General features: G+C 67.8%; 55 protein-coding genes, 1 tRNA gene and 3 pseudogenes (1 of these 59 cut by a window edge). 42 read left to right on the top strand and 17 right to left on the bottom strand.

The window, feature by feature from the left end; genetic code table 11:
* The 10 genes from M4I32_RS13570 to M4I32_RS13525 all read left to right on the top strand — a co-directional run.
* Positions 1–455, top strand: the 3' end of a protein-coding gene (locus M4I32_RS13570; RefSeq protein WP_319035017.1) for a substrate-binding domain-containing protein. It extends 721 nt beyond the left edge of the window; the window shows 455 of its 1176 coding nt (coding positions 722–1176); the start codon falls outside the window, past its left edge; it ends in the stop codon at positions 453–455.
* Positions 456–533: 78 nt separating this feature from the next.
* Positions 534–1436, top strand: coding sequence for an alpha/beta hydrolase (locus M4I32_RS13565; RefSeq protein ID WP_319035016.1), 903 nt, complete (start codon positions 534–536; stop codon positions 1434–1436).
* Complete coding sequence (locus tag M4I32_RS13560) at positions 1433–2251, top strand: sugar phosphate isomerase/epimerase (protein WP_319035015.1); 819 nt, start codon at positions 1433–1435, stop codon at positions 2249–2251. Before M4I32_RS13565 ends, M4I32_RS13560 begins: the two co-directional genes overlap by 4 nt.
* Positions 2252–2292: 41 nt before the next feature.
* Positions 2293–3450, top strand: a complete 1158-nt coding sequence (locus M4I32_RS13555) for a substrate-binding domain-containing protein (protein WP_319035014.1) — start codon at positions 2293–2295, stop codon at positions 3448–3450.
* A gap of 38 nt (positions 3451–3488) precedes the next feature.
* A complete protein-coding gene (locus M4I32_RS13550; RefSeq protein WP_319035013.1) occupies positions 3489–5027 on the top strand; it encodes a sugar ABC transporter ATP-binding protein in 1539 nt (512 codons plus the stop codon).
* A complete protein-coding gene (locus M4I32_RS13545; RefSeq protein WP_319035012.1) occupies positions 5008–5976 on the top strand; it encodes an ABC transporter permease in 969 nt (322 codons plus the stop codon). The genes M4I32_RS13550 and M4I32_RS13545 overlap by 20 nt, the downstream gene beginning before the upstream one ends.
* Positions 5977–6001: 25 nt before the next feature.
* The gene (locus M4I32_RS13540) at positions 6002–7120 is read left to right on the top strand and encodes an agarase (RefSeq protein WP_319035011.1); all 1119 of its coding nucleotides are present in this window, start codon (positions 6002–6004) and stop codon (positions 7118–7120) included.
* Positions 7121–7159: 39 nt separating this feature from the next.
* Entirely contained in the window at positions 7160–8353 is a 1194-nt protein-coding gene (locus tag M4I32_RS13535; protein ID WP_319035010.1) for a Gfo/Idh/MocA family oxidoreductase, read from the top strand.
* On the top strand, positions 8353–9480 hold the full coding sequence (locus M4I32_RS13530) for a Gfo/Idh/MocA family oxidoreductase (RefSeq protein WP_319035009.1): 1128 nt from the start codon (positions 8353–8355) through the stop codon (positions 9478–9480). Before M4I32_RS13535 ends, M4I32_RS13530 begins: the two co-directional genes overlap by 1 nt.
* Positions 9477–10481, top strand: a complete 1005-nt coding sequence (locus M4I32_RS13525) for a sugar phosphate isomerase/epimerase family protein (RefSeq protein WP_319035008.1) — start codon at positions 9477–9479, stop codon at positions 10479–10481. Before M4I32_RS13530 ends, M4I32_RS13525 begins: the two co-directional genes overlap by 4 nt.
* Before the next feature lie 81 nt (positions 10482–10562).
* On the opposite strand, the pseudogene M4I32_RS13520 reads toward M4I32_RS13525, so the two are convergent.
* From M4I32_RS13520 to M4I32_RS13510, 3 genes and pseudogenes are all read right to left on the bottom strand, one after another.
* Positions 10563–10977, bottom strand: a pseudogene (locus tag M4I32_RS13520) (transposase); the annotation flags it as partial.
* 169 nt (positions 10978–11146) lie between these two features.
* Positions 11147–11581 carry an ABC transporter permease subunit gene (locus M4I32_RS13515; protein WP_319035007.1) on the bottom strand — a complete coding sequence of 145 codons (435 nt, stop codon included), beginning with the start codon at positions 11579–11581 and terminating at the stop codon, positions 11147–11149.
* A gap of 191 nt (positions 11582–11772) precedes the next feature.
* Positions 11773–11970: pseudogene (locus tag M4I32_RS13510) on the bottom strand (lysine--tRNA ligase); the annotation flags it as partial.
* A 123-nt stretch (positions 11971–12093) separates the two neighbouring features.
* Here M4I32_RS13510 and M4I32_RS13505 point away from each other — a divergent pair.
* On the top strand, positions 12094–12276 hold the full coding sequence (locus tag M4I32_RS13505; protein ID WP_319035006.1) for a hypothetical protein: 183 nt from the start codon (positions 12094–12096) through the stop codon (positions 12274–12276).
* Between the two features lie 100 nt (positions 12277–12376).
* Positions 12377–12530: pseudogene (locus tag M4I32_RS13500) on the top strand (lysine--tRNA ligase); the annotation flags it as partial.
* Between the two features lie 22 nt (positions 12531–12552).
* On the opposite strand, the gene M4I32_RS13495 reads toward M4I32_RS13500, so the two are convergent.
* A complete protein-coding gene (locus M4I32_RS13495; protein WP_319035005.1) occupies positions 12553–13785 on the bottom strand; it encodes a DUF4192 family protein in 1233 nt (410 codons plus the stop codon).
* A 120-nt stretch (positions 13786–13905) separates the two neighbouring features.
* Here M4I32_RS13495 and M4I32_RS13490 point away from each other — a divergent pair, with 120 nt between their 5' ends.
* From M4I32_RS13490 to M4I32_RS13475, 4 genes are all read left to right on the top strand, one after another.
* Positions 13906–14100 carry a hypothetical protein gene (locus M4I32_RS13490; protein ID WP_319035004.1) on the top strand — a complete coding sequence of 65 codons (195 nt, stop codon included), beginning with the start codon at positions 13906–13908 and terminating at the stop codon, positions 14098–14100.
* Between the two features lie 41 nt (positions 14101–14141).
* Positions 14142–15608 carry a cardiolipin synthase gene (gene cls, locus M4I32_RS13485; RefSeq protein WP_319035003.1) on the top strand — a complete coding sequence of 489 codons (1467 nt, stop codon included), beginning with the start codon at positions 14142–14144 and terminating at the stop codon, positions 15606–15608.
* A 70-nt stretch (positions 15609–15678) separates the two neighbouring features.
* Complete coding sequence (locus tag M4I32_RS13480) at positions 15679–16551, top strand: hypothetical protein (protein WP_319035002.1); 873 nt, start codon at positions 15679–15681, stop codon at positions 16549–16551.
* A gap of 231 nt (positions 16552–16782) precedes the next feature.
* Positions 16783–17865 carry an endonuclease domain-containing protein gene (locus M4I32_RS13475; RefSeq protein WP_319035001.1) on the top strand — a complete coding sequence of 361 codons (1083 nt, stop codon included), beginning with the start codon at positions 16783–16785 and terminating at the stop codon, positions 17863–17865.
* A 51-nt stretch (positions 17866–17916) separates the two neighbouring features.
* On the opposite strand, the gene M4I32_RS13470 is transcribed toward M4I32_RS13475, so the two are convergent.
* Entirely contained in the window at positions 17917–18150 is a 234-nt protein-coding gene (locus M4I32_RS13470) for a helix-turn-helix transcriptional regulator (RefSeq protein WP_319035000.1), read from the bottom strand.
* On the bottom strand, positions 18147–18770 hold the full coding sequence (locus M4I32_RS13465) for a hypothetical protein (protein ID WP_319034999.1): 624 nt from the start codon (positions 18768–18770) through the stop codon (positions 18147–18149). The genes M4I32_RS13470 and M4I32_RS13465 overlap by 4 nt, the downstream gene beginning before the upstream one ends.
* A 181-nt stretch (positions 18771–18951) precedes the next feature.
* On the opposite strand from M4I32_RS13465, the gene M4I32_RS13460 reads away from it, so the two are divergent.
* The 4 genes from M4I32_RS13460 to M4I32_RS13445 all read left to right on the top strand — a co-directional run bounded on the left by M4I32_RS13460 (position 18952) and on the right by M4I32_RS13445 (position 23377).
* Entirely contained in the window at positions 18952–21474 is a 2523-nt protein-coding gene (locus M4I32_RS13460) for an ATP-dependent Clp protease ATP-binding subunit (protein ID WP_319034998.1), read from the top strand.
* Between the two features lie 168 nt (positions 21475–21642).
* Complete coding sequence (locus M4I32_RS13455; protein ID WP_319034997.1) at positions 21643–22149, top strand: amino-acid N-acetyltransferase; 507 nt, start codon at positions 21643–21645, stop codon at positions 22147–22149.
* Between the two features lie 50 nt (positions 22150–22199).
* Entirely contained in the window at positions 22200–22910 is a 711-nt protein-coding gene (locus M4I32_RS13450) for a hypothetical protein (protein WP_319034996.1), read from the top strand.
* 47 nt (positions 22911–22957) lie between these two features.
* Positions 22958–23377 (top strand): dehydrogenase, encoded by a 420-nt coding sequence (locus M4I32_RS13445; protein WP_319034995.1) that lies wholly within the window; start codon positions 22958–22960, stop codon positions 23375–23377.
* Positions 23378–23396: 19 nt separating this feature from the next.
* Here the strand turns inward: M4I32_RS13445 and radA are convergent, their stop codons facing one another.
* A complete protein-coding gene (gene radA, locus M4I32_RS13440) occupies positions 23397–24749 on the bottom strand; it encodes a DNA repair protein RadA (protein ID WP_319034994.1) in 1353 nt (450 codons plus the stop codon).
* 100 nt (positions 24750–24849) lie between these two features.
* Here radA and M4I32_RS13435 point away from each other — a divergent pair, with 100 nt between their 5' ends.
* A complete protein-coding gene (locus M4I32_RS13435) occupies positions 24850–25311 on the top strand; it encodes an SRPBCC domain-containing protein (RefSeq protein WP_319034993.1) in 462 nt (153 codons plus the stop codon).
* Between the two features lie 31 nt (positions 25312–25342).
* Here the strand turns inward: M4I32_RS13435 and M4I32_RS13430 are convergent, their stop codons facing one another.
* Both M4I32_RS13430 and M4I32_RS13425 read right to left on the bottom strand, forming a co-directional pair.
* Positions 25343–26110 (bottom strand): GntR family transcriptional regulator, encoded by a 768-nt coding sequence (locus tag M4I32_RS13430; protein WP_319034992.1) that lies wholly within the window; start codon positions 26108–26110, stop codon positions 25343–25345.
* On the bottom strand, positions 26107–26571 hold the full coding sequence (locus M4I32_RS13425; protein WP_319034991.1) for a PPC domain-containing DNA-binding protein: 465 nt from the start codon (positions 26569–26571) through the stop codon (positions 26107–26109). The genes M4I32_RS13430 and M4I32_RS13425 overlap by 4 nt, the downstream gene beginning before the upstream one ends.
* Positions 26572–26872: 301 nt before the next feature.
* Here M4I32_RS13425 and M4I32_RS13420 point away from each other — a divergent pair, with 301 nt between their 5' ends.
* The 5 genes from M4I32_RS13420 to M4I32_RS13400 are packed head-to-tail and all read left to right on the top strand — an operon-like array spanning position 26873 to position 33228.
* Positions 26873–28075, top strand: coding sequence for an amidohydrolase family protein (locus M4I32_RS13420; RefSeq protein WP_319034990.1), 1203 nt, complete (start codon positions 26873–26875; stop codon positions 28073–28075).
* A 20-nt stretch (positions 28076–28095) separates the two neighbouring features.
* Positions 28096–29703, top strand: a complete 1608-nt coding sequence (locus tag M4I32_RS13415; RefSeq protein ID WP_319034989.1) for an ABC transporter substrate-binding protein — start codon at positions 28096–28098, stop codon at positions 29701–29703.
* A 20-nt stretch (positions 29704–29723) separates the two neighbouring features.
* A complete protein-coding gene (locus tag M4I32_RS13410; protein WP_319034988.1) occupies positions 29724–30764 on the top strand; it encodes an ABC transporter permease in 1041 nt (346 codons plus the stop codon).
* Complete coding sequence (locus M4I32_RS13405) at positions 30761–31558, top strand: ABC transporter permease (protein WP_319034987.1); 798 nt, start codon at positions 30761–30763, stop codon at positions 31556–31558. Before M4I32_RS13410 ends, M4I32_RS13405 begins: the two co-directional genes overlap by 4 nt.
* Positions 31555–33228: an ABC transporter ATP-binding protein gene (locus M4I32_RS13400; RefSeq protein WP_319034986.1), complete on the top strand. Its 1674-nt coding sequence runs from the start codon at positions 31555–31557 to the stop codon at positions 33226–33228. The genes M4I32_RS13405 and M4I32_RS13400 overlap by 4 nt, the downstream gene beginning before the upstream one ends.
* Position 33229: 1 nt before the next feature.
* On the opposite strand, the gene M4I32_RS13395 is transcribed toward M4I32_RS13400, so the two are convergent.
* The 3 genes from M4I32_RS13395 to M4I32_RS13385 are packed head-to-tail and all read right to left on the bottom strand — an operon-like array spanning position 33230 to position 36394.
* Positions 33230–34006, bottom strand: coding sequence for a hypothetical protein (locus M4I32_RS13395; protein WP_319034985.1), 777 nt, complete (start codon positions 34004–34006; stop codon positions 33230–33232).
* Positions 34003–34962: an L-lactate dehydrogenase gene (locus M4I32_RS13390; RefSeq protein ID WP_319034984.1), complete on the bottom strand. Its 960-nt coding sequence runs from the start codon at positions 34960–34962 to the stop codon at positions 34003–34005. Before M4I32_RS13390 ends, M4I32_RS13395 begins: the two co-directional genes overlap by 4 nt.
* A 25-nt stretch (positions 34963–34987) precedes the next feature.
* Positions 34988–36394 (bottom strand): MFS transporter, encoded by a 1407-nt coding sequence (locus M4I32_RS13385; protein WP_319034983.1) that lies wholly within the window; start codon positions 36392–36394, stop codon positions 34988–34990.
* A gap of 220 nt (positions 36395–36614) precedes the next feature.
* Between M4I32_RS13385 and M4I32_RS13380 the strand changes: the two genes are divergently transcribed.
* The 4 genes from M4I32_RS13380 (at position 36615) to M4I32_RS13365 (ending at position 39502) form a co-directional block, all read left to right on the top strand.
* Entirely contained in the window at positions 36615–37688 is a 1074-nt protein-coding gene (locus tag M4I32_RS13380; protein ID WP_319034982.1) for a hypothetical protein, read from the top strand.
* Positions 37689–37755: 67 nt separating this feature from the next.
* Positions 37756–37846: transfer RNA gene (locus M4I32_RS13375), tRNA-Ser, on the top strand.
* Positions 37847–38189: 343 nt separating this feature from the next.
* Complete coding sequence (locus M4I32_RS13370; protein ID WP_319034981.1) at positions 38190–38921, top strand: ZIP family metal transporter; 732 nt, start codon at positions 38190–38192, stop codon at positions 38919–38921.
* A gap of 53 nt (positions 38922–38974) precedes the next feature.
* Positions 38975–39502 (top strand): isoprenylcysteine carboxylmethyltransferase family protein, encoded by a 528-nt coding sequence (locus tag M4I32_RS13365; protein ID WP_319034980.1) that lies wholly within the window; start codon positions 38975–38977, stop codon positions 39500–39502.
* Positions 39503–39724: 222 nt separating this feature from the next.
* Here the strand turns inward: M4I32_RS13365 and M4I32_RS13360 are convergent, their stop codons facing one another.
* Both M4I32_RS13360 and M4I32_RS13355 read right to left on the bottom strand, forming a co-directional pair.
* The gene (locus M4I32_RS13360; protein WP_319034979.1) at positions 39725–40912 is read right to left on the bottom strand and encodes a tyrosine-type recombinase/integrase; all 1188 of its coding nucleotides are present in this window, start codon (positions 40910–40912) and stop codon (positions 39725–39727) included.
* A complete protein-coding gene (locus M4I32_RS13355; protein WP_319034978.1) occupies positions 40905–41495 on the bottom strand; it encodes a hypothetical protein in 591 nt (196 codons plus the stop codon). The genes M4I32_RS13360 and M4I32_RS13355 overlap by 8 nt, the downstream gene beginning before the upstream one ends.
* 114 nt (positions 41496–41609) lie before the next feature.
* On the opposite strand from M4I32_RS13355, the gene M4I32_RS13350 reads away from it, so the two are divergent.
* From M4I32_RS13350 to M4I32_RS13320, 7 genes are all read left to right on the top strand, one after another.
* Positions 41610–41840 (top strand): hypothetical protein, encoded by a 231-nt coding sequence (locus M4I32_RS13350; protein WP_319034977.1) that lies wholly within the window; start codon positions 41610–41612, stop codon positions 41838–41840.
* The gene (locus M4I32_RS13345) at positions 41830–42501 is read left to right on the top strand and encodes a ParA family protein (RefSeq protein WP_319034976.1); all 672 of its coding nucleotides are present in this window, start codon (positions 41830–41832) and stop codon (positions 42499–42501) included. The genes M4I32_RS13350 and M4I32_RS13345 overlap by 11 nt, the downstream gene beginning before the upstream one ends.
* Complete coding sequence (locus M4I32_RS13340) at positions 42498–42869, top strand: hypothetical protein (RefSeq protein WP_319034975.1); 372 nt, start codon at positions 42498–42500, stop codon at positions 42867–42869. The genes M4I32_RS13345 and M4I32_RS13340 overlap by 4 nt, the downstream gene beginning before the upstream one ends.
* Positions 42869–43195, top strand: coding sequence for a glutaredoxin family protein (locus tag M4I32_RS13335; RefSeq protein WP_319034974.1), 327 nt, complete (start codon positions 42869–42871; stop codon positions 43193–43195). Before M4I32_RS13340 ends, M4I32_RS13335 begins: the two co-directional genes overlap by 1 nt.
* Positions 43192–44271, top strand: coding sequence for a hypothetical protein (locus M4I32_RS13330; protein WP_319034973.1), 1080 nt, complete (start codon positions 43192–43194; stop codon positions 44269–44271). Before M4I32_RS13335 ends, M4I32_RS13330 begins: the two co-directional genes overlap by 4 nt.
* Positions 44272–44301: 30 nt before the next feature.
* Complete coding sequence (locus tag M4I32_RS13325) at positions 44302–44556, top strand: hypothetical protein (protein WP_319034972.1); 255 nt, start codon at positions 44302–44304, stop codon at positions 44554–44556.
* Between the two features lie 174 nt (positions 44557–44730).
* Entirely contained in the window at positions 44731–45036 is a 306-nt protein-coding gene (locus M4I32_RS13320) for a GIY-YIG nuclease family protein (RefSeq protein ID WP_319034971.1), read from the top strand.
* Between the two features lie 294 nt (positions 45037–45330).
* On the opposite strand, the gene M4I32_RS13315 is transcribed toward M4I32_RS13320, so the two are convergent.
* Both M4I32_RS13315 and M4I32_RS13310 read right to left on the bottom strand, forming a co-directional pair.
* Positions 45331–46317 (bottom strand): zeta toxin family protein, encoded by a 987-nt coding sequence (locus tag M4I32_RS13315; RefSeq protein WP_319034970.1) that lies wholly within the window; start codon positions 46315–46317, stop codon positions 45331–45333.
* Between the two features lie 3 nt (positions 46318–46320).
* On the bottom strand, positions 46321–46575 hold the full coding sequence (locus M4I32_RS13310; RefSeq protein ID WP_319034969.1) for a hypothetical protein: 255 nt from the start codon (positions 46573–46575) through the stop codon (positions 46321–46323).
* A 418-nt stretch (positions 46576–46993) separates the two neighbouring features.
* Here M4I32_RS13310 and M4I32_RS13305 point away from each other — a divergent pair, with 418 nt between their 5' ends.
* From M4I32_RS13305 to M4I32_RS13285, 5 genes are all read left to right on the top strand, one after another.
* A complete protein-coding gene (locus M4I32_RS13305) occupies positions 46994–47974 on the top strand; it encodes a hypothetical protein (protein ID WP_319034968.1) in 981 nt (326 codons plus the stop codon).
* Entirely contained in the window at positions 47952–48740 is a 789-nt protein-coding gene (locus M4I32_RS13300; protein ID WP_319034967.1) for a hypothetical protein, read from the top strand. The genes M4I32_RS13305 and M4I32_RS13300 overlap by 23 nt, the downstream gene beginning before the upstream one ends.
* Positions 48741–49004: 264 nt before the next feature.
* Entirely contained in the window at positions 49005–50555 is a 1551-nt protein-coding gene (locus M4I32_RS13295) for a class I SAM-dependent DNA methyltransferase (protein WP_319034966.1), read from the top strand.
* On the top strand, positions 50552–51829 hold the full coding sequence (locus tag M4I32_RS13290) for a restriction endonuclease subunit S (RefSeq protein ID WP_319034965.1): 1278 nt from the start codon (positions 50552–50554) through the stop codon (positions 51827–51829). Before M4I32_RS13295 ends, M4I32_RS13290 begins: the two co-directional genes overlap by 4 nt.
* Positions 51826–55170, top strand: a complete 3345-nt coding sequence (locus M4I32_RS13285) for a type I restriction endonuclease subunit R (protein WP_319034964.1) — start codon at positions 51826–51828, stop codon at positions 55168–55170. Before M4I32_RS13290 ends, M4I32_RS13285 begins: the two co-directional genes overlap by 4 nt.
* Positions 55171–55295: 125 nt before the next feature.
* On the opposite strand, the gene M4I32_RS13280 is transcribed toward M4I32_RS13285, so the two are convergent.
* Entirely contained in the window at positions 55296–55754 is a 459-nt protein-coding gene (locus M4I32_RS13280) for an ASCH domain-containing protein (RefSeq protein ID WP_319034963.1), read from the bottom strand.
* Between the last annotated feature and the right edge of the window lie 407 nt (positions 55755–56161).

The following is a 56161-nucleotide window of genomic DNA, read 5'->3' as shown; positions in this document are numbered from 1 at the left end:
AGAAGAACCGGCCCGACATCACCATCAAGGTCGCCGAATTCCTCGATGCGGCTCAGTCCCTTCAGGATGCGACCGACTTCCTCACCGCGAACCCCGACGTGCAGGGGATGTTCACCGAATGGGAGGTGCCGGCCGTCGCGATCGATCAGGCGTTGCGCGCTCAGGGCAAGACGATGCCGATCACCGCGGTGAACATCGCTTCCGACGTTGCCGCGGACCTCGCGGGCGGCGGCAACATCAAGGCTCTCAGCGCCCAGGTCCCCTATGACCAGGGGCTGGCCGAGGCGGATATGGCGATCAAGGTGCTGCTGGGTGGGTCGGTGCCGAACTGGCTCGCCTTCCCCGCCGTGCCGGTGCTGCAGAACAATGTGCTCGAAGCGTGGGAGCAGATCTACCACCAGGATCCGCCGCAGCAGCTCGTCGAAATCTGCGAGGCGACCAAGGCCTGCGGCTGACGGTCGTCGGCACGACAGACCCAACGACACGTAACGCAGACAGACAAAACGTAACGCAGACAGACAAAGGAGAACGACGTGGAAATCATCGCCGATCACAATGGAAAGCCCGCCCACCACGGCCGCGCGCTCGTCAATGGCGTGCGACTGCACTACACCGTCGCCGGTTCTGGTGAGCCTCTGTTCCTGTTGCACGGGGTGCCCAAGACCTCTTACCACTGGCGCCGTGTCATCCCGCTGCTGACCCCCTACTTCACCGTGATCGCTCCCGATCTGCGCGGACTCGGCGACTCTGAGCACCCGCAGGACGGGTTCGACATGAAGAACATGGCGGAGGACATCGCACAGCTCGCGACGCACCTCGGTCACGAGCGCTTCTACCTCGCCGGCGAGGACTGGGGCGCGTCGACCGCCTACCAGGTCGCGGCCCAGTACCCCGAGCGCGTCAAGAAGCTCATCTACCAGGAGATGATCCTGCCCGGCTTCGGTCTCGAGGACTACTCGTTCCTCACCCGGGAGAACGTCAGCACGTATGTGTGGCTCTGGCACATCAACTTCTACAGCGTGCCGGACTTCCCGGAACTGCTGATCACCGGCAAGGAGAGGGAGTACTTCAACTACTTCATCAAGCACGAGACCCACAACCCGCAGGCCATCACGCCCGATGCCCTCGACGAGTATGTGCGCTGCTACTCCTCGCCCGGCGGGCTTCGCTCTATGTTCGCGATCTACCGGGCCACGCTCGACGACGCCGATCAGAACCGCGAGGCGGCGAAGACGAAGCTCACCATGCCCGTTCTGGCGGTCGGAAGCGAATACTTCATCGGCGCCGACAACGAGCGCCAGATGCGTGAGGTCGCAGAGGACGTCAGCGCGGTCATCCTTCCCTGGGGGCACCAGCTCGCCGAGGAGGATCCCGAAGCGCTCGCCACCGCGTACCTGGACTTCCTCGGTCGTAGCCCCGAGGAGCGCGGCGCATGAAGCTCGGATACTCGGCGATCACGTGGGGCGGCGTCGTCGGCGCCCCGGCCGGCGTGACAAGCATCAAGGATCTCTTCTACCGTGCGAACGGCGACCTGCTAGAGGCGATTCGGGACATCCGCGCGGCCGGATACGAGGGCACGGAGGTGTTCGACGGCAACCTCCTCGACTTCGCCGACGATCCCGGCGTGCTTCTCGGAGCGCTCGAGACTGCGGGCATCGAACTGGTCAGCGTCTACACCGGTGCGAACTTCATCTACCCGGACATCCTCGAGGAGGAGTTCGCGAAGATCGACCATGCCGCGCGACTCGCTCGCGACTTCGGAGCACAGCGCCTCGTCGTCGGCGGCGGCGCGCAGCGCACGGGGGGACGCGCGCCGGGTGACATGGAGTCGCTGGCGAGGGGGCTCGACCGGGTCGCATCGATCGCCGACGGCTACGGGCTCCAGAGCAGCTACCACCCCCATCTCGGCACTCTCGTCGAGGCGCCCGACGCGCTCGAAGAGCTGATGGACCTCTCCGCCATCGCGTTCTGTCCCGACACGGCACACCTCGCTGCCGGCGGTGGTGACCCGGTCGCCCTCATCGAGCGCTACGCCGATCGACTGGCCCACGTACATCTGAAGGACTGGGACTACGGCGCACAGCGGTTCCTCCCCCTGGGCGAGGGCGACCTCGACATGCCCAGGATCGTCGCCGCGATCCGTGCGGCGGGCTACGACAGCTGGCTGCTCGTCGAGCTCGATTACTACGACGGCCTGCCCCGCGCCGCGGCCGAGATCAGCAAGCGTTACCTCGCCGAGATCCTCGGCTGAACCACCAGAATTCCCCCTCCCACATCAGGAAGCAGATCACCGTGAAGAGCACAGCACGCAGCCTCCTCACCGCCGTCGGCGGCATCGCGCTCGCATCCCTCGTCCTCGCCGGATGCACGACCGACTCCGGTTCCGATTCCGGCGCCGCGGAGACGGTCGTCGTCGACCCCGGCACGATCGAGCCGGCCGGAATCGTCGGCCTCGGCAAGAACGGCGAGACGCCGGTCACCGTCGAGGAGCTCGAACTGACCGACGAAGAGAAGGCGGAGGTCGTCGCGGGCGACTTCACCGTCGGCATCTCGATGAACACGATGGACATCGACTGGTCCCGCCTCACGCTCGAGGGCATCGAGGACACACTCGACGAACTCGGAGTAGAGATCATCGGTGTCACCGATGCGAAATTCGACGTGCAGCAGCAGATCAGCGACCTCGAGAACCTGATCACTCAGCGCCCCGACGCGATCATCAGCATCCCCACCGACGACGTCGCGACCGCGGAGACCTACAAGAAGGTATCCGCGGCCGGGATCAAGCTGATCTTCATCCACATGCCCGCATCGGGCCTCGTGTACCCGACCGACTATCAGGCCGTCATCGCCCCCGACAACCAGGGCAACGGCGAGATCGCCGCGGCGGCTCTGTCCGAATACATCCCGGAGGACGGGGTCGCGGGCATCGTCGACTTCGCCGTGGACTTCTACACGACCAACCAGCGCACGCTCCGCGTGAAGGAGTGGTTCGCGCAGAACCGCCCCGATGTGACGGTCAAGGATGTGGGGTTCACGGACACGAACGGCGTCGGTTCGGTGGCCGCCAACTTCATGACGGCCAATCCCGACGTCGACGGGCTGTTCGTGATCTGGGACTCGCCGGCCATGCAGGCCGTGGCCTCACTGCGCAACGCCGGCGTGACCGTGCCGATCACGACCGTCGACCTCGGCACCGAGGTCGCCGTCGATATGGCAAGTGACGGCTATATCAAGGCCGTGGGTGCTCAGGAGCCCTACAGGCAGGGCGTCGCGGAGGCTCTCGCCGCCGCGCGCGCCATGATCGGCGCCGAGACACCGGCCTGGGTGGCGCTGCCTTCGGTCGCCGTGACACCGGCGAACCTCCTCGAAAGCTACGAGGAGATCTTCCACACGCCGGCTCCGTCCGAAGTCGTCGACGCCTGCGACGCATCGCAGATCTGCGGCTGAGCGCGCGACGACACAGCCACGATCGAGACGAGGGCATCATGAACGATCACGACGACGCGTTGCTCGTCGCCGCCGGAGTGAGCAAGGCGTTCAACGGCGTGTATGCGCTGAAGGACGTGGACTTCGATCTCCGGGCGGGTGAGGTGCACGCGCTTCTCGGGCCCAATGGCGCCGGGAAGTCGACGCTGATCAAGATCCTCGACGGTGTGCAGCCGCACGACACGGGAACCGTGCGGATACTAGGGCGCCCGAGGCGGGCATCCGATATCGCTACGGTCTTCCAGGAGCTCAGTCTGGTGCCCTCGCTCTCGGTGGCGAAGAACGTCTTCCTCGGCGACGAGATCCGCAATCCTCTGGGACTGCTCAGAGTCAAGGAGATGAACCGCCGCGCGGCGGACCTCCTCGACGGACTGGGGCTGCACATCCGGCCGGACGAGCTCGTCGAGAATCTCTCGGTCGCCTCGCGCCAGCTCGTCGAGATCGCGAAGGCGATCCATCGCGAAGCCCGCGTGCTCGTTCTGGACGAGCCGACCTCGACGCTGACCAAGGCCGACCAGCTGCTGCTGTTCGACAGCGTTCGAGACATCCAGAAGTCGGGCGTCGGCATCATCTATGTCACCCATCGCTTGACCGAGGTGTTCGAGCTCGCAGACCGGGTGACGGTCATCCGGGACGGGCGCAAGGTGCTCACCTCCTCTGTGGCCGACATGGAGATGGCGTCTCTTGTCGAAGCCATCACCGGCGTGGAGGAGTCTGAGGTCGCCGCGCCGTCGCGCGAACGCTTCGACGCTCTCCTCGACGGAGGCGTGACGGCTGACCGAACCGGCCCGAAGCTGGAGGTGCGCGGACTGTCGGGCGACCGATTCTCCGGGATCGACCTCTCAGCGTACGCGGGGAGGATCGTCGGAATCGCGGGCCTGATCGGCTCAGGCCGCACCGAGCTTCTGGAGACGATCGCCGGTGTGCGGCGCGCGACGTCGGGCACGATCCGCATCGGCAACCGGGACGTGCGCTTCGCCCACCCGTGGCAGGCGCTCAGCGCGGGTGTCGCACTGGTTCCGGAAGATCGGCACCGATCCGGCGTCATCCTCCAGCACTCCATCCAGCGCAACCTGAGCCTCGCGCACTACCGAGCCGTGTCGAAGGCGGGAATGCTGAACAACCGGTCGGCCGCCGCCCTCGCGCGCGGTCTCGTCGAGACCCTCCAGGTCAAGGCCGCATCGATCGCCGCGCCGGTCCAGTCGCTGTCGGGTGGCAACCAGCAGAAGGTCGTCTTCGCGAAGTGGTTGCAGCCATCGATGCAGGTACTCCTGCTGGACGAGCCGACACAGGGCGTTGACGTCCGTGCCCGGCAGGAGATCTACCGGGTCATCCGGCGCTTCGCCGAAGAGGGGGCAGCCATCGTCGTCGTCTCGTCCGACTTCGTCGAGCTCAACGAGCTGTGCGACGAGCTCTGCTTCATGACCGGCTCCGCCATGAGCGAGCCGGAGCAGGTCACCCCCACTGTCACCGATCAATACATCTACTCGAAACTGAACGAAAGGGTTCTGGAGAGCCATGAGCGCGTCCACCAGTAGCATCGCTCGGCCGCGCTGGGCCGGCCACACCGTCGCGGATTTCGTGCGCGAGTACTTCGTCTACATCGCGCTCGTCGCACTGATCGTCTTCTTCTCGATCGCCTCGCCATACTTTCTCACCCCGGACAACTTCGCCAATATCGGCAGGCAGACCGCGACGGTCTCAATCATCGCCGTGGGAATGGCCTTCGTCATCATCAACGGCCAGATCGACCTCTCGGTCGGCAGCGTGTTCGCAGTGTGCGGCATGGCCGCCGCGCTCGCGATGCAGTACGTCTGGAACTTCTGGCTGCTGGGTGCGTTGGCCGCGATCGCCGTGGGGGTGTTGTTCGGGTTCGCCAACGGCTTCATCACTGCCAAGCTGGGGGTTCCGAGCTTCCTCGTCACGCTCGGAATCCTCGGCGTGGCTCGAGGCATCGCGTTGCTGATCACCGATACCCGTCCGGTCCTCATCTCCAACCCCACCTACTTCGAGATCTTCGGTGAGAGCCGCATCCTCGGCGTCCCGATCGCCGTCGTCTGGACGATTGTGATCGTGGGGCTCGGCGCGCTGCTGCTGCACAAGACCGTCTTCGGACTGCGCACCTTCGCCACGGGCGGCAACCCGCAGGCGGCGCGCTTCACCGGAGTGAAGACGAAGCGCACCATCATCTTCGCCTTCATGCTCACCGGTGCTCTCGCCGGTTTCGCGTCCCTGCTGTTCACCGGCATCGCCCACGCTGCGCGTCCCGATGTCGGCGCGGGGCTCGAACTCGATGTGATCGCTGCCGTGATCCTGGGGGGAGTGAGTCTCTTCGGCGGACGCGGCACCATCGTGGGCGTGCTGGCAGGATCGCTCATCATCGGAATCATGAACAACGGTCTGGTGCTGATGGGTGTGAGCTCCTCGGTGCAGCAGATCATCAAGGGCATCATCATCATCGCCGCCGTATCCCTCAGCAAGAAGTAGACGTAGTCAAAGGACCCTGATCACCATGACCGAAAACCCTTCGTTCTTCACCGTCGCCCAGAACGACCGCGGCGCCTGGACGTTCGTAGATCCCGAAGGCGAGCCCTTCGTTTCCCTGGCTCTCAACCACCTCGACGACAGCGACCTGCGCTACCCCCACAACGTCGAGATCTTCGACAGCAAGTACGGCACGCGCAGAGAGTGGACCAAGGGGGTCGCCCGCGACCTCGTCGAGCTGAACTTCAACACGGTCGGCTGGACCAGCCAGTACATCAGTGGCGGATGGGGCGAAGCTCTCGACTGGTTCGGAGACCCGGTGGACCTTGGGCACTCGTCCCCGTGGCCTGACGAGCACCTGCTCGATGTCGGCCTGCCCTATGTCGTCCAGCTCCGCGTGCAGGAGATCGAGGATTGGAACGGACACCCGGCCTTCCGCGACGTGTATGGCGAGGACTTCGCGAAGTACGCTGACTGGATCGCGCGCCGGATGGTGTCCGACCACGCCTCGAGCCGCAACCTCATCGGCTACTTCCTGGTCGACATCCCGTCCTGGCTGCCGCACGCCTCCGGCAGGTTCTGGCCTGGGTTCGAAGGGCTGAGCGCCGAGGAACACGACGCGAAGCTGTTCGACGTCGCCACACAGTACTACCGCGTGGTGACCGAGGCGATCCGCCGGTACGACCCGAACCACCTCATCCTGGGGGATCGGTACAACGGCAACAAAGGCATCCCCGAGGCCGCGCTGCGCGCGATGGTCCCGTTCGTCGACGTGCTCTCGGTGCAGTACTTCACCGGCAAGACCGAGGCGGAGTACACGCAGATGATCGCTGATCTGCGCGGATGGCACGAGCTGACCGGCAAACCCGTCGTCATCGCAGACATCGGCAACTGGGTGCCCACCGAGCTGAACCCCCACCGCACCAGCGATATGGAGACTCAGGCGGAGCGCGGCGAGGACTATGCCCAGGGGCTCGCTCGCGTGATGGCCGAACCGTGGATCATCGGCTGGCACTGGTGCGGATACATCGAGAACCTCGGTCGGGGGTGGGGTATCAAGAGCCCGCAGGACGAGTTCTACACCGACATGACAGACCGGATCGCCGAGGCGAACGCGGCGGCCGAGCGCGCCATCGCCGCCCGCTGACCCACCACACAACGCCTACGTACAGAGGAGCACGAGAGCATGCGAGAGATAGCAGTCGGACTGATCGGCGGAGGGTTCATGGGCAAAGCCCACTCCCTCGCGTATTCGGGCGTGCCGATGTTCTTCTGGCCGACGGAGGTGCTGCCGGTCAAGCAGACGATCGCCGAGGCGACCCCCGAGCTCGCCGAGGACGCCGCGACGCGCTTCGGCTTCGCGGGATGGACATCGGACTGGCGCTCGATCGTGGAGGACCCGAGCATCGACGTCGTGGACATCGCCACGCCGAACAATCTGCACCCGGAGATGGCGATCGCAGCCCTTGCGGCGGGCAAGCACGTGATCTGCGAGAAGCCGATGGCCAACACCCTCGAAGGGGCGGCCGCGATGTACGCCGCGGCCCGCGAGTCCGATGCGGTTAGCATGGTGGCCTTCAACTACCGTCGCACGCCCGCCGTCGCCCTCGCCAAGAGGTACATCGAGGAGGGCGCGATCGGGACGGTGCTCAACCTCCGCGGAACGTACCTGCAGGACTGGTCCGCCGACCCGGCCTCGCCGCTCTCGTGGCGTTTCCGCAAGTCGGTCGCCGGTTCGGGCGCAGTCGGCGACATCCTCAGCCACGTGATCGACCTGGCCCACTACCTCGTCGGCAGCATCAGCGATGTCACGTCCCTCACCAATACGTACATCCCGGAGCGGCCGGTGCAGACAGCCGGGTCCGATTCGCTGGGCAATACGCGGGCCGAGGGCGCCGAGACGGCCGCGGTGGACGTCGACGACGAGGTGCTGACCCTGGTGAAATTCGCCGGCGGCGCCGTGGGATCCCTGGAAGCCACCAGGAACGCCTGGGGGCGCAACAACTTCATCACCCTTGAGATCCACGGCACCGAAGGCTCGATCTACTTCAACTACGAGAACCGTGACGAGCTGCAGGTGTGCTTCCGATCCGACGAGGGCGACCGGCGCGGCTTCCGCACCGTCTACACCGGCCCGAATCACCCGAACGGCGAGGCTCTGTGGCCCATTCCCGCGTTGGGGATCGGCTACGGAGAGACCAAGATCATCGAGGCGCACGACTTCTTCGCGGCGATCGCATCGGGCAGCGAAGTCCGGCCCGACTTCGGCGACGGCTACCAGGTGGCTCTCGTCGAAGACGCCATCATACGTTCCGCCGAGTCCGGGAAGTGGACCTCGGTGCCGCAGCTGGACCGCGCGAGCGGCACTGTGAGTTCGTGATGGCCGGGTTACGTCGGGCGGGGGTGATCGGCGGGGGCTTCATGGCCGAAGTGCATGCCCGCGCAATCCGTGCCGCAGGGCACGAAGTGCACGGCATCGCAAGCTCCTCGCCGGAGAGTGGACGTCTCGCCGCCCGGCGCCTAGGCGTACCCATCGCCTTCGACTCCGCGGAGGCGCTCATCGCCGCGGACGAGATCGACGTGGTGCATGTGTGCACGCCGAACGCACTTCACTTCGAGCAGGCGTCAGCGGCGATCCAGCACGGCAAGTCGGTGGTCTGCGAGAAGCCGCTCGCGATATCGGAGATCGACGCGGAGCACCTCCGGCGGGCGGCCGACGACGCCGGTGCCGTAACCGCGGTGCCGTTCGTCTACCGCTACTACCCCGTGGTGCGGGAGATCCGTGAGCGCATCCGTGGCGGTGAGGCGGGCGAGTTGCTCCTCCTGCACGGCTCCTACCTGCAGGACTGGCTCGCCAACCGGGCGGACACGAACTGGCGTGTGTCGTCGGATGGTGGTGGACCCTCGCGAGCGTTCGCGGACGTGGGCGTGCACTGGTGCGATCTGATGGAGTTCATCACCGGGCACCGGATCGTCAGGCTGAGCGCGCGCCTCGTGACCGCCCATCCGCACCGGGGCGCCCCGGGGGACCGAGTGCTGAACGAGGACATGTCGCTCCTGACCTTCGAGACCGATGGCGGCGCAGCGGGTTCCTTGACGGTGAGCCAGATATCACAGGGTCGCAAGAACCGGCTGTGGTTCTCGTTCGACGGCACGGAGGGCTCGTTCGAGTTCAATCAGGAGACCCCCGACTCATTCTGGATCGGAGGAATCGACTCCAGCAGCACGGTCACCGCCGGCACCGGGGGGATGCGCAGCGCGGACGCACGGCGCCTCTCGATGCTGCCCGCCGGACATCCCCAGGGCTATCAGGACGCGTTCAAGGCCTTCATGTCTGATGCCTACTCCGCCATGATGGGGGAAGAGGCGTTCGGGCTGCCGGACTTCTCAGACGGGTTCCGCGCTGCGCAACTCACGGCCGCGGTCATCCGCTCGTCGGAATCCCAAGAGTGGGTCGTTGTGCCCGAGTTCGAGAGCGCATCCGCCAATGAAAGGTCGGTACGTTGACTCACCCCGTCACCCTCTTCACCGGTCAGTGGGCGGATTTGCCGTTCGAGACGGTCGCGCGCCTCGCGGCGGAGTGGGGATACGACGGACTCGAGATCGCGGCGTCTGGCGACCATCTCGACCTCGAGCGCGCGGACTCCGACGACGCCTACGTGCGCGGGAGACGGGACCTGCTCGACGCCCACGGACTCCAGGTGTTCGCGATCTCCAATCATCTGACCGGTCAGGCCGTGTGCGATGCCCCGATCGATTTCCGCCACCGCGCGATCGTGCGGCCCTCGACGTGGGGCGACGGCGACCCCGAGGGCGTGCGCACTCGGGCGGCCGAAGACATGAAACGCGCCGCTCGGGTCGCGCGAAAGCTCGGCGCGAACACGGTCGTCGGGTTCACAGGGTCGAAGATCTGGCCTTACGTCGCGCAGTTCCCGCCGGTGCCGGCATCCGTGATCGACGACGGATACGACGACTTCGCCCGGCGCTGGAACCCGATCCTCGATGTGTTCGACGACGAAGGGGTCCGGTTCGCACACGAGGTGCACCCGTCCGAGATCGCCTACGACTACTGGACGTCTGTTCGCACCCTCGATGCGATCGGCCGCCGTCCCGCCTTCGGGTTCAACTGGGATCCGTCGCACATGATGTGGCAACATATCGATCCGGTGGCCTTCATCAGCGAGTTCGCAGACCGCATTTACCATGTCGACTGCAAGGACACGCGTGTACGTGAACCGAACGGCCGGAGTGGGGTGCTCGGTTCCCACCTGCCGTGGGGTGATCCTCGACGCCCCTGGGACTTCGTGTCGACGGGTCGTGGCGATGTGCCGTGGGACGACGCGTTCCGGGCGCTGAGGTCGATCGGCTACACCGGCCCGATCTCGGTGGAGTGGGAGGACGCGGGCATGGACCGATTGATAGGTGCCAAAGAGGCGCTGGCTTTCGTGCGCTCGCTCATGTGGGAGTTGCCGTCGGACGGCTTCGACGCCGCGTTCAGCAACCAATAGCGCGCGTCGGCGAGCCGCCGCCGCTCACGCCGACTGGGTGTGGTGCGCAGCATGCGTGGATCGGCCGAGCGCCCAGGCCACCTATGCCGCCGTCGACTGCGCTGCCGGGCGGTGCTCGTCGGGCGCGCTCGCCGCGATCCTGCACACGACGGCGAGAGGAGGGCCCAGACGCTCCGGGCCGGGCCGCGGCCCCTCACCCCACATGTGGTCGTCACGTTCCGGGATCGTCGCGGCGATCCCGTGCTCGCGCAGCCAGGCCCGGTTCATCTTCGACGGGTAGCCCTTGTCGGCAAGCAGCCGGTCGGGACGAGTGCGGGGCCTGCCCTTCCCGCCGCAGGGAACCCGGATGTCCTCGAGCACCGCGGTCATCATCGTGGTGTCGTTGATGTTCCCGCCGGTGATCATCATGCCCAGCGGTCTGCCGCGCCCGTCGCAGACCAGGTGCAGCTTGGTCGTGAGTCCACCGCGGGAGCGCGATCCCGTGATCAGGCGGCTCGGCCCGCGGACTCTTGTGATTCGACAGGGCCCCCTGTGTCCCGAGCGAGGGTGGCACCATGCTGATGCACACGCGCGATCGTGGAGTCGATCGAGACGACCCAGTCGATCTTCCCGGCCGCGTCGGCGTGCTTCTGCACCTCGGAAAGCAGCTTTCCCAGGTGCCGTCCTCAGCCCACCGGTACGACCCCCAGCCGTCGGCGGCGAACCGCGGCGTTAGGCGGTCGCGCTGATGCGTGCGATCTATCCGTGCCCGACGCGCTGTGCATCCGCAGCGGATCGCGCCCGTATTGAGCTGGTGTCTCGACCGGCCGACGCTCCGCGACGTCGCGCTGGCCACCTGGGCGCGGGGCTGTTGGGTTGCCGCTGCCCCGCCGCGATGTCGTGAGCAGGGCGACGACACCGATCAGCGCCCCGTTCGCCGCGTACGCGGCCACGGTCATCCGGCCCACGCGCACCCCCGCGTAGCGGGCGGAGCTCGGGTTGCCTCCGATCGCATCCAACGGTAGTCCCGTGACGGTGGTGATCAGGAAGATGCTGCGGCGAGTGCGACGGCGACGCCGCCCCACCGCGCTCTGGGTGTCGAGCACGACCGTCGCGGTCACGACCGAGACGAGGGGCGAACTGCCCGCCGATCGACAGGTCGACGTTCCCGCTGATTAGCAGCACCATCGCCCCGACCGCGGCGATCGCGAGGGACGACACGTTGAGCGCCGTGGTGAGGACGTTGTCGATCGTGAAGGAGTTCTCGAACGTGCTCGTGCCGTTCCGCGGCCCGAGCACGATCCGCGCATGCGAGCTTTCCATGCGTGGCGTGGGGCGGTTCGTCGATTCCGGCGTCCGCCGCCAGCGCCTGCAGCTCGTCGAGCGGGGTCTCGGGCGTCACCTCGCGCCCCGCCGCCGCCGAGAGCGAGGGATACATCGAGACTCGGTCCCACTCGCCGCCCAGATCTAACTCCGTGCCGTCGGCCCAGATCACGACGTGCCCGCCTGCGCGAACTTATAAGGCGGGCGGTCCCTACAAGGCCTCGATCGCCTTCCCTTGGCAGCTGATGGGCTACGCGATCGGGCAGTTCAGCGCGGACGGGCTCGAGGGCAAGGAGGTCCCCCCCCCGTCATGATCGGTGCCCCGACCCTTGTGGACAGCGCAGAGGATGTCGACGCGTTCCTCTCGGCGAACGAGAACCCCGCAGCGGTCTTCGCGGACCGGCCCGCGTTCGAGGCGTACTTCCCGGTGCTCGGCCAGGTCGGCTATGCTACGCGCGATCTGGTGTGGGGCACGCAGTATGTCCCGGAGTAAGACACAGCCTGCGCCAGCGGCAGCACAGGGGGTGAAGGCGGCGCGGGAGCGCCGTCTTCACCCCCAGCGAACCCAGCCGGCGAAGCGGGCTGGCCATCGTCTGTGCGTGCGCGGGTTCGAACTCGCCACGGGGTACTCGGAGCTGGTGGATCCCGTGATCCAGCGCGAGCGCTTCACCGAGCAGGCGCTGCTGGCGGATGGCCGTCACCGGACTCGGCATCCGCGAGACGATCCTCTTTCCCCTCGTCAAGTAGGGGCGCTGGGCCGGACGGCGCTTCAGCGGCGGTCGAAGACCCAAGCCGGCAGGTGGCCGGCGCCCACCATCGTCATCACGATGCGCGCCAGCCCGTGCTCCGGCTCGATCTTCATCGCCTCCTCGGCATACCATGCCGCATGCGTCGACAGACCCACCGCCCAGCTCAGCCACGCGGCCGACGCGAGCGGCCCGGGGCGGTGGGGGCGCGGGGCGATCGCGGCCAGCATCCGCGCCAGCTGCAGACCCGCGTGTAGACGCTCCGGCGAGGGTGCCGGACCGTCGCCCCACATCATCTCGGCGACGTCTTCGGGGTATTCCTCGCCGCTCTCCCAGCGCAGCTGCGCCTGCGCGGCGCGGTCGGCCGTGTCGATGTCGGCGCCGATCAGCACGAGCGCGATATCGCGCAGCGCGGGGCGCGACAGGCACCAGATCAGCGCCGCCGCCTCGAACGGCTCCAGTTCTTGGGGGCACGACGCTGCGCCATGCCCCCCGCCCCGCCGCAGCACGTCCTCGAACAGCATCGGCACATCATCGAGCACCGCGGCTGCCGCGAGGGCCCGCGGATCCAGGCGCGCGGCATCGTCGGTCCCGTCCTCGGCCGCGTCGTCTTCGGCCGGCTCGCCGCCGGCCGGCCGGTCAGGGAGAGCTGCCTCGGCGCCATCGCCCCGCTCCGTCCGCCCGCCCCAGAGCAGTCGGGTCACCCGATCCAGCGCTCGCAGCGCGATCCCGACCCTCTCGCGTTCGGCCAGGTCGCGCGGCGGTAGGCAGGCGCCGGTGTGGTGATCGCCCCGCGGCGCGGGCAGAGGGATGTCGCCCTCCCGGCCCGCCAGCAGGGCGAGGTCCCGTCCTGCACGCGGTGTCGTGGGGTCCAGGTACGAGCCCCACGCGTCGCCGGCGACGCACAGGGCGTCCACGAGGCGCAGGCCGCAGGCGTCGGCCCGCACGTCGAGAGCGTCGACGATCTGCCTGCCGGCGACGGCATCCGATGCGCGGTCGCGGTAGGCGGCGTCCGTGTAGACCACGACGGCGATGCCGTCGACACGGTCCACGCGGCACGCCATGCCGATCGCCGTGGCGGCGGCGCGCTCGGCCTCCGGGCCGGCGAAGGCGGCGATGTCGAAGCGCATGACGCCGGCCGTGCGGGTGCCGCGGAACAGCACGAGCGCGACGCTGTCGGTCGGCCGGTAGCCGGCGAGGGAGGGGACGAGGGCGAGGAAGTCCGCGGCATCCGCGGCGGTGATGACCGTCTGCATGCACTCAAGGCTGAGCCGCGGCCGGATGCGGCCGGACGGGAAAGGTCCGATCCGGGGGCGTGGCTCGAGAAAGAGCACCTGGGGAGGGCGGGTCACAGCGAGCACGGGTATCCTGGGAACGTGGACGAGAACTGGATGGCGGTGGCCTGGGCGCTGCTGCCGACGATCGCGGTGTCGGTCGTGTTCTTCTTCGTCCTGCGCAGCATCCTGCGCATGGATCGCACCGAGCGTCGCGTCTACGCCCAGATCGAGGCGGAGCAGCGCCGAAAGCGCGGGCTTCCCCCCGCGCCGGACCAGGTCCCCGCGCCGCACTGACGCCGCCGCTACGCTGAACATGAATCAGCGGAGGGAAGTGCGTGCTCGTCCTCGACATCGACATCACATGGCCGGTGCTCGCGCTCTTGGTCTTCGACCTCGCGATCCGCGTCTGGGCGATCATCGTCATCCCACGAAACCGGCGCCCGACGTCGGCCACGGCGTGGCTGCTCGCCATCTACTTCATCCCGATCATCGGGCTGCTGCTGTTCTTCCTGATCGGCAACCCCAAGCTCCCGCGGCATCGCCGCCGCGAGCAGGATCGCATCAACGAATTCATCCAGGAACGCACCGAGGACCTGGACTTCGGCACGCTGCGGCCGAACGCCCCCGTGTGGTTCACGAACCTGGTGCGCATGAACAGCAACCTCGGGGCGATGCCGATCGCCGGTGACAACGCCGCCCACCTCATCGCGAACTACGAGGAGAGCCTCGACACGATGGCCGAAGCCATCCGCGGGGCCCGGGAGTACGTGCATGTCGAGTTCTACATCCTGCAGACGGATGCCGCGACCGACAACTTCTTCCGCGCGATGGAGGAGGCCTGCGCGCGAGGCGTGACGGTGCGGGTACTGCTGGATCACTGGGCCAATCGCGGAAAGCCCTTCTACAAGAAGACGTTGCGGCGCCTGGATGCGATGGGCGCCGCGTGGAAGCTGATGCTGCCCGTGCAGCCGCTCAAGGGCAAGTGGCAGCGCCCCGATCTGCGCAACCACCGCAAGCTGCTCGTCGTGGACGGCACGGTCGCGTTCATGGGTTCGCAGAACCTCACCGACTCGACCTACAACCTCAAGAAGAACATCCGCCGCGGGCTGCACTGGGTCGACCTGATGGTGCGCCTCGACGGGCCGATCGTGCCGAGCGTGAACGCCGTGTTCCTCACCGACTGGTACGCCGAGACGGGCGAGGCGCTGACCGCCGAGTTCGACCTGGAGGATTTGCGCGCCGGTCCCGGCGATCTCGACGCGCAGATCGTTCCCTCGGGTCCGGGATTCGACGCCGAGAACAACCTCAAGCTCTTCCTGGGGCTGATGCACGCTGCCGAACGCAAGATCGTGATCGTCAGTCCCTACTTCGTGCCCGACGAGTCGCTGCTCCTGGCCGTCACGAGCGCCTGCCACCGGGGGCTCGACGTCGAGCTGTTCGTCTCGGAGGAGGGCGATCAGGCGATGGTGTATCACGCCCAGCGCAGCTACTACGAGGCGCTGCTCAAGGCGGGCGTGACGATCTGGATGTACCGCCGGCCGTTCATCCTGCACTCGAAGTGCCTGACGATCGACGACGAGGTCGCGGTCATCGGGTCGAGCAACATGGACATGCGCTCCTTCGGTCTGAACATGGAGATCTCGCTGCTCGTGCGCGGGAGCGAATTCGTCTCCGAGATGCGCGAGGTCGAGGACCGGTACCGGTCGCTGTCGCGTCGCCTGACCCTCGAGGAGTGGAGTCAGCAGCCGTTGCGCTCCACGGTGCTCGACAACCTCGCGCGGCTCACCTCGGCCCTGCAGTAGGCGGCACTCCGCCCGGATCGTTATCGGGACGTCATCTTCGGGCCGGCCGTTCGGGGTGAGGATGGGATGAGTGGATGCTCAGGGCCCGACATCCGGCATCCACGAGGGAATGCGAACCACCCCCAACCGGGTGAAGACCCCCGTGCGGCGCCGGTCAACGGCGATCGGCGCCGCGCGCGGGATGCCGGCGACAAGGGCTGCGGGGTCCGCACGGGAGGAACCGATGGACAGACGGCGGGCGGCGGCAACCGCAGGCGGTCTGATGCTCATCGCCGCGCTCGCGGGGTGCGCATCCGCCCCGGGCGGCGAACCGACCGAGTCGCGCTCAGCGCCCAGTGAGACGGCCGAGATCGAGGCCGACGCGGCCTGGCTCGACGAGGGCCGCATGATCGGCCTGGTCACGTGGGGCAGCTCGACCTGCGTTCCCGGAGTCGAGCAGACGACCGTGCTCGATGACGGCACCCTCGTGGTGGAGCTCGCCGAGCCGCCGGCCGACGAACCGTGCACGGCCGACTACGCGCCGCGGATCACGCTGGTGGACGTGCCCGAGGGCGTGGATCCCGCGCTCGACCTCGCCATCGAGGTGACCGGGGGCGGCATCGACGGTGAGATCTCGCTCGACGGCGTGCCCGGGCTCGACCCGTCGGGGATGACGGAGTACCTCCCGAGCGCGGGGTGGGCCGATGAGGACGGCGTCTTCGTGCTGCTCACGTGGGGGTCGTCGACGTGCATCCCGGTGATCTCTTCGGTGGTGGCGACGGGGCCCGCCGAGGTGACGGTGACCTTCGAGACGCCGCCCGAGGACCAGATCTGCACGATGGACGTGGTCCCGCGTCCCGAGCTCGTGAGCGTCGAGGGACTCGAAGAGCGCGGAGGCGTCACCGCGGTGCTCGTCGGCGACGAGTTCGACGGCACCCGCATCCCCGTCTACGGCGCGAACTGACGCGGCGGCACGGCGGTCAGCACCACCCGCTCCGCTGCGCTCCCGCCTCGCGCCGCTGCCCTTGTCGCTAGCCTTGTCGCTTCCCGTCCTCCCTTCATCCGGCGCACTTTGCGGGTGCGTACGCCGCCGACCCGCAATTTGCGTCGGATGAACGACGCCGCTGCCGACCTGGCCGGGGCGGGCTGTGGATAATCCGCGGGGCTTTCGCCCGCGCGGGGAGAGACTGCGGGGGTGCAGCGCAGCGAGCTTCCCGGCCACCTGGGCCGCGCCTTCTCGGTCGCCGGCGCCCGTGAGGCCGGTGTCCCGCCGTCGCGGCTGCGGGCCCGCGACCTCGACAGGCCCTTCTTCGGTGTGCGGGCCGCCTCGGGGGAACGTGCGGGTCGGGTCGAGGAGCGGGTGTGTGAACGCGCTCGCCAGTACGCGGTCCGCATGCCGGCCGGGGTGTTCTTCACGCACCTGACGGCGGCTGTGTTGTGGGGCGTGCCGCTGCCGCACGCGATGATCACGGACGTGCTCGACGTCGGGGTGTTCTCGCCCGGCCGGGGGCCGCGCGGTCGCGGGGTGCGCGGTCACGAGGTGTCGCCGGCGCTCGCGTCAGCGACGACCCACGCGCAGTACAGCCTGCCGGTGGCGAGCCCCGCGACGACGTGGGCGATGCTCGGCGCGGAGCTCCCGCATCCGTACGACCTCGTCGCGGCCGGCGATCACCTGATCCGCGTGCCCCGCATGCCCGGCGGGTACCAGAGGCCGCAGCGGCCGGCGTACGCGAGAATCGAGCAGCTCGCCGCAGCGGTTGCGGCGGGCCGGCGCCCCGGCATCCGGGCTCTGCGCGCCGCGCTGCCGCGGCTGCGGACGGGAGCGGCATCGCGTCGCGAGACGTGGCTGCGTCTGAGCCTGGTGGATGCGGGGCTGCCCGAGCCCGTGCTCGACCACGATGTGCTCGACGAGCTCGGTCGATTCGTCGCCTGCGTCGACCTCGCGTATCCCGAGCTCAAGATCGCGATCGAGTACGACGGCGAGCATCACCGCACCGACGCCAGGCAGTGGGCCGCCGACATCGACCGCCTGGACCGGCTGGCCGAGGAGGGATGGCGCGTGGTGCGCGCCACCAACAGGCACATTTTCGCCATGCCGGGCGTCGTGGTGCAGCGGGTACGCACGGCGCGGGAGGTGCGGGCGCGCTCTGAGCGGCGTTTCATCCGACGCAGATTGCGGGTGCGGATGCATCCGACCCGCGAGGTGCGCCGGATGAAGGAACGAGGGCGGGCGGAGGCCCCGTCATCCGTCACAAGATGCGGGTGCGGATGCCGCTGACCCGCAAAGTGCGTCGGATGAAGCAGCGTTCCCCGGAGCGGGACGCGACGGTCAGTCGGCGACGACGAGCAGGTCGCCGACCTCGCATTCGAGCGCCCGGCAGATCGCCGACAGCGTCGAGTAGCGGATCGCGCGGGCCCGGTCGTTCTTGAGCACGGACAGGTTGACCATCGACACCCCGACGAGCTCGGACAGTCGTGTCAGCGTCATGCCGCGTTCGGCGAGCAGCTCGTCGAGACGGCAGTGGATGCCGGAGGGCCCGTCATCCGCCGCGCCCGGGCTCACACGAGCCCCTCTGTCTCGCGCTGCAGCCGTTCCCCGACGGTGAACACCGTCGATGCGAGCGCGGCGACGAAGGCGAGTGCGAGCAGAGTGCCGAGGTCGATGGTCATCACCACGCTGTCGAAGGTGCTGTCCGACACCGCCGCGAACGCTCCGTTCGCCGCCATGTTGCCGAAGAAGGGGTACGCGGCGGCGCCGACCAGGGCCGTGATCCCCGCCGTGGTCACGAGCGCCGTGTTCATGCGGGTGAACACGCTGTCGCGCAGAACGCCGCGGGCCAGCAGCAGCAGGCACGCCACCACGATGAGCACGGCCACGGCCATCAGCACCTGCTGAATGACGATCGCGCCGACGGACACCGCCGGCAGGTCCGGAACGGAAAGAACGGCGCTGTCGAGAGCGACGTCCACCTCGGCGCCGTTCACTCCGATCGGTGCCGCAGCGGGAGTGTCGACGAACTCGGCGAGGACGTCGACCGGCTCCTCGGAGAGCACCTCGACGATGCGTCCGATCGCGGCGACCACCGCCCACACGGCCAAGGCGGCTCCGGCCGCCATCATCGCGATCAGCGCGACGCGGTCGCCGGTCGAGAGCGTGCGCCGGTTCTGTTTCGTCGATGGCATCCACTGACCTCCATATCGATAGTCGTTGTTATCGAAAAACGATAGGCCGCCTCGATCGCGTCGTCAAGCTCGGGCGAACGTCACGCCCACGGCGAACACGGGCACACAGCATCCATCGGCTGGCTAACCTCGATGTAATGCGCCAGGAGTGGCGCCACGGCCAACGCCGAGGAGTCAAGAGATGTTCGAGAGATTCACCGACCGTGCCCGTCGTGTGGTGGTACTCGCCCAAGAAGAGGCGAAGATGCTCAACCACAACTACATCGGCACCGAGCACATCCTGCTCGGGCTGATCCACGAGGGCGAGGGGGTCGCAGCCAAGGCGCTCGAGTCCCTCGGCATCTCGCTCGATGCCGTGCGCGAGCAGGTGCAGGACATCATCGGCCAGGGTCAGCAGCAGCCCACCGGCCACATCCCCTTCACCCCGCGCGCCAAGAAGGTGCTCGAGCTGTCGCTGCGCGAGGCGCTGCAGCTGGGCCACAACTACATCGGCACCGAGCACATCCTGCTCGGACTCATCCGCGAGGGCGAGGGTGTCGCCGCCCAGGTGCTGGTCAAGCTCGGCGCCGACCTGAACAAGGTGCGCCAGCAGGTGATCCAACTGCTGAGCGGATACCAGGGCAAGGAGCCGGCCGCCGTGAGCGGTGCCGCCCACGAGGGCCAGCAGGCGCCGCAGGGCGGCTCGGCCGTGCTCGACCAGTTCGGCCGCAACCTCACGCAGGCCGCGCGCGACAACAAGCTCGACCCGGTGATCGGGCGCGAGAAGGAGATCGAGCGGGTCATGCAGATCCTCTCGCGCCGTTCGAAGAACAACCCGGTGCTGATCGGCGAGCCCGGCGTCGGCAAGACCGCCGTCGTCGAAGGTCTCGCGCTGTCGATCGTGAAGGGCGACGTGCCCGAGACGCTGAAGGAGAAGCAGGTCTACTCCCTCGACCTCGGCTCTCTCATCGCGGGGTCCCGCTATCGCGGCGACTTCGAGGAGCGCCTGAAGAAGGTCACGAAGGAGATCCGCACGCGCGGCGACATCATCGTGTTCATTGACGAGATCCACACCCTCGTGGGTGCGGGTGCCGCCGAGGGTGCGATCGACGCGGCATCCATCCTCAAGCCGCTGCTCGCCCGGGGCGAGTTGCAGACGATCGGCGCCACGACGCTGGACGAGTACCGCAAGCACTTCGAGAAGGATGCCGCGCTCGAGCGTCGCTTCCAGCCGATCCAGGTTGCGGAGCCGAGCCTGCCCCACGCGATCAACATCCTCAAGGGTCTGCGGGACCGGTACGAGGCGCACCACAAGGTGCAGATCACCGACGGCGCGATCGTCGCCGCCGCGAACCTCGCCGACCGCTACGTCGCCGACCGCTTCCTGCCCGACAAGGCGATCGACCTGATCGACGAGGCCGGTGCCCGTCTGCGCCTGTCGATCCTGTCGAGCCCGCCCGAGCTGCGCGAGTTCGACGAGAAGATCGCGAACGTGCGCGAGCAGAAGGAAGAGGCCTCGGAGGAGCAGGACTTCGAGAAGGCCGCCAACCTGCGCGACGAGGAGAAGTCCCTGCTCGCCGAGCGGCTGCGGCTCGAGAAGCAGTGGCGCGCCGGAAACGTCGCCACGCACGCCGTCGTCGACGAGGGCCTGATCGCCGAGGTGCTCGCACAGGCCACCGGCATCCCCGTCTTCAAGCTGACCGAGGAGGAGACCAGCCGCCTCGTCTTCATGGAGAAGGCGCTGCACGAGCGGGTCATCGGACAGGAAGAGGCGATCTCGGCCCTGGCGAAGACCATCCGGCGTCAGCGCGCCGGGCTGAAGGACCCCAAGCGTCCCTCGGGCTCGTTCATCTTCGCCGGCCCCACGGGCGTCGGAAAGACGGAGATGGCCAAGGCGCTCGCCGAGTTCCTCTTCGACGACGAGGCCGCGCTGATCTCGCTCGACATGTCGGAGTTCGGTGAGAAGCACACCGTCTCGCGTCTGTTCGGTGCCCCTCCGGGCTTCGTCGGCTTCGAAGAGGGTGGCCAGCTCACCGAGAAGGTGCGGCGCAAGCCGTTCTCCGTGGTGCTCTTCGACGAGATCGAGAAGGCACACCCGGACATCTTCAACTCGCTGCTGCAGATCCTGGAAGAAGGTCGCCTGACCGACGGTCAGGGTCGGCTCATCGACTTCAAGAACACGGTCATCATCATGACGACCAACCTCGGCTCGTCGGCCATCGCCGGCGGCCCGGTGGGGTTCCAGGTCGAGGGCGACTCGCAGACCAGCTACGACCGCATGAAGGGCAAGGTCGACGAAGAGCTCAAGCGGCACTTCAAGCCCGAGTTCCTCAACCGTCTCGACGACGTGATCGTGTTCCCGCAGCTGACGAAGGACGAGCTGGTGCAGATCGTGGATCTGTTCACCAAGCGCCTCGCCGACCGGCTGCTCGACCGCGACATGACGATCGAGCTGTCGCAGGCGGCCAAGGAGCGGCTGATCGAGATCGGCTTCGACCCGGCCCTCGGTGCCCGGCCCCTGCGCCGCGCGATGCAGCACGAGGTCGAGGACCGGCTGAGCGAGAAGATCCTGCACGGGGAGCTGAACCCCGGCGACCACGTGAAGGTGCACGCCGAGAACGGCGAGTTCCAGATCGAGACCGCCCCGCGCGGCGACAAGGTCGCCGTGGGTGTTGGGACCGCGGGCGAGATCGCCGCGACGCCCGACATCGCCGCGGCCGACTGACGCGGCGGCCTGCGCCGACGACGACGCGAAACAACGAAGAGCGGATGCTGCGGCATCCGCTCTTCGTCGTCCCGCCGTAGATGTCCCACCTTTTCATCCCTCCGGCGCCGGGAAGGCTGAAAAGGTGGGACATGCTCGGGGGAGAGGGCCGCGCAATAGGCTGGGCGGATGGCAGAGTTCACGGTGCGGGCGGCGCGGACGCCCGACATCCGCGGCATCCAGCAGATCCTCGAGCCGTTCGTGCAGAGGCGCATCCTGCTCGGGAAAGACCTCGTGGTGCTGTACGAGTCGGTGCAGCAGTTCGTCGTGGCCGAAGACGACACCGGACGCCTCGTCGGATGCGGCGCGCTGCACGTCATGTGGGAGGACCTCGGTGAGGTGCGCACCCTCATCGTCGCCGACGACTGGCTGCGCCGCGGGGTGGGCCACGCCATCGTCGACCGCCTCGAGCAGGACGCCCGCAAGCTCGGCCTGGCCCGCCTGTTCTGCCTGACTTTCGAGGTCGAGTTCTTCCGTCGCCGCGGCTTCGAGCCGATCGGCGAGCAGATCGTGCCGCCCGACGTGTACTCGCAGCTGCTGCGCAGCCCTGACGAGGGCGTCGCCGAGTTCCTGGACCTCGCGCACGTGAAGCCGAACACGCTGGGTAACACGCGGATGCTGAAACCTCTCGTCTGAGAGCGCGTGGCCTGCGGGGCGGGTGAAGACGCCCGACGTACCCTGGAGCCATGAGCTCGGAGCCCCGGCGCCGTCGTCGCCACTCGCCCGCGGTGTACCGCCGCCGCAGGCTCGCGCTCGTTCTCGCCGTCATCGCGGTCGCGCTGCTCGTATGGCTGCTGATCGCGCAGCCCTGGAGCGGTCAGGCTTCCTCCGGCTCGTCGCCGCAGCCATCGGCGACTCCGTCGCCGACCGTCACGGCCTCCGAGGCGCCCACGGGCGCGCAGGTCGAGGACGAGCCCACGGGCAATCCCGGCGACGCCGTTCCCGAGGTGTCGGACGAACCGACGGCGCAGGCCGAGGACGAGCTCCAGATCGCGGCATGTTCGGCGGCCGAAGTGTCGGTCGAGGCGGTCACCGACAAAGAGAGCTACGCCGCGGGGGAGCAGCCGCAGCTGAAGATCCGGCTGACGAACGACAGCGCGGCGCCGTGCACGATGAACGTCGGCACGACCCAGCAGTCCTTCACGGTCACGAGCGGCAGCGACACCTGGTGGCGCTCGACGGATTGTCAGGCCGAACCCAGCGACCTGACGGTCACGCTGGATGCCGGCCAGGAGGTCGAGAGCGCCGAGCCCGTCGTCTGGGACCGCACGCGATCGTCGGTCGGCACCTGCGACGGCGATCGCCCGCAGGCGCCCGGCGGTGGGGCCTCGTATCACGTGGACGTGTCGATCGGCGGGATCGAGTCGACGACGTCGCAGCAGATCTTCCTCTACTGATCTCGCCAGCCGGCGGGGTCGGATGCGGCCGCGGCTAGCCTGGGGGGATGGCTGCGGCATCCAGGAAGAAGAAGAGCACCAAGGGCACCGGCGGACTGACCTTCCGCTCCGAGGCGCTGGCGGAGGCTCTGGCGAAGCAGGACATGGCGGCCGTCGCCCTCGCGCTGCGCAACGGCAACACTGTCGTGCCGCTGATGAAGCCGGCGGCGAAGGACAACCCGCTCGACACCGGTGAGGTGTGGACCTTCCGTGACCCCGCGACCGGTGACGTGGCCCTGCTGCTGTTCAGCGACGCGACGAACAAGCCGGCGAACCTGCCCCCCGCCGTCGGCCTGCAGTCGCCCGGCTGGCTGCTGGCCTTCCTGCGCACCCACCGCGACACCATCACGACCGTCTTTCTGGACATCGCCGGTCCCCACCCGATGCAGGCCGCGCCCGACGACCTGATCGGTGCACTCGCGGACTGAGCGAGACCGCCCCGGAGACCTACCCCGCAGGGTCGCCGCGCAGACCCCTGACCCCGGCGGTACGCAGCGTCTGCAGCAGGTCGCCCGCGGAGGAATCGAGGAGCGCTCGGTAGCCCAGGCGCCCGGCCTCGGCGCGGCGTCGCGGGCCGTCGGGCACCGGGCGCACCTCGCCCGACAGGCTCAGCTCGCCGAATGCGGCCATGCGCGCCGGGAGGGCGCCGTCGGTCGCGGCGCTGGCGATGGCGAGCGCGATCGCCAGGTCGGCCGCGGGCTCGGCGAGTCGCACCCCGCCCACGGTCGAGACATAGACGTCGCGGTCGGCCAGCCGCAGCCCCGCGCGTCGCTCGAGCACGGCGAGGATCATCGCCACGCGAGAGGTCTCGACGCCGTTGACGACGCGGCGGGGGTTGGGTGTCGAGGAGGGGATGACGAGCGCCTGCACCTCGACCGGCAGGGCGCGGCGCCCCTCGATCGAGACCGTGATGCACGTGCCGCTGACCGGCTCGCCCGTGCCGATGAACAGCCTGCTCGGGTCGGGCACCTCGGCGATTCCGTCGCCGGTCATCTCGAAGCAGCCGACCTCGTCGGTGGGGCCGAACCGGTTCTTCAGCGAGCGGATGAACCGGAGCGCCGTCTGCCGGTCGCCCTCGAAGTGGCAGACCACGTCGACGATGTGCTCCAGCAGCCGAGGGCCGGCGATCGAGCCGTCTTTGGTGACGTGCCCGACGATGATCACGGGCAGGTCGCGTTCCTTCGCGATGCGGATGAGCGTCGCGGCGACCTCGCGCACCTGACTCGGATGCCCGGCGAGTCCGTCGCTCAACGACGATGACACGGTCTGCACCGAGTCGACGATCAGCAGTGCCGGCTCGACGGCATCGACCTGACCGATCAGCGTCGCGAGATCGGTCTCGTTCGCCAGGAACAGCTCATCGTGCAGGGCGCCGGTGCGCTCGGCCCGCAGCCGCACCTGCGATGTCGACTCCTCGGCGCTGACATAGAGCACGCGGCGGCCGGCCTGGGCCGACCTGGCCGCGACCTCGAGCAGCAGGGTCGATTTGCCGACACCGGGCTCCCCCGAGAGCAGGATGGAGGCACCCGGCACGATGCCGCCGCCCAGCACCCGGTCGAACTCGCCGACACCGCTCGCCCGGCGCGGGGAGTCGGTCGTCGTGAACTGCGTGATGGGGCGCGCGGTGCGATCGTTCGCGGGCGCGACGGCCGAGAATCCACGCAGCACGCCGGTGCGCGCACCGGCCTCGACGACGGTCCCCCACTGCTGGCATTCGCCGCATCGCCCCGCCCACTTGGCCGCCGTCCAGCCGCACTCGGTGCAGGTGTAGGCGGCGGGGGCGGCGCGTCGGGTGACCATACGTCGAGGGTAAGCGGCACCGGCGACACAGGGTCGCCGCCGCGCGTGGAGCACGGCGAGCGGGGTGTCGGCGAGCGCCCTCGCCGGTTAGCGTGGGGTGATGGCGCGAACCGACGAAGCCTCTCTGCTGATCCCCGCCTCGGCGGTGCGCGTGTATCGTGCCCTGGTCACCGCCGACGCCGTCCCGCATTGGCTGCCGCCGGAGGGCATGACCGCCCGCGTCGAGCAGTTCGAGCCGAAGGCCGGGGGCGCATACCGCGTCGTGCTCACGCACGCCGACGCCACCGGCGACCCCGGCAAGACGACGGCGGACTCCGACGTCGTCGAGGGACGCTTCATCGAAGTGGTGCCCGGCGTGCGAGTCGTGCAGGAGGTGGGCTTCGCCACTGACGACTCAGCGCTCGCGGGCACGATGACGATGACGTGGGAGCTCAGCGCGGAGGGGATGAGCACGCGCGCGCTCGTGCGCGCCGAGAACGTGCCGGATGGCATCCGGGCCGACGACCACGTCGCCGCCCTCGAGACATCCCTCGCTCAACTCGCCGAGTACGTCCGCCGCTGAGCGCGCCGGCGCCGGCGCCGGCACCGTCGCCTCAGGCCGTGCTCCACGGCGGTCGCACGGTGCGCACGAGCGAGTACGACACCACGTCGGGCGCGTGGTATTCGACGCTGTGCAGCAGGCGCCGCCCGCTGGCGCCGATGCCGATCAGCTCGAGCGTCATGACGGGGCTTCCCGCCGGGCGTTCGAACAGGCCCGCCATCTCGTCGTCGAGCACGGCAACACCGGGCGTCGTGACCTCCCACACGACGGGTTCGCCCCACACTCGCGAGATCACCGTGAAGATCGACTCGTTCGGGTCGAACGGCGTGGGGCCGTCGACGGGAACGACGTCGTCGGCGATCATGGCGACCTGCTCGTCGGCCCACCATCTCTTGCGCACGCTCACCGAGGGCGTGTCGGTCGGCAGCTCCATCACCGCCGCCGCCGCGGCCGGCAGGGGGCCGGTGCGCGAGGCCAGCACGTCGACCTGCGAGCGGAATCCCATGCGATCGAGCAGCTCCGCATGCTCGTACTGCTCTTCCAGCCGCACGCTCATCCGCAGCGCGATCGGGTCGACCGTCGTCACGGCGCCCTGCCGTCGGCGCACGATGCCGTGCGACTCCAGATCGGACATCGCGTTTCGCAGCTGCTGACGCGTGCAGTCGATGCGCGTCGTGAGCTCGAGCTCGCCCGGCATCGGCGACCGGGTCTGCGCCGCCTCGCGCACCAGCCGCAGCAGTTCGTGGTGCACGCGCCGCTGCGTCTCGTCGGCGACGTCGGGCTCGTGCCGCGGGCGGGGGAGCGGGGCGTAGCCGGTCATCGTGCATCCTCGAAGCTCAGTGCGGGGATGCCGTGGGTGGCCTCGGACGCACGCCGCGTCAGGCGCGGCGTGAGGATCTCGTCGAGCACGACCTCCACGACGTAGTGGGTGACGGCGTGCAGCAGGTGGCCCGCGGTCGCCCGCGCGCCGTCCGCCTTCTCGCCGAGGGCCACGTGGACGTGCACGGTGTACTGGCCCGCGTCGTCGGAGGACACCGTGCCCGAGCCGATGCCCTCGGTATAGCGCACCTCGATCTCGTCGGCGAGCGGAGCCTCGGGGTCGTCGATCGGCTCGTGGGTGGCGATGAGCCGCGCCGACCGCAGCGCGCCGCTCAGCACGACGATCGCCGCCTGCGCCACGCCGCGCTCGCGGCAGGCCGCCGCGATGGCGGTGAGCACCTCGTCGCCCGGCTCGAGTGCCAGCACGAGACGGCGGCCGCTGGTGACCTCGGTGAGGTGCATGCTGTCCTTTCCGGCCGGCGGTCCGGCTTGTCGACAAGACCGGTGCCGTGGATGCCGCCGTCTGTCGTTCTGTCCGGCATCCCGAAGCGCCGCTGCCCCGGATCGGAGCGCACTGTCGAGGCTCTGAGTCAACCGTGCCGCTGTTTCCCGCTTGTTAACTTTTCGGCGCGAACAGATCACTTGTCGATGGGTGCCCTCGGCGGGCGGGTATTCTGAGGGTACCGGAGGCGCGCGGATGCGGGTCTCCGGTTCCATTTGCCCCGCCCCGGTCCTGGCCCGTGGGCAGCGACCGAGGAGTGACATGTCGGCAGAGAAGCGACTGGAGGGCGTGGCCGTCTGGGATGGCGACGCCTACCGGGGCGTCGGGTCGATCACCTGGTCGGACGGCCGCCTCACGGCGCTCGACGCGAAGGAACGGGATGAGTCCCCCGAGTACTCGGTGATCCCCGGTCTCGTCGACACGCACGTGCACTTCGACAGCTATGCCGGCTCCGGGTCGGTCGACTGGGCGACGTGGCCGCTGATCACGCCTGCCCCCGAGCGCTCGCTGCACGTGGTCGCACACGCTCGCAAGGCCGCGGCCGCCGGCGTGACCACACTGCGCGATCTCTCGGGTTCCGAGGTGCAGCTCGCGGCTGCGCGCGCCCTGGACGCGGAGCTGATCCCCGGACCCCGCATCCGCGTGCACGGCGCCGTCGGGATGACGGCCGGCCACGGCGACCTCTTCACGCCGCCCCACTACCCGCATCGCGGGCCCGTGGCGGACTCTCCCGACGAATGCCGCAAGCTCGTGCGCCAGTGGGCCAGAGCCGGCGTCGACGGCATCAAGATCTTCACCAGCGGCGGAGTGCTCTCGGTCGGCGACAAGGTCGGCTGGCGCAACCAGACGCGCGAGGAGATCGCCGCGACGGTCGACGAGGCCCACGCCCTCGGGTTCCTCGTCGCCGCCCACACGCACACGGCGGAGGGCGTCGACATCGCGCTCGACTTCGGCGTCGACTCGATCGAGCACGGCACCGGCATCGAGGAGCGGCACTGGGAGCGGATGCTGGAGCGCAACATCCCCGTCGCGCCCACGCTGCTGATCAACGACGCGATCGCCGAACGGCGCATCCCCGTCAGCGACGAGGCGCAGGCCAAGGGCCGCGCGGTCGTGGACGAGCGCGACGCGAACTTCGCCTCGGCCAGCGCCGCCGGCATCCGCTTCGTTCTCGGCACCGACGCCAACGGGATCTTCGTGACCTTCGGGGAGCAGCTCGACGAGCTGCGGCTGATGCGCCACGCGTTCTCGTGGAGCTCGGAGCGCACTCTGCGCTCGGGCACCTCCGACGCCGCCGACGCGATCCGGATGGGCGACACCGTGGGCCGGCTCACGGCCGGCCTCGCCGCCGACTTCGTGGTCGTGAAGGGCCGTCCGTGGGAGGACATCGACCAGCTGACCACCGAGAACATCGTCGCCGTCGTCGCACGCGGCGTCGTCGTCTCCGGCGCCCTGCCGGAATGACCACCACCCGAGGAGATCACATGCGTAGCACCCCCCGCCGCAGACTGCGGTATCTGGCCGCGCCCGCGGGCGCGCTGGCCGTCATCACCGCTCTGGCGGGATGCTCGGCGGGCGACACCGCCGACGGCCCCAGCGAAGACGTACCGCAGGACGTCACCTTCGCCCTCAAAGAGGACCCCGTATGCCTCGACCCCCAGCAGTCGTCGGTCACGACGTCGCTGAACGTCGGCCGTCAGCTCGTCGACTCGCTGCTGGACCAGGACCCCGCCACCGGCGAGATCGTGCCGTGGCTCGCCTCCGAGTTCTCCAGCAACGACGACCTCACCGCCTACACCTTCACGCTTGAAGAGGGCGTCACCTTCAGCGACGACACCGAGCTGACGGCGGATGTCGTCGCCGCCAACCTCGATGCGATCGCCGAGATGGGTGCGTCCGCGTCGCTCGCGAGCGCGTACATCGAGGGGTATACGGGCACCGACGTGGTCAGCGACACGGAGTTCACCGTCAACTTCTCGGCGCCGAACGTGCAGTTCCTGCAGGGCGCGACGACCATGTCGCTCGGCATCGTCTCGGCCGACACCGCCGCCGCCACCCCCGAGGACCGCTGCCAGGCGCTCGTCGGCACGGGCCCGTTCGTGCTCGAGTCCTACGTGCCCAACGACTCGGTCGAGATCGTCGCGCGCGAGGGCTATGACTGGGCCTCCGGCCTGCGCGGCCACGAGGGCGACGCCTACCTCGAGTCGGTCACCTTCCCCATCATCGAGGAGGCGAGCGTGCGCACCGGCGGGCTCTCGTCGGGCGAGTTCGACATCATCCAGGACCTGCCCTACGTCGACGAGGCCCGCTTCGACACCGACGAGTACCACCTCTACGCCGCGGCGAACCCGGGGGTGCCCAACGCGCTCATCGCGAACACGACACAGGGCGTCGTGGCCGAGGAGGCCGTGCGTCAGGCCATCATGAAGGGTCTCGACCTCGAGCAGATCAACGTCATCGCCGGCTCGGCCAGCGGCCAGGCGCCGACGAGCGTGCTGACGTCGTCGACCCCCGGCTACACCAGCCAGGAGGACATCATCGCCTATGACCCCGAGGGGGCCGTCGAGCTGCTCGAGGACGCCGGCTGGGAGCTCGGCGACGACGGCATCCGCACGCGCGACGGTGAGACGCTCACGGCCACGGTGACCGCGTTCTATGCACAGGACGTGCTGGAGGCAGCTCAGATCCAGCTGCGCGAGATCGGCGTGGACCTGCAGCTGAACATGGTCGCGGCCGGTGACTTCTTCGGCGCCATCGCGAGCGGCGACTACGAGTTGCTCGGTGCGGGACTGACCCGCACCGACCCCGACGTGCTGCGCGTGCTGCTGTCCGACGATTCCCCCTCGCGGTGGGGCATCGTCGACGACGCGGAGCTCGAGGCGCTGCTGGTGGAGCAGGCGCGCACCGCCGATCCCGAGGCGAGGCAGCAGATCGTCGACGAGATCCAGCAGCACGTCGCCGAGAGCGCGTACGTCATCCCCACGCTCGAGACCGTGCAGCTGCACGCCTCGCGCGCCGGGGTCGAGGGGCTCACGTTCGACTCGGCGTCGCGCGTGCACCTCTACGACACGCGCGTGACGGCCGCCGGCTAGCCGACATCGGAGCACAGCGCGTGGCATCAGCGGTTTCCCCTCCCTCGAGGGCGAGGACGATCTTCTCGTTCGTCTACCCGAAGGTCCTGCAGGCACTGTTCGTGGTGTGGGCGACCTATACGGTCACGTTCCTGCTGATCCACGCGCTTCCCGGTGATCCCGTCCTCGCGGCCCTCGCGATCAAGGGCGGGGACGCCACCACCACCGACCCGGAGCTCCTCGAGGAGCTCCGGGTGCGGTACGGCCTCGACGGGCCCCTGTGGTGGCAGTACGTCTCGCACTTCCTGGCGCTGTTCCGCGGCGACCTCGGCGTCTCGATCGCGACCGGACAGCCGGTCTCGGAGATGATCGCGCGGGCGCTGCCGCACACCGCCGCGGTCGCCGTGCTGGCCTTGATCCTCGGATTCGTCGGCGCCCTGGTCTTCACGGTCGTGGCCTATCTGGCCCGACCGCGCTGGGTGCGTGACACGGTCATGCAGATCCCGCCCCTCGGCATCGCGATCCCGGCGTTCCTCAGCGGTCTCGTGCTCATCAGCGTCTTCGCGTTCGGACTCGGCTGGTTCCCGGCATCCGGCACCAGCGGTTTCGCCAGCGTGGTGCTGCCGGCCGTGACGCTCGCGCTGCTGACCGGCGCGATCTTCTTCCAGGTCTTCTCGGCGGCCGTATTCGACGCCGGCGGCAGTGGGTTCGTCTTCACCGCGAACGCCAAGGGCCTGTCGCAGGCGCGCGTGCTGAGCCACCACGTGCTGCGCAACGCCCTGCTGCCGGCCGTGACGATCATCGGCCTGCAGGTCGGGTACCTGGCCGGCGGCACGGCCGTGGTCGAGACGGTCTTCTCGCGCGACGGCATCGGGCGCCTCACCGTCGATGCCGTGCTCACGCGAGACATCAACGTCATCACCGGCGTCGCGATCGTCGTGGCCGTCGTGTACGCGCTCACCACCCTCGTCGTCGACGCCCTCTACGGCATCATCGATCCCCGCACCCGCACCCGGCTGGCCTCGGCCCAGCGCGTGCGGGGCGCCTCGTCGACGCCCACCCTTCCGGAGGTTCCCCGATGAGCCTGCTCAAGCGCCCGGCGACGCTGCTCGCGCTGGTCGTGCTGCTGCTCACCGCGGTGGCCGTCGTCGCGCCCGCCCTGCTCGCGCCCTACGACCCCTACGACTCGGTCGGCAGCGCACGGCTCGCGCCCCCGAGCGCGGAGCACCTGTTCGGCACCGACCACCTGGCGCGCGACGTCTTCTCCCGCGTGATCTACGGGGCCCGGCTGTCGATCCTGGCGGCCGGCCTCGCGGTCGTCGCGGGCGTCACCGTGGGCGCTGTCACGGGCTTGATCACCGGCTACGCCGGTGGGCGGGTGGACTTCTTCCTCATGCGGTTCGTCGACGTGCTCATTGCCATCCCCGGCATCCTGCTCGCCCTCATCGTGGTCGCCTCGCTCGGGTTCGGACCCGTGGCCGTGGCGCTCGGCGTGGGGCTGGGCACCGCCGGAGCGTTCGCGCGCGTGATGCGGGCGCAGGTGCTGCGCGTGCGCAGCGAGGAGTACATCGAGGCGGCCGCGACCCTCGGCGTGCGCGCGCCGACGATCCTCGCCCGCCACGTGCTGCCCAACGCCGCCCGCCCCGTGATCGCGATGGCCTCCCTCGAACTGGCGATCGCGATCCTCGCCGTCTCGGCCCTGAGCTTTCTCGGCTTCGGCGCACAGCCGCCCGCGCCCGAGTGGGGCTCGCTCGTCTCGGAGGGGCGCGACTTCGTGGCGACCGCTCCCTGGCTGAGCCTGCTGCCCGGCGCGGTCATCCTCGTGGTGGTGCTCGCCGTCAACGGCGTCGCCCGACAGATCGGTGGTGACAAGTGAGCGCCGCACTCCTGTCGGTCCGTGACCTGAGGATCGACTACGGCACCCGCCGGCGGGGCACGCCGGCCGTCCGGGGCGTCGGCTTCGACGTCGCCGGCGGCGAGATCCTCGCCGTCGTGGGGGAGTCGGGCTCGGGCAAGAGCACGCTGGCGCGCGCGCTCGTACGGCTGCTTCCCGACGAGGCGCACGTCCGCGCGGGGTCCGTCGAGTTCGACGGCCTCGACATGCTCTCGCTGCCGACGCGGCGCATGCGCAGCGTGCGGGGCGACCGCATCGGCTTCGTGCCGCAGGACCCGTCGAACAGCCTCAACCCGCTCCTGCGGGTCGGCGAGCAGATCGCCGAGGTGCTGCGCCGTCACATGCCGATGGACCGCTCGCGCGCCGACGAGCGGGCCGTGCAGATCCTCGCCGAAGTCGGCATCCCCGACCCCGAACGGCGCGCTCGCCAGTATCCGCACGAGCTGTCGGGCGGTCTTCGCCAGCGCGTGCTCATCGGCATCGCCTGGGCGTGCGAGCCCGAGCTCGTGATCGCCGATGAGCCCACCAGCGCGCTCGACGCGACCGTGCAGCGACACGTGCTCGACCGCATCCAGCAGCTGGCCCGCACGCACGGCACCGCCGTCGTGCTGGTCACGCACGACCTGGCCGTCGCCGCCGATCGCGCGGACCGCATCGTCGTCATGCAGGCCGGCGTCGTCGTCGAGAGCGGAGCCGCGCGCGAAGTGCTGGATCAGCCCACGCACGAGTACACCCGCAAGCTGGTGGATGCCGCGCCCGGGCTGAACAGCCGGCGTCTGACGCCGCGCGCCGGCCAGGGCGCGGGCGCGGGACTGTTCGCCCGCACCGCACCCCGTGCGGGAGCGACTGACGGTGCCGACGGGAGTGACCCCCGCGCGCCGTTCCTCCAGGCCGAGGGGCTCGTGAAGACCTTCGGCGGGGGCGCTGCCCCGGCCGTCGACGGAGTGGGGTTCCAGATCGCGCGAGGCACCACGTTCTCGATCGTGGGCGAGTCCGGCTCGGGCAAGAGCACGACCGCGCGCATGGTGGCACGAATCATCGAGGCTGACAGTGGCAGCATCCGATTCGACGGCGACGACATCACCGCGTGGCGGGGAGAGAAGCTGCGCCAGCTGCGTCGACGGATGCAGGTGGTCTATCAGAACCCGTTCGGGTCCCTCGATCCGCGCATGAGCGTGCGGGCGATCGTGGGCGAGCCGCTGCGCGCCTTCGGTATCGGCGACCGGGGTTCGCGTCGCGAGCTGACGCGCGAGCTGGTGGAGCACGTCAAGCTCGCGCCCGAGATGCTCGATCGCCGGCCCGCGCAGCTGTCGGGTGGACAGCGTCAGCGCGTCGCGATCGCGCGGGCCCTCGCCCTGCGGCCCGAGTTCATGGTGCTCGACGAGCCTGTCTCGGCCCTCGACGTGTCGGTGCAGGAGCAGATCCTGCAGCTGCTGGTCGACCTGCAGGCGGAGTTCTCGCTGACCTACCTGTTCATCTCGCACGACCTCGGCGTCATCCGCCAGGTCTCCGACGCGGTGGCCGTGATGAAGGACGGGCGCATCCTCGAACAGGCCGACGCCGACAGCATCCTGTCATCGCCCGCTCATCCGTACACCAAGGAGCTGGTCGGCGCGATCGCCGGCGGACGGGGCGCGGCCGGGATCCGCTGACCTAGACCGGGTGGATCGGACCCGCCGTGAACACGGCGTCGAAGCCGGCGAGGGTTCGCCGGCGCTCCTCGAGCCGTCGCACCATGTCGCGCTGGGCCGCCTCGACGAACGCGGGATCGAGCCGCCGCTGCTCCGGGTGCGCGGTGCCGTTGTTCTCGGCGATGTAGGCGTCGAGCTCGGGGCCCGAGGTCCACGAGACGACCAGGGCGTAGCGCGGAGCCGGGCCCGGGTGCCAGACGGCGTGCCAGAAGCGCTGCGTGTCGACGACGATCCGTGAGCCGGCGGAGAGGGGCAGGCGCACCTCGCTGCCGGCATCGAGTCGGTCCTCCCGCAGGATCAGCACCGAGTCGGGGTCGTCGGTGAGGTTGAGGTATCCGCGCACGACCCACCCGGTGCCCGGCGGGTTGAGGCGGTTGTTGTCGTCCTGATGCAGGTTGTAGAGGGCGTCGACGTAGGAGTTGGACTGCAGTTCGACCACGCGGCACCGGCCGATGTTCGCGCCCGGCTCCTGAGCGAGGCGGGCGAGGGTCGGGGCCCTCTCGACCTGCTCGGTCACCCACACCCCGTCCTTGTCGGTGCGGGGCGGCGTGTGGTTCCAGAACCCGTTGCAGTCGAGATCTCCCGAGTAGCTCGCGAGCGGTGCGAACCGGGTGACGCCCGCCGATCGCCAGCCGGTGTATTCCAGATCGAGCCATTCCGCGGCATCCGGCAACGCGCCGATCGGGTCGAGGAGGACGTACCCGGTCTCTTCGAGGGCCTGGGAGGTGAGGTAGGTCATGGTCGGCTCCGCAGGGTGTCCGACACCGTGCGCAGCGCGTCGGCCGAGGCGTGCAGCTGCGCCCACTCCTTCTCGGAGAAGGTGGTGCCGTGGATGGGGAAGGCGCCGCGGGCGTTCACGACCGACGGCACCGAGAGGGCGACGCCGTCGAGGCCGTGGAAGTCGCGAAGCACGGTCGACACGGGCAGCACGGCGTGCTCATCGCGCAGGATCGCCTCGACGATGCGCGCGCTCGAGAGCCCGATCGCGTAATTGGTGGCGCCCTTGCCGCGGATGACGGTGTAGGCGGCGTCGCGCACGTCGGTCGCGATGCCGTCGAGCTCGTCGGCGCTCATGCGGGGACGCCCGCCCGCTTCCCAGTCCAGGATCGGCACGGTGCCGATCGTCGCCGTCGACCACAGCGGGAACTCGGTGTCGCCGTGCTCGCCCACGATGTAGGCGTGCACGCTCGAGGTCGATACGCCGGCTCGGTCGCCGAGCTTCCAGCGCAGCCGGGACGTGTCGAGCACGGTGCCCGAGGCGAAGATGCGCTCGGGTGGCAGCCCCGTGGCCTCCTGGGCGAGCACGGTGAGCACGTCGCAGGGGTTCGTGACGATCACGTAGATCGCGTCGGGCGCGACCTCGAGCAGCCGGGGCATCATCGAGGTCAGGATGCCGGCGTTCACGCCCGCCAGATCGGTGCGGGTCTGCCCGGGGTTCTGCTTGGCGCCCGCGGTGATGACGACGACGTGCGAGCCTTCGACCACCGAGATGTCGCTGCCGCCGGTGATGTCGCTCGAGCCCGTGAACTGGGTGCCGTGAGCGAGGTCGAGCACCTCGGCATCCACCTTCTCGGTGGCGATGTCGTAGAGCGCGACGTGGCGCGCGGAGCCGCGGATGAGGGCCGCATAGGCGGTGCTGGCGCCGACGCTGCCGGCGCCGACGACCGTCAGCTTGGAGTTCTCGATCACGGTCATGCGATCAGTCTTCCAGGGTGCCCCGTCAGCCGGTAGGCCCGCCCCGTGCGGCGGAGGCGGGGGAGGACGATTCCTCCCGGCGCGGATTGCGGATGCCGAACAGCGAGACGACCCCGCCGATCGCCATGAGGGCGGCCGTGACGATCGCCGCGCGGTGGAAGCCGTCGAGGTCGAGGGCGCCGCCGAGGATGGCCGCGAGCATGGCGATCACCAGCAGGCCCGCCACCCGCGAGATCGCGTTGTTGGTCGCCGAGGCGATGCCGGAGCGCTCCGGTTCGATCGCGCCGAGGATGGCCGACGTGAGCGGCGAGACGGTGATCGCCAACCCGAGCCCGAACACGAGCAGGCCCGGGAGCACCTGCGTGAAGTAGTTGAAATCCTCGGCGACCGACAGCAGCAGCAGCGAGCCGCCGGCCATGATGAGAGGTCCCACCGTCATGAACAGCCGGGGCCCCCACTTGCCTGCAAGCGTCCCCGCCGCCGAGCTGAGCAGGATCATCATGATCGTGATCGGCAGCGCGGCGAGTCCCGCGAGCGTCGCGCTGAGCCCCGCGCCCTGCTGCAGATAGACCGCGACGACGAAGCCGTTCAGGGCGAGTGCGGCGTAGACGAAGGTGGTGGCGACGTTGCCGGTCCAGAAGTTGCGCGCGCGGAACAGATCCAGCGGCAGGATCGGTGAGCGGGTCGTGCGCTGGCGGAGCAGGAACAGGGTGAACAGCGTCAGGCCGAGCACGAGCGGGATCCAGATGCCCGGATGCTGCCAGCCGAGGTTCGGCTGCTCGATCAGGGCGAACACGGTGCCGCCGAGCCCCAGGGTGCACAGGGCCGCCCCGAGCCAGTCGATCGCGGCATCCGGCCGGCGCACCTCCCGCGCGTCGAGACGGACGAGCAGCCACAGCGTGATGCCGATGGGCACGACGTTGATGAGGAACGCCAGGCGCCACGAGAGCAGGTCGACGAAGAGCCCGCCGATGAGGGGGCCGGCCACCATGGCGCCGGTGGTCATCGCCGTCCAGATGCCGATCGCGCGTCCCTGCGCGGCGCCGCGGAAGGTCGAGGTAATGAGCGCGAGCGAGCTCGGCACGAGAAAGGCGCCGGCGGCGCCCTGCGCGGCGCGGGCGATGATCAGCACGAGCGGGTCTGGGGCCGCGGCGATGGCGATGGATGCCGCGGCGAAACCGATCAGCCCGATGCGCATCACGAGCACGCGGCCGTACGCATCGCTGACCGACCCCGCGAGCAGGATGAGCGCCCCGAGGGTGATGAGGTAGGCATCCACGACCCACTGCTGGGTGACGAGGCCGCCGCCGAGCTCGTCGCGGATGGCCGGAAGTGCCACGTTGACGATCGTGCCGTCGAGGAACGCGACGAACGACGCGAGCACCGCGATGGCCAGCACGAGCCGTTCGCGGCGGGTCAGGGGTGCACTCACCCGCCCAACCTAGTCGTGCACGCACTGCCCGGGGCCGTCGTTCGCTACGCGCCAGTGTTACCGGTCGTGTCGGGATGCTTGAGCTGCGCCGGACGCGGTGGCACGGTGGGGGTGTTCGCAGGCTGACGCGAAGCCTCGCGCCCCTCGGGGCACGGACTGCGACTTCCCACCATGCGCGGAAGTCGGCAGGCTTCCGCCCGAGTCCGAAGGCGAACACACCATGTCACAGCCGCACGGTACGCCGCAGCCGCAAGGTGCGCTCCTCGTGGGGAGCGTCAACTATCCGGATGCCGAGACCACCATCCGCGCCGCCGCCGAGCTGCTCGGCGGCGCGCTCAAGCGCATCCCCGACGGAGAGGTCGGCGATCGCTTCCACTGGATCCTCTTCCAACCCGACGTGCTGGCCCGGGCCGCCGGCATCGAGCGCGTCGGCGACGAGCCGATCAGGGTGCAGGGCCTCGACGCCCGGCCCCTGCGGGTCGCGGACGGGGTGGATGCCGCATCCATCCAGTTGCCGCCGCTGGGTTACGCCGCCGCGGCGATCGCGTCGTACGACGTGTTCGCCGGACTGCGTGAGCAGGGCGTCGTGCCCGCCGGTGTGCGCTTCCAGGTCTCGCTGCCGACGTCGGTCGCGGTCGTGGGCGCGTTCTTTCCGCCCGAGCAGCGCGCGGCGATCGAGCCGGTGTACCGCGCGGCGCTCTTCCGCGAGCTCGACGCGATCGCCGCGGCGATCCCGCACGACGACCTGGCGATCCAGTGGGACAACGCCGTGGAGTTCCAGATCATCGAGCAGGCGGACTACGCCGCGAGGGGCAAGGGGGCTGTCGAGCCATGGTGGGGTGAGGTCTGGTCCGGTCTCACCGCCCGCTCGGCCGAGCAGGCCGGGCGGGTGCCCGCCGACGTCGAGGTGGGGTTCCACCTCTGCTACGGGGATGCCGGCGAGAAGCACTTCGTCGAGCCGGTCGACACCGCGAACCTGGTGCGCTTCGCCAACGGGCTGTTCGCGGCATCCCCCCGCCCGATCGCCTGGCTGCACATGCCGGTGCCGATCGAGCGTGACGACGACGCGTACTTCGAGCCGCTGCGCGAGCTGGCGCTGCCTGCTGAGACCGAGCTCTACCTCGGCCTGGTCCATCGCGAGGACGGCGCCGAGGGCGCCTCGCGGCGCATCGCGACCGCCTCCCGCTTCGTCGATCGTTTCGGGGTCGCGACCGAGTGCGGCTGCGGCCGTGCGCCCGCGGACGCCACGGAGGGGCTGCTGCGCGCCCACGCGCAGGTGGCCGCACCCTGGTGAGGCGCCGGCAGAGCCGGTGAACGCCGGTGATTCGCGGCGCGGCCGGGAGTCGCGTAAACTCTTCGGCGGTGACGTGTCCGAGCGGCCGAAGGTGCAACTCTCGAAAAGTTGTGTAGGGTAACCCCCTACCGTGGGTTCAAATCCCACCGTCACCGCCAGCGTCGAAGCCCCGCGAACCCTTGGAAACACTGGGATCGCGGGGCTTCTCTCATTCCCGGGAGCCGTGAGTGAGTAAAGAACGAGTAAAACCGGTTTGCTCACGCCTCGCGGTCCGACCACGCGTACGGTGCGAGTCGTCTCGTAACCAACGGCGAGGACCCGAACTCGCGCAGTCACCTTGAAGGGAACGACACCCGGTGCGAGGCAGCGGGTGACGCAGTCGCCGCACGCTGCGTGACCCCGCAGGGGTCGGGGCGCTGGCAGACTCGCGAGTGACGAGGCCACACGCCAGTGGTCGAGAACCGCGAAGCTGTGCCTAACAGGAAGGGCGACCGATCGCTTATGACGGAGTTCCTGCTCGTTCTCGCGTTCGCGGCGCTACCCGCCGTAGGCAACCTTCTTGGTGGCTTCACCGCAGAGGTGTTCCGAGCTTCTGACCGCACCCTCAGCCTCGCGCTACACCTGGCCGCAGGTATTGTCCTCGCAGTGGTCGGGCTCGAACTCATGCCCGAGGCGTTGCAGGCCGGTCAGCCCTGGATCCCCATTGTGTCGTTCGCGGTTGGCGGCCTCGCCTTTCTCGGCGTCGAGCAAGGCATCAGATATGTGCGCGCACGATCCGGCAACAACGGCACGAACATGGGTCCGTCGGCAATTTTCGCCGGAGTCGCCCTGGACCTGTTCAGCGACGGCATCATGATCGGCACCGGTTCGATCCTCAACCCCGCCCTGGGTCTGCTCCTCGCGGTGGGGCAGGTTCCCGCTGATTTTCCGGAAGGATTCGCCGCGGCCGCGACACTGCGAAGCGCCGGCGTGGCGCGCAGGACGCGGATACTTATGTCGCTCAGCTTTGCTCTTCCGATTCTGCTCGGCGCCGCTCTCGGCTACTTCGCGCTTCGCGATGCCCCGGAGATCATCACGTTGTCGGTTCTTGCGCTGACGGGCGGAGTGCTCACCAGCGTCGTGGTCGAGGAGATGATTACCGAGGCTCACGAGACAAAGACCAGCCGTCTCGAACCGATCTTTCTCACCGCAGGGTTTGCACTGTTCGCCCTCATCTCCGCATACCTCGGATAGCCGGAATCCTGAGCAGTCGTCGTCGAGATGATGGAGGAGTAATGCCCCGACGGATGAAACTGATACAAACAATCACGTTATCGGTCAGTGCGCCGATTCTTCTTCGCCGGATGAAGCAGGAAATCCGATCGCAGGGCACGCTTTCGGGACCAACAGCCGCATGGATGTGGGCCACCTACGGCATCCACGCGGCGCTCCTTCTCGATGCATTCGCCACAGCAACCACGGCTCCACCTCTCGCAAAGCCGGTACGAGGGACGCTTCAAGCCCTGACCGTCGCGGGCATGTCGATGTGCCTCGCCGGTATGCGTCGCTTTGCCAGCCCTGCTCAGCTCAGCGGAACCGACGTGGGTGAACTGGTGACCGGCGGCATCTATCGCTATAACCGGAATCCGCAGTACCTCGGGGCCGTCGTGGCGTTGTTCGCGACGTCCGCTCTTCGCCGGTCCGTCAAGGGCGCTCTGCTGACAGGAGCACTCATGGCCGCATATCGGGTCTGGGTGCCCATAGAGGAGAATCACCTGCATCGACAGTTCGGCTCGGCGTATCGCAGGTATATGGCCGCACCCCACGATGGCTGAGGATTCGCGCGTGATTCCTCACAATCCAAGCCTGAGCCGACCGCTGCACGCCCATTCTCGGGCCGCTGAAGTTTCTCGTAACCTCTCGGTCTCATACCCCATGCCTTCCGAGACGATGCCGATTGCAGATAGCAGGAGGGTGCCAAGCCGAGTGTCGGGCTGCTCGGCTAGGGTTGCGAGCGATTCAGCGACCCTTAGGGGTGAATATCTCCCCCGCCGCTTTCACAGACCGAGGCCTCCAGGCTGGCGACCTGGCTCGATCGCCGCGTATGGGCTAGCGGTATCGGGGTACCGGACCGAGGTGTTCGGCGGTTCGGGGATTGTGATCGTTCGTGCGTCGCGCGCGCGGGTGAGGGCGCTGGCGACGTGGTCGAGGTCGTCGTCGAATAGGTCGGCGTACGTGTCGAGCGTCATCGCTGCGGACGCGTGCCCGAGCATCCGCTGGACCGCCTTCACGTTCGCGCCTGCGCTGATGGCGAGGCTGGCTGCGGTGTGGCGCAGATCGTGAGGGCTCACCTGCGGGAAGTCCGGGTCCTGCTTCATTGCCCGTCGGACGGCGCCTGCGAACCACCCGTTTTGTGAATTGGGTAGGGGCATGTGTGTCTGACCGTCGCCGAAGAGCAGGCTGTCGCCACGTTTGCCGATCATCTGGGCGCGCAGGAGAGGATCGATGAACGCCGGGTAGGGTACGGACCGATTCACGTGCGTCTTGGGTGTTCCGACGTGGACCGTGCCGTTGACCATCACCGCGTTCTCGCGGACGTGCACGCGTCCACGGTCGAGACTGACATCTCGCAGACGAAGCCCGCTGGCCTCACCCCATCGGAGGCCCGTGTACGCAAGGAAGTAGATCACCTCCGGGTGCGTTGACTGATCCGCCAGCTCGTCGACCTGCGAGTGGGTGAGGTATACGCGGTGCTTCGCGCGCTTTCGCGGTAGACGGATGTTGCGGGCAGGGTTGTCGGAGAGCCGTCGGTCTCGCAGCGCGATGTCGAGCACGGATGCCAGGATGCCGTGGGCGCGAATCACGGTCGTCGCACCCCGCTTGGCGCTCAGTTCGGTGATCCACGCCCGCACGTCGCTGTAACGGACCGCGGCGACCTGCACGCGGCCCCAGCGCGGCTCCACGTGCACCCTCCAGGTGGATTGAAGCGGGTGCAGGGACGAGGGTTTGAGCACGGCCGCCTGGTCCTGCAGCCAGGTCTCGGCGAGCTCCGCGATCGTGACTCGAGCGTCGGTGGGGTCGATGTACTGATTCGCAGAGATCGCGACCGTGACGCTTGCCAGGTACTCCTCGGCTGCGAACTTTGTGCGGAAGCCGCGCTTCGCCGCGTGAGTGCCGTCCGGCTTTTTGTAGCGGACGAGGTAACGCTTGCCTTCGGTGGTCTTGTACGCCAGTACGCTACCCATCCGCCTGTCGGCCGGGCGTGTAGCTCATTCCTTCGAGGCGACCGGCGGCGCGGGCTTTGTAGATCCAGTCCGCCGCGGTGCGGTGGGGGACACCGAGTTCGACTTGCACGGCTTTGACCGGGGGGAACCCGGCGAGGGCTGCGGTACCGTAGAGGATTTCGATGACGTCCATGCGTTCGGCTTTCATGCCGCGTTTGACGACGGCTTCGGCCATCCATTCGGGGATGATGCGCCCTTCGTTCGCAGTGAGATCAGCGACCGTGATCCACGGGGCGTCTGCGTCGTCGCTCATTTGCAGCGCAATGCACTGGGGGATCGCGGCTTGCAGGATCGCCTGGGTAACGACGCGCCGCATGGCCGGTTCGTCGAAGTCTTCCCGGGTGGCCCGGTTGACGACAGCCGTCATGACGTAACGGCCCGCCTCGGAGTAGTACTTCGCTTCGACGGCGGTTTCGATGCCGGTGTCGTCGTTTGTAGCGGTTGCGACGAACTGGGGCGCGATGCGCAGTGCGGACCCGACCGGCAGCGTCGCTGCTAGAGCGGTCATATTGTCGCCGTCGGGTGTCTTCACGTCGACCTTCACCTCCTCAGTTTGCCTTACCGCACTGCGGATTCACGAGAACCCCTTGACTAAGTGAATATCTAAGTACAACACTCTTGTCAATCCCACTGTTTGAAATGCAGGCGAGGTTCAGAGATGACAATGACAGCGAACCGGCCCGCGGTCGGGCTTCCCGAGGTGTATCTCACGCCCGCGCAGGTCGCAGAGCAACTCCCCGGCGTGACGGAGAACGCGCTCGCGATCTGGCGGCATCGACGACAGGGTCCACCGTTCTGTCGGCTCGGGCGCACCGTCGTCTACCCGCTGGAACCACTGACGCTGTGGGTTGCCAGCCACACCTTCCCCGGAGGCTCTCGTGAACGCTGACCAGTCTCTGCGGATCGTCGCGGTCGTGAACCAGAAGGGCGGGGTGGGTAAGACGACCGTTGCCATTCAGCTCGCGGCGACCCTGTCCCGTCGGCGTCGGGTGTTGGTGGTGGATGTGGACCCGCAGCAGTCCAGTGTCTGGTGGGCTGGCAACGCCCGCAGTGCCCTGCCGTTTGATTTCGCGGGCAGGCCAAACGTCCTCGTCCGGCTGCGTGAGCTGCACGCGACGTACGACGTCGTCCTGGTCGACACCCCCGGGTCGTTGGAGGACACCAAGCCCCTGGAGACGGTCCTGGATGAGGTGGACTTCGCGGTCGTCCCGCTCACTCCGGAGCCGCTCGCGGTCGAACCGACCATTCGGACGATCACGACGCTGATCGAACCGCGGCATGTTCGGCACGCCGTGGTGTTGAACCGGATCGATCCGCGCATCCCCGCCCAGTTGCCCACATGGCGGGCGCTCCTGGACTCCACCTGGGGCATCCCGCGCTTTGATACCCACCTGCGGCAGTACAAGACCCACGCGGATGCACCCGTTCTCGGGCGGGTCGTGACCACGCTTCGGGACAACCGGTCCACCGCGGGGGTCATCGCGGACGTCACCCGACTCGGCCATGAACTGTCCGGGATGCTCGAGCCCGCACCCGTGGGGAGCTGGTGAGTGCCATGCCCCGCATCGACCTCGCCGCGACCCTCACCGACACTCGAACCCGGGTCCACGCGGAGGACACGGACGCGTCCGCGCCGATGTTCGCGCGGCTGACCCGCAAGGAAGCACGCATGCGGGAAGACCAGTACGCCGCGCTCTCCGCCCTCGCACGAACACTGATGCGCCGACGCACCGTGCGAGCAGAACGCATCACCGAAAACACCCTCATCCGTGTCGCGATCGACCTGCTCCTCACCCACCAGCACCACCTGACCGGGTCCACCGAGGAAGCACTCCGACGCTCCGTGACCGCCGGACTTACAGACTCCAGCACGCCTGCTCACCGTGCGGGCCGGGGTGCGGCGGGGGAGGTGTCGTGATGGTCAGCGTCACCGTGTACACGACGGGGCCTGCGTGCGTGCAGTGCCGGCTCACCCGCCGACGCCTCGACGAAGCAGGCATCCGCCACAGCGAGATCGATCTCACCCTCGACGTCAACGCGGCGGCTCGTGACTACGTCACCGAGGACCTCGGCTACAGCCAAGCGCCCGTCGTCGTCGTCGACGGTGAGCCCGAACATCACTGGTCCGGGTTCCGCCCCGACCGCATCGACCACCTAGCCTCCCTCAACCAGCTATCGCGGAACGCACCGTACGGTCCCGGCGTCACGCTGGGGTCCGTCACCGCAGGGAGGGGCATGTCATGACCGACGACGAACGACGGCCGCGCGTGCCCCGGCGGCACCGCAGCAAGGAATCGCCTGCTCTGCAGGAGTGGAAGGACCAGCGTGAACGCGACGGCCTACCCATCCACGGACCCGAGTATCAGCGCGAGAAGGGCAAGTGGTATCGGAAGCTCACCCGGGACAGGCGGCGGGAGCTGCAGGCCGCGTACAAGGAGCGGAACCGGGAACACGCCCGCACGTACAACCGCGGGTACATGCGCGCCCAGGCGCAGCGCAAGCGCGCGGAGGAGGACAAGCGTGCGAGGCGTGCGGAGCGGTCCCGGCAGTACTACGCCGCGAACAAGGACAAGTGGGTCGGATACTCCCGCGCGTACGTCGCCCGACAACTAGAGGAGGACCCGGACGGGTTTCGCGAGCGGCGCCGCGCAAACAATGCGGCGGACTATCAGCGGCACCGCGAGGAACGACTGGCGGCGAAACGCGACGCGCATCGTGACAACCCCCAAGCCCGCCGGGCCGCCGCGCGGGACTACTACGAACGGCACAAGGACGAGGTGAAAGCGAAAAGCCGCGCCCGCTACCAGGCGAACAAGGATCGAGCAAAACAGGCGGCGGCTGCCTGGCGGCGACGGGAGAAGAACCGCCAACAGGGCGGGCTCCCCACCGAGCGCCTGCACCGCACCAGCAGTGCGGAACGCGCGAGGAACCTTGCCGCCGCGACCGCGTTCTTCACCACCCGGCGCACTCCGGAACAGATCGCGCGCCTGAAGGAGGAGTATGCGGTCAGCCCGGAGATGATCGCGGCCTGGGAACGGGACTGCCAGCGAGCCCGTGCCGACGTGTACCTCGCCGGTCAGGCGGCGGTCGGACACAAGTTCGTCGATCCCACGGATAAGGAAGTGTTCCGCCGGATTGCTCGGGAACGCGAGCAAGCCCGCAGGGACGCCGCACAGGCTGCGGAGGATGCCCGGCTGGATGAGATCGCTCGCAACATCAACGACAGCCTCCGCCACACACCGCGCCTCCCCAATCGCCGGCCAGACGCGACAGGCCCCCACGCCGGGCCCGCGACACCGGGGAGAGGCCTCGGACTGTGACACTGAAGCCAACCAGGAAGGCAGACCCCCATGCTTGACCGTGCAGACGCCGAAGCCGTCATCTACCGCACCGCCGTCGCCGCATTCACCTGGTACCCCACCAAACACCACGAAGAACCCGGCTACAGCATCCAAGAAGACATCGACTGGTGCATCGAACCCCTCGGCGACCTGTTCCTCCCACACCGCCGCGGTCTCAGCGACCGCATCCGCGAACTCATCACCGACCCCACCGCCGACCGCCGCACCTTCATCCGCGACGTCATGGCCCTCACGACCGACTGAACCGCGGCAGCGCGCTCACGCGACGTCCGACCTGGCCCGTAACCTGCCGGGGTGAGCGTGCGCCGGATGCCAGACCCGTGCTGGCTGTGCACCGCCACCCACGGTGCCCGCCACCACGGCCGGTGGGTGTGCGGGACGTGCGGGTGGCGGGCCGGGGATGTGATCGATCCCGATTTGCCGCGCCCAACGATCGAGGTCGTCTACTACCTCCGCTACGACAACCGGATCAAGATCGGCACCACCACCAACCCCCGACACCGCCTCGCCACCCTCTGGCACGACGAGCTGCTCGCCTTCGAACGCGGCGGCCGAAACGTCGAACAGCACCGTCACGACCAATTCAGCCACCTCCGCGAAGGCGGGGAATGGTTCACCGCCACTCCCGAACTCCTCGCACACACCCTCGAGGTCGCCGCGGGCCGAGACCCGTGGAACACCTACCTCCGCTGGCTCAGCGACGCCCTCCACGCACTCACATGATCGCGAACGCCGACTGGGCTTCCTGGGCCGTGAGAGTGTAGCGGGCCGGGTGTTGCTCCGTTCCGGGCTTTCGCGGCATCTGCTCCCTCGCTGCCGCTCGGTCCGCTATTCCACGACCCGGCACTACGCACCACCCGCCCCGCTGACCGCAGCCGGCTATCCCAGGACACCCGCATACCGAACCAACCACCCGCAAACTATCGGACTCCCGAAGTTCGGAACTTCGGACCTCACAGAGTCACTGACGGCCGAAGAGCCTGAGTCCCGAAGTCACCGGTACCTGCAGCTCCCGGGTCATCGAGACACGCCCCCGCGGTCAGGGCCGGCGGGACCGACCACCGGACCCGCTGCGTCGACGGTCTCGGTCGGCGCCGACGTCCGGCGCAGCTCGACCAGTCGGGTAGCGATGCTCCGCTTCTGGACGGCAAGCACATCGGAACCCTCGAAAGACGGCAGGTGCGGGGTCACCTCCCGGAGCGCGAGCTCATGCAACTCAACGAGAGCCTCGAGCACCTCTCGGTCGGGGCGTCGCAACGACTGTGCGAACTCGCTTACGCGGCGAAGTTCGCCCAACCATTCCACCGTGTCCATCGTCGACGGCGTTGCAGACTGCGCGTCGAGAAGCGCCTCAACCCCGCTCCCGCCCTGGTCGGGCACCGGCGTCTCGCTGTCGAAGACCGTGCTTCCGCGACGGTCTAGCACCACGAGCCGACTGTCGGGAGCGCTGGTCTCGACCGCGGTGGCGACCGCCCGCGTCGCGCGAAAGCCTGCCTGGTGTTCTTGCGCGTCCGTGAACTGCGATGCACGACCCGCTTGGATGCGTGACAGGTGCGTCGACGCCAACGTCAGGAGGCTCTCGCGCGCCGGCACACCGACTATAAACACCCGCGTCCGAAACCCGTGCCCGGCGAACAGTCGGAGGGTTCCGGTAACAGCATCCGGGTTCTCAAACGATCCCTTCAGCAGCACCGACCGTCGATGATCCCGCGCATACGCGATGCAGGCACCCACCCACTGCGCCGCCGCAGTCGCCAGCTCACCCTCACCGTCAGCAGTGCCGGCCAGATCCGTGTATCGCGGATGGAAGGCACGCAACTCATCACCACTCACGACGTCGAGACGATGCTGCGCTGCGGCTTGGATACGCGATATCGCCTGCGCGCGACCCGACCCGGGCTGGCCAGACAGGATCACAAGCTCAGGCTCGATTTCCTCGGCGTCGGCGAAAACGAGCGGGCGGATGTCGCGGTCGAAGATCCGGTCGATCTCATCGGAGGGCATCACTTATGTACCCCGCCGTGCTTCATCGAGCTCCGACTGCAGCTCGGCGATCGCGCCAGCAATCGCCTCCCCGTCGTAGCCGTCAACGGCCTGGACGAGCGAGCGCAACTCACGAACTCGCGCGGCAGCTTCTTCCGCGGACATGCGGCCGGTCCGAGATTGCGCAACGAGTGTAGCGATCGACTGATGGGCCACCTCGTTGAGCGCGTCGAATGCGGGGGCATCCCGTAAACGCCACGGCGAGAAATCAACGCGCATTTGCCCTCCTTCCGGAAGGTTATCGGCTGGGCGACGAGGTTCGAAGTCAGTCACCTGCCGATGTTGCACATCCGTTGCGCTGCGTGTGGCGCTTTCGCGCGTAGTCTCGGCCCTCCGCCGCGCTCCGGTCCTGCGGTACTCCTCGGTCTCCACACTCCGCGCGGCGGAGGTGCTGGGTAGCTGGGAGCGCCGGGGGTGAGAAGAACTGACGTTCACGCGGGGGATCTTTACGCGGGCGCGAGCGGGGACGTCAGTGAGCTTGCGTCCCCGCACTGACGAGCGAGGTTGCAGACCTGTTCCCGATCGCTGCACCTAAACGTTTGACGGTGGTCGCACGAACACGGAGCAGAGGCGTGCCGCCCCGGCGTCTCCCAAGCTGGACGCCTACGTTAGTCCTTGGGACGGCGGAGGGTACGCGATGGGCGATAGTCGGGTGAATTGGTCTCGCCTGGATGAGGAAAGCTTTAACTCTCTGGCGGAAAGTCTGCTCGTCCGCGAATACAGCACGGATGGGCAGACAGCGATGGCAGTCGACGGTCGAGGAGGCGACGGCGGGATCGACATAGATGTGCGCGCGAAACAAACCGGCCAGCTCATCAACATCTTCCAACTGAAGTACTTCCCGGAAGGCTTCTCAGGGGGCCACGTGAAGCGCCGCGACCAGATCAAGCGCTCGTTCAATGAGGCGATGAAGCACGACCCACCGGTCTGGACGCTGGTCGTGCACAGAAAGGTGGCAGTCCAGGAGCGCAAGGCCGTGCGAGCAATGCGGAGAGGTCGGAGTGTCGCGGTGCGCTTCGTCACCCCGACGGAGATGGATCTCCTGCTCGCGAAGCATCCAGATATTGAGGAGCGGTTCACAACGGATCGCGCTCTCGAATTGCTCACTGCAGTTCATCGCCCAGAAGCGGCGTTGGCAAGGCCGAGTGATCTCCAATCCGAGGTTCGTCGACTCTCAGACCGCCTACACGGACGTAGCGAGTACTGGGGAACGTCCTTCGCCCTGGCTGACGACGGCACCTATCTCGAGACCTATTTCGCAAAGCGTCGGGATTCTGCAGAGCGAGAACCACTCGGGCTGAATCTCACGCTCGGGTTTACAGTGGACGATGTCGATCTGCAGACCCAGCTGGAGGCGGCTATGAAGTTCGGCATCACACAACCGGTCCGCCTGCACGCGCGTGTAGTCCGGTCATTCGAAAAGACAGGGCCCGAATGGTTCCGGGAGAAACTCGCTGACATTGAGATTCAGCTACGCCCCGAGGAAGAGGCGCACGAGCCAAGGTTGATCCGTGTCGAGTTGCGCGACGCAGCTGGGCGACCCTTGGTAAGCCTCCGCGGCAAAAACGGTGGCGTCAGCACGCGGCTACGGGGGCATGACCTTCGATGCGGCGCTTGAAGGGGGGATGACCCAGCGCTGCACCCTGCCATCAAAACAGGATGAGTCCGGCAACGTCACGTTCACCACAAACTTCATTGGTTCGACGGCTCGGGAGATCCGACGCGTTCTGCGCTTCATCGCCGCGGGTAGCGAGGCGACAACTCTCTCCTTGTCCTTCGATGCGCTTGCTCCGATCCTTCTGACCTTTCCTGGCGCCCTGGACCTGACACCTGATGTTCGCTTCATCGCCTTCATCGAAGACCTCTGCTTCCTCGAGCATCATTTCGACGTTCCGCTGCGCCTGGCCTCTGACTTGGACAGCACAGACGTGGTATCGGCTCGCGTCATGCGACTGCTCGTGGAGGGATACGCGGTAGCGCACCCGAACGACGGCACCTTCGGGGGCACGCTTGACGGCAGTATGGACGAGGGCTTGCGGCTCCTGCTCACCGAAGGCCGTGCGTTCGTCGCAACGTATGACGGCTTCGGTATCCAGATGTTCGGCGAGCTGCTAGAAATCCCGGACATCGCCTATTACAGCCATCACGCGGTCGTCGATGACGCAGCGGCCATCCTGCAAGCGCTCGTGGACGGCAACGGGGCTGACAGGAAGATCGCCCTCCGACCGATCGACGGACTTCCTTGGGTCATCTACTCGCCGACGCGACTGCAGGGTGCGGATCGGGAGAAGGTAATCACTCAGCCGTGGAATATTACGGGCATCCCGGAAGACGCCGGTTACGACAGACTGCCCAATCGCGCCAAGGACGAATCCCCCGACTGAGGCGGGGTCGACAGTTCTGATTCCGGAACGAGCGAGTTTGGACGACTACGACGCCCATAGCCGGTCCCTAATCGCGACGCTTTTAGAGGATCCGTTGCGGACGGTGCCCGAATCGGGGACCGCTTCGGGCGACCGATTCGGATCCCCCTACGGGCATTGTCCGGAAGCGGGACCGCTGCGTGCGGCAACGCGACGTGCGAATGCGATCGACTAGCCGGCGTCGTCCGCTCGTCGTGCGTCGGCGTCGGTCGGTAGCCTTCAGGGGTGAGAACCACCGACTTGGAGAAAGTGCGAGCCACGCTCTGGGCCGCCGCCGATGAACTGCGCGCGAACTCGAAGCTGACGCCGGTGCAGTATCGCGACCCCGTGCTGGGGTTGGTATTCCTCGCGTATGCGGAGAACCGTTTCGAGGAGGTGCGCGGCGAGGTCGAGTCGAATCGCAGCGCGCGCAACCCTGCCCAGCCCGCCGACTACAAAGCGAAGTCGGTGCTCTACGTCCCGGACGAGTCGCGGCTCTCGCACATCGTCAATCGGCCCGAGGGCGACGACATCGGAAAAGCGGTCGATGAGGCGATCAAGGCGATCGAGGCGGCGAATCCAGAGCTGAAGGACATCCTCCCGCGCGGCTACCAGAAGCTTGAGCGTGCGACCCTCATCGAGCTACTACGGCTGTTCGCCCCGCTGCCGACTCAACTCTCCGGCGACGCGTTCGGGTTCATCTACGAGGACTTCCTCTCGAACTTCGCCGCCCAGGAGGGGAAGGGCGGCGGCGAGTACTTCACCCCGTACTCGATCGTCCGGCTCATCGTCGAGATCCTCGAACCGTTCCAGGGCCGGGTTTTCGACCCCGCGTGCGGGTCGGGCGGCATGTTCGTGCAATGCGGGAAGTTCGTCGAGCGGCACCACGAGTCCGCCACCCACAAGCTGTCGATCTACGGCGCGGAGAAGACGGATGACACCGTGCCGCTGGCGAAGATGAACCTCGCCCTGCATGGCCTGTCCGGTGAGATCCGACAGGCCAACAGCTACTACGAAGACCCGCACAAGGCGGTGGGCGCGTTCGACTACGTGATGGCTAACCCGCCGTTCAATGTCGACAAGGTCAAGAAGGAACAGCTCGCCGGCGACAAGCGGTTCCCGTTCGGAATGCCCAAGGCCGACAACGCGAACTACCTGTGGATCCAGCAGTTCTACTCCGCCCTCACAGACACAGGCCGGGCCGGGTTCGTCATGGCCAACTCGGCGGGGGATGCCGGGCACTCCGAGAAGGAGATCCGCAAGCAGCTCGTCAAGACCGGCGCGGTTGACGTCATGGTCGCGATCAGCTCGAACTTCTTCTATACCGTCACCCTGCCGGTCACGCTCTGGTTCCTCGACAAGGCCAAGTCGGGCACGCCCCGCGAAGACACGGTGCTGTTTATCGACGCCCGGCACATCTTCCGCCAGATCGACCGTGCCCACCGAGACTTCCTGCCCGAGCAGATCGAGTACCTCGCCAACATCGTTCGCCTATACCGCGGTGAGGACGTAGAGACCCACGCGGGCAGCGGCGCGCTGATTGCCGGAAACTTCTCCGACGGCAAGTACGCGGATGTCGCGGGCCTGTGCAAGGTCGCAACCCGCGCCGAGATTGAGGCCCAGGGCTGGAGCCTGAACCCCGGCCGCTACATCGGGACCGCCGCCATAGACGACGACGAGGAGGACTTCGCGATCAAGCTGGAGTCGCTGTTCGAGGAGTTCACCCGCTTGAGTGACGAGGCCGCGGAACTGCGGACCAGGGTGGATGCCGCGATCACCGGGATCCTCGACGCATGAGTGATTGGCCGACGACGACGTTGGGCGAGCTGATCCATGTGAAGCATGGCTATGCCTTCAAGGGCGAGCACTTCGCGGAGACCGGTGACAAGCTCGTACTGAAGCCTGGAAACTTCCCAGTCGGCGGCGGAATCAAGCTTCGTCCCGGTAAAGACGACTACTACGCCGGCATCTACCCGCCCGAGTTTGAACTTGAGCCTGGTGACATGCTTGTCGTCATGACAGACCTCACGCAGGCTGCTCCGATCCTCGGGTCGCCGGCGTTTGTTCCGAGCGAGCCGGTCATGCTTCACAATCAGCGGCTCGGTCTGGTTCAGATCAAGCCAGGTGCGCAGGTCGATGAACGCTTCCTCTACTACTCGATGCTCTCCGAGTCAGCCCGAGCTCAGGTCCGCGCCACGGCGACTGGCGCAACGGTTCGGCACACAGCGCCGGAACGCCTCTACCGCGTACGGATTGGTTTCCCTGACCTTCGGGTGCAGCAATCGGTCGGTGAGTTTCTCGGAGCTCTTGACGGGTTGATCGACAACAATCGGCGGCGGGTTCGGGTGCTGGAGGAGATGGCGCGGGCGATCTACCGGGAGTGGTTCGTGAACTTTCGCTACCCCGGATACGAGTCTGTCCAGCTCGTCGATTCTGCGGTTGGCCTCATCCCCGAGGGGTGGAACGTCAGAGCTGCGTCCGAGGCTGTGGAGATAAACCCCTCAATCAAGCTGAACAGGACGGTCGAGCACCCATTCATCGCAATGGGCGATGTGAGCGAAACGAGCATGGTCTGCTTGCCGAGCGAGACCCGCTCGGGTGGGTCAGGCGCTCGCTTCGCGAATGGCGACACGCTGCTCGCACGCATCAATCCTTCATTGCAGAACGGAAAGACCGGGTTCGTGCAGTGCCTCGAAGACGGCGAGGTGGGACTTGGCTCGACGGAGTTCATCGTCATGCGCGGAAGGCAGATAGGTCGAGCATTCACATACTGCTTGGCGAGGCAGGAGGCGTTCCGCCACAACGCCATCGCGAGCATGGTCGGTGCCAGTGGTCGGCAGCGCGTGCGGAATGAGTGCTTCGACACCTACTTCCTCGCCGTTCCGCCCCAGTACGTTGCCCAATCGTTCGAAGCCGCCGCTGCTCCAATGTTCGCCCAGGTCGACCTTCTGCATCGGCAGGCGACAAACCTCGGCGCGGTGCGGGACCTGCTGCTTCCGCGTTTGGTGACGGGCCAGATCGACGTGACATCACTCAACTTCGATCGTGTGCTGGAGGACGCGGTCGCATGATGGCGGCGCACGGACCGGAGGCCATGTTCGTAGAGGAGCCGAGCATGCAACTCCTCGCCGAGCTGGGCTGGTCTCGTGTTGACGCATGGCAGGAGACGCTCGGTGGAAACGGCACGCTGGGCCGCGACTCGCAGCACGAGGTATTCCTCACCCATCGCCTGCGCGCCGCGATCCGCCGGCTGAACCCGGCCGACGCGCCGGACGCGGCGATCGACGAGGCGGTCGAGGCTGTGACGAAGGACCGCTCGGTGATGGATAGGGTGCGGGCGAATCGCGAGGTGTACGACCTGCTCCGCGATGGCTATCGGGCCGAGTGGGTCGACGAGATCGGCGACAAGCGCATCGAGCTGCTCCGGTACCTCGATCTGGCGGGCCCGTCGGCGAACGATCTGCTGGCGGTGCAGCAGATGTGGGTGAAGGGAAGCCTGCACAGCCGACGCCTGGATGTGGCGCTGTTCGTCAACGGCATCCCGCTGGTACTCATGGAGTTCAAACACCCGAACGAGGACGTCAAGAAGGGCTTCGACGACAACGTCACAGATTATCGTGACACGATCCCGCAGCTGTTCGTCCCGAACCTGTTCGTGCTCGTCTCCAACGGCAGCAAGGCGAAGGTCGGGTCGACGTATTCCCCGTGGGAGTTCTTCGGCGACTGGAAGGTCACCGACGCGAAGGGCGCCCGCGGGAAGATCGCGCTGGAGACGGCGCTGCGCGGACCGTGCGATCCGGCGGTGCTGCTCGACCTGTTCGAGAACTTCGTCGCATACATGGAACGCCCCGGCGGTCTGATCAAGGTGATAGCCCGCTCACACCAGTACTACGGGGTGAACGCCGCGATAGAGAACCTTCAACGTGCGCGGGCCTCGCAGGACAAGCGACTCGGGGTGTTCTGGCACACGCAGGGGTCGGGCAAGAGCCTGTCGATGCTGTGGTTCACGCAGAAGGTGCTGCGGCAGGTGCCGGGCAAGTGGACGTTCGTGATGGTCACTGACCGGAAAGAACTCGACGCCCAGTTGCACGGCGAGTTCGCTGACGCTGGGGCGATCCCCGCCGGGGCGCAGGTGCACGCCGAGTCGATCGTGGGCCTGCGCACGCTGCTCGCTGCGAATCATCGGTACGTGTTCACGCTGATCCAGAAGTTCCAGCCCGCAGTGGACGAGCGGGAGATGCCGGTGCTTTCGACTCGGTCCGACATCATCGTCATCACCGACGAGGCCCACCGCTCCCAGTACGACACTCTCGCGTTGAACATGCGGCGGGCGCTGCCCGCTGCATCCATGATGGGGTTCACCGGTACCCCCCTGATCGCCGCGGAGGAGCAGGCAACCCGGGCGCAGTTCGGCGAATACGTGTCGGTTTACAACTTCCGTGATGCGATCGAAGACGGCTCGACGGTGCCGCTGCACTACGAGAACCGCATCCCCGAACTGCAGTTGATCAACCCCGACTTCGCCGACGAGCTGGAAGTCATCCTCAACGACGCCGAGATCGACGACGAGGCCGAGGGCGCGCTGGTCAAAGCGCTGGGCAACCAATACGTGCTGCTGACCCGGCCGGAGCGTCTGCAGGCGATCGCTGCCGACCTGGTGCGTCACTTCGTGGGCCGCGGGTTCAGCGGCAAGGCGATGTACGTGGGTCTGGACAAGGCTGCCGCCGTGCGGATGTACGACCTCGTCCAGGAGGCATGGGCTGCGCATCTGGCGGAGTTGAAGCTTCAGCATGACGCACTGCCGGAGCTGGAGCGCCCGTGGTTGGCGTCGCGGATCGCACTCATGGAGTCGACCGACATGGCCGTGGTCGTTTCGCAGAGCCAGAACGAGCTGAAGATGCTCGACGACCAAGGTTTGGACATCCGTCCCCATCGGGCGCGGATGATCCGCGAGGACCTCGCCGAGAAGTTCAAGGACCCCGAAGATGCGTTGCGAATCGTATTCGTGTGTGCGATGTGGATGACTGGGTTCGACGCGCCGAGCGTGTCCACGGTGTACCTCGACCGGCCGATGCGGAACCACACCCTCATGCAGACCATCGCGCGCGCCAACCGGGTGTTCCCTGAGAAGGACAACGGCCTCATCGTCGACTATGTCGGCGTGTTCCGGAACCTCGAGAACGCCCTCGCTATTTACGGGGCAGCCTCCGCAGGCGAGCCGCCGATCGAGATCATCGACGCCCTCGCCGGTGAACTCGACACCGCCGTCGCCGCGCTGATCACGTTCTGCACCGGCGCCGGTGTAGACCTCATCGCGATGCGCGACGCGACCGGCTTCGATCACATCGCCAAGCGCGACGCGGCCGTCGAGGCGCTGCTCGTAGACGACGAGACGTGGAATGACTTCCTCGTGCGGGCGCGCCTCATTCGGCGGCTCTTCAAAGCGCTGCTCCCAAATCCGAAGGCTGCGGCCCAGCAGCGCTCCGTCGCCGCGATCCGGGTGCTCGCGGAGCGCATCACCGATGTCACCAAGCCTCCGCAGCCCGACATCAGCGGCGTCGTCGACGCCGTGGACGCTCTCTTGGACCGCTCGGTCGGGGCGGAGGAGTACGTCATCCGGGCCGCCGCCGAGGGGGTCACCCCGGACCCGTTGCTCGATCTGTCGCAGATCGACTTCGAAGGACTGGCCCGCAAGCTTGCGGGACGCAAGCGTGCCGAGACCGACCGGCTCGCTCAGCTCCTTCTCGCGCGCGCTGTCAGCGCGGCGATACGCAACCCGACTCGCTACGAGCTTGTCGAGCGGATCGAGCAGCTCATCGCCGACTACAACGCTGGCAGCGTCAACATCGACGAATACCTCAAACGGCTCATCGAGATGACCCACACCCTCACCCACGAGGAAGAACGCGCCGTCCGAGAGGGCATGACCGAGGAGGAACTGGCGATCTTCGACCTGCTCACCCAGCCCGACCCGGTCCTCACCCAGGAGGAACAGCAGCGAGTGAAGGCCAGCGCGAAGTCTCTGCTGGAGCACCTCCACGACAAGCTCGTCCAGGACTGGCGGCGCAAGGTCGATGTCATGAGCGACGTCGACAGTACGATCCGATCCGTGCTCGACGCGGGCCTCCCCGACCCGTACACCGTCGATATCTTCCAGACCAAGGTGCAGCTCGTCTACGACCACGTGCTCTCGGCATACGGCGACAACGGCGAGAGCGCATACACAATGAAGGTCGACTTCACCGGCCCACGCGACACGGCAGTCGAATACAACGGCGCCATAGATGTCAACCGGGTCGCGGACGACGTCGTGCGGCGCATCCTGGCCGATTCGACCTTCGCCGCGAAGGTGGCCCAGCAACTGCAGGCCGCCACGGGACCCGCATCTGAGGGGCGTCCACCTGGTCGTTGAGTTCAAGATGAACCGTCGGGAGCGGACTCGTCGGAGTCATGTGGCCGCATCCCCTTGCGGGCATTGCGCGTAGGCGGGGCGCTCCCGCGCAATCCGGATCGGGCGGGATACGCGTGAGAACCCTGCTATGCGCCAGCCACTGAGCACGACAGAGCGTTTGCTTCCCGCCCGCGTAGTGCCTCAAGGATTCCGATGTGTTCGTCTGTCAGATACCGGAAGCTTTGGGGCGGTTCGATTGCTAGGCCCAGACGTAGGTCGCGCAGAGACACCGGATGGTTCCAGCGGCTGGCGTTGTTGATGCGCAGAATCGCGGCCGCTTCGAGATCCGAGAGGTAGTCGCCGAGCGCCGCCTTCTCGATCTCGATTTGATCCCGGTACAGATTCCAGACTCGATCCGCGCTGGGGCGGTCGATCGCGTCAAGCTGCGCGGTGCCCAGAACCGCCCTATCGGGCGTGCTCGAATATAGATAGAGCGTCGTTCCGGGAGGCTGGTGCGGGAATCTGCGGCGGACTTCCGCGGTCTTGGTGCCAGCCAAGATCGCGTGGGCATATCGGGGTCGCACCGACAGTAGGACGGCGGTCATCGAGCTCCAAGCTGCTGTCGTCGGAGGATGCTGTCAAAGAACCGCGGGTCTACGCGACGTATCGACATCAGCGGGTGCCTCACGTCGTGGTTCCTCATCAGCTCCTCCAACTCTTGCCCGCCCACTGGGTGTTCCAAGATTTCAGTGTCCTCGAACCGTACGACAGTCACTATCCCATCGCGGGAAGCTGCGCCCTCGATGTGTCGGAGCGTGAAGACACCGACATGCGCGTTTGCTCGATGGGCTTCTACGGCGGGCGTGCGGGTGACTTCCAAAGTTCGCGAATGTGCCATCACTTTGCGAACGGTCCCGCTGTGGTCGCTTGTGACATGTCCCGCGTCAAGTACTTGGCAGGATTTCTTCTCTTTCGAAGTTGGGGATGGTGGGGTCGGCCAGGCCCGTGTGCA

It is taken from the genome of Microbacterium sp. LRZ72, assembly GCF_033792225.1.
Classification (GTDB): Bacteria; Actinomycetota; Actinomycetes; order Actinomycetales; family Microbacteriaceae; genus Microbacterium.
This window is presented reverse-complemented; position numbering and strand designations above follow the sequence as displayed.

Coding starts and splice junctions, on each gene's coding strand:
- M4I32_RS13495 (WP_319035005.1), bottom strand. CDS start 13,785: ATGCAGACGGTCATCACCGCCGCGGATGCCGCGGACTTCCTCGCCCTC.
- M4I32_RS13445 (WP_319034995.1), top strand. CDS start 22,958: ATGGCTGCGGCATCCAGGAAGAAGAAGAGCACCAAGGGCACCGGCGGA.
- M4I32_RS13370 (WP_319034981.1), top strand. CDS start 38,190: ATGACGGAGTTCCTGCTCGTTCTCGCGTTCGCGGCGCTACCCGCCGTA.
- M4I32_RS13285 (WP_319034964.1), top strand. CDS start 51,826: ATGATGGCGGCGCACGGACCGGAGGCCATGTTCGTAGAGGAGCCGAGC.
- M4I32_RS13330 (WP_319034973.1), top strand. CDS start 43,192: ATGACCGACGACGAACGACGGCCGCGCGTGCCCCGGCGGCACCGCAGC.
- M4I32_RS13415 (WP_319034989.1), top strand. CDS start 28,096: ATGCGTAGCACCCCCCGCCGCAGACTGCGGTATCTGGCCGCGCCCGCG.
- M4I32_RS13395 (WP_319034985.1), bottom strand. CDS start 34,006: ATGACCTACCTCACCTCCCAGGCCCTCGAAGAGACCGGGTACGTCCTC.
- M4I32_RS13335 (WP_319034974.1), top strand. CDS start 42,869: ATGGTCAGCGTCACCGTGTACACGACGGGGCCTGCGTGCGTGCAGTGC.
- M4I32_RS13425 (WP_319034991.1), bottom strand. CDS start 26,571: ATGCACCTCACCGAGGTCACCAGCGGCCGCCGTCTCGTGCTGGCACTC.
- radA (WP_319034994.1), bottom strand. CDS start 24,749: ATGGTCACCCGACGCGCCGCCCCCGCCGCCTACACCTGCACCGAGTGC.
- M4I32_RS13545 (WP_319035012.1), top strand. CDS start 5,008: ATGAGCGCGTCCACCAGTAGCATCGCTCGGCCGCGCTGGGCCGGCCAC.
- M4I32_RS13540 (WP_319035011.1), top strand. CDS start 6,002: ATGACCGAAAACCCTTCGTTCTTCACCGTCGCCCAGAACGACCGCGGC.
- M4I32_RS13530 (WP_319035009.1), top strand. CDS start 8,353: ATGGCCGGGTTACGTCGGGCGGGGGTGATCGGCGGGGGCTTCATGGCC.
- M4I32_RS13350 (WP_319034977.1), top strand. CDS start 41,610: ATGACAATGACAGCGAACCGGCCCGCGGTCGGGCTTCCCGAGGTGTAT.
- M4I32_RS13505 (WP_319035006.1), top strand. CDS start 12,094: ATGATCGGTGCCCCGACCCTTGTGGACAGCGCAGAGGATGTCGACGCG.
- M4I32_RS13390 (WP_319034984.1), bottom strand. CDS start 34,962: ATGACCGTGATCGAGAACTCCAAGCTGACGGTCGTCGGCGCCGGCAGC.
- M4I32_RS13305 (WP_319034968.1), top strand. CDS start 46,994: ATGGGCGATAGTCGGGTGAATTGGTCTCGCCTGGATGAGGAAAGCTTT.
- M4I32_RS13290 (WP_319034965.1), top strand. CDS start 50,552: ATGAGTGATTGGCCGACGACGACGTTGGGCGAGCTGATCCATGTGAAG.
- M4I32_RS13430 (WP_319034992.1), bottom strand. CDS start 26,110: ATGACCGGCTACGCCCCGCTCCCCCGCCCGCGGCACGAGCCCGACGTC.
- M4I32_RS13455 (WP_319034997.1), top strand. CDS start 21,643: ATGGCAGAGTTCACGGTGCGGGCGGCGCGGACGCCCGACATCCGCGGC.
- M4I32_RS13280 (WP_319034963.1), bottom strand. CDS start 55,754: ATGACCGCCGTCCTACTGTCGGTGCGACCCCGATATGCCCACGCGATC.
- M4I32_RS13535 (WP_319035010.1), top strand. CDS start 7,160: ATGCGAGAGATAGCAGTCGGACTGATCGGCGGAGGGTTCATGGGCAAA.
- M4I32_RS13380 (WP_319034982.1), top strand. CDS start 36,615: ATGTCACAGCCGCACGGTACGCCGCAGCCGCAAGGTGCGCTCCTCGTG.
- M4I32_RS13460 (WP_319034998.1), top strand. CDS start 18,952: ATGTTCGAGAGATTCACCGACCGTGCCCGTCGTGTGGTGGTACTCGCC.
- M4I32_RS13360 (WP_319034979.1), bottom strand. CDS start 40,912: ATGGGTAGCGTACTGGCGTACAAGACCACCGAAGGCAAGCGTTACCTC.
- M4I32_RS13435 (WP_319034993.1), top strand. CDS start 24,850: ATGGCGCGAACCGACGAAGCCTCTCTGCTGATCCCCGCCTCGGCGGTG.
- M4I32_RS13365 (WP_319034980.1), top strand. CDS start 38,975: ATGAAACTGATACAAACAATCACGTTATCGGTCAGTGCGCCGATTCTT.
- M4I32_RS13550 (WP_319035013.1), top strand. CDS start 3,489: ATGAACGATCACGACGACGCGTTGCTCGTCGCCGCCGGAGTGAGCAAG.
- M4I32_RS13450 (WP_319034996.1), top strand. CDS start 22,200: ATGAGCTCGGAGCCCCGGCGCCGTCGTCGCCACTCGCCCGCGGTGTAC.
- M4I32_RS13560 (WP_319035015.1), top strand. CDS start 1,433: ATGAAGCTCGGATACTCGGCGATCACGTGGGGCGGCGTCGTCGGCGCC.
- M4I32_RS13420 (WP_319034990.1), top strand. CDS start 26,873: ATGTCGGCAGAGAAGCGACTGGAGGGCGTGGCCGTCTGGGATGGCGAC.
- M4I32_RS13310 (WP_319034969.1), bottom strand. CDS start 46,575: ATGCGCGTTGATTTCTCGCCGTGGCGTTTACGGGATGCCCCCGCATTC.
- M4I32_RS13325 (WP_319034972.1), top strand. CDS start 44,302: ATGCTTGACCGTGCAGACGCCGAAGCCGTCATCTACCGCACCGCCGTC.
- M4I32_RS13315 (WP_319034970.1), bottom strand. CDS start 46,317: ATGCCCTCCGATGAGATCGACCGGATCTTCGACCGCGACATCCGCCCG.
- M4I32_RS13300 (WP_319034967.1), top strand. CDS start 47,952: ATGACCTTCGATGCGGCGCTTGAAGGGGGGATGACCCAGCGCTGCACC.
- M4I32_RS13465 (WP_319034999.1), bottom strand. CDS start 18,770: ATGCCATCGACGAAACAGAACCGGCGCACGCTCTCGACCGGCGACCGC.
- M4I32_RS13405 (WP_319034987.1), top strand. CDS start 30,761: ATGAGCCTGCTCAAGCGCCCGGCGACGCTGCTCGCGCTGGTCGTGCTG.